This is a genomic window from Streptomyces sp. NPDC012466, from assembly GCF_042955215.1.
Taxonomy (GTDB): domain Bacteria; phylum Actinomycetota; class Actinomycetes; order Streptomycetales; family Streptomycetaceae; genus Streptomyces.
On sequence record NZ_JBIBEQ010000018.1, the window covers coordinates 1 to 56,984 of the forward strand.

Consider the following 56,984-nt stretch of genomic DNA (forward strand, 5'->3'; position numbering starts at 1 on the left):
GCTGACGGCCGCCGGCATGCGGGTCTGCGGCACCGGCCGCAAGGCCCGCCCGGACGACCCCGACTTCGGGACCGTCCACGGCCCGGCCACCCTGCGCCGCACATGGCGGGCGAGACCACGGGTGAGAGGGAAGCACTCGTCGAGCTGTTCCTGGACAACCTCACCCGCCACGTCGAAGGCCGGCCGCTCCGCAACGTCGTCGACAAAAGCCGCGGATACGTGGTGGACTCCCACCCAGCACGTCTGTGAAGGCGGCACTTTTCCTGGTAAACACTGACTAAAGCCGCAGGAGAGAAGGGGTCGATCGGGACCACCCTCCGTCACGGATGATCCAGACGACACTGGGGAGGCAGCCGGTGGGAGACGTCGAGATCGGCCGCAGAGCCTTCCTTGCCGCGGTCGGGGGGACGGCGGCCGGCGCAGCCGCGGTGTCGCTCACCGCGTGCGAGAGCCGCACCGGCCGAAGCGCCACCGAGAGCAGCAGGACGCTCGTCGTCCGGAATTTCGGCGGCTCCTACGACGAGGCGAACCGCAAGGCGGTGTATGACCCGTTCACCAAGGAGACCGGCATCCGGATCGAGACGGTGAACTTGGGGCACACGCAGATGCTCGCCCAGATCGAGGAGGGCCGTCCGCGGTTCGACGTCATGGACATCGACATGTCCAACCTGCTGCTCTTCGAGCGCGAGGGCGCCTCCGAGCAACTGGACTACGGGCGGTTGAAGAACACCAGGAACGCGGGCATCGCCCAGTCCCTGCTCACCCCCAACGGCGTGGGCAAGAGCTACTGGGCCAGCGTCCTCGCCTACCGCACCGACGCCGTCGACGGGCGCAGGCCCGAATCGTGGGCGGACTTCTGGAGCCTCGGAACCTTCCCGGGCCGTCGTGCGCTGCAGGGCGAGGTGGACTGGCCGGAACTGGAGTTCGCCCTGCTCGCCGACGGTGTGCCGCTCGACCGTCTCTACCCCCTCGATGTGGATCGCGCCTTCAAGGCCCTCGACGAGATCAGGGGCTCTGTGCGGACGTTCTGGGAGTACGGGGCGGAGCCGGGTGACCTGCTGTCCCGCGGCAGCGTCGTGGCCTCCAGTACCTGGGCCGGCAGGCTCCAGAACCTTATGGCGCGAGGGACTCCGCTCGCGTATGAGTGGAACGGTGCCCGCAGGCAGAGCAACGGCTACGGAATCCCCAAGGGCTCCGCGAACCCGGATGCCGCCTACCGGCTCATCGATTTCGCGCTGCGGCCCGAGGTGCAGGCCCACATGGCGCGGCTCTACCCCGACGGCCCTGTGGTGCCCGCCGCCTACGGGCACCTCACCGAGTCCACCGCCGTGCATCTGGCGAGCACTCCGGGCCACCTGTTGTCGGGCTTCGACCTGGACATCGAGTGGTGGCTCGAACACGGGGACTCCGTGACCAGGCGCTGGCAGGAATGGGCTCGCATCTGAAACGACTGTATTCAGCCATATGGCTGAATATGAAGGTGCATGGTAGAGAGTCGGTATGCTCCGGCACCTCGGTCGATTCTCGGCCCTCCGCTTCCCCGCGCGCAGTGACGGGCGTCCGCGGCGGGCGTCGCGGCGTGCCGCGCAGCACGACGCGCGGGAGGAGGTCGGGACCCGGCCCCCCAGAGCGCGATGGCGGGGCCTGCCGAGGGTGCGCAGCGTCGCCGGCCAGGTGTTTCTGCTGCAACTGGTGATCATGGTGCTGTTCGCCGCGGCCGCGGGAGGAGCTCTCGTGGTGCAGGCCCGGGAGTCGAGCACACAGGAGGCCCGGCAGCTGTCGAAAGGCGTCGCCCAGTCCTTCGCGCGGGCCCCGGGCACGCTGGATGCCATGAAATCCGGCCGCCCCACCGCGCTGCTGCAACCGCGCGCGGAGGACACCCGGAAGAACACCGGTGTCGACTACGTGGTGGCCTTCGATCCTCAGGGCTTTCGCTGGACCCACCCCGACCCGAGGCTGATCGGCGAGCACATCTACGCCAAGCGCGAGGGCGCCGCCGCCGACCGGCCGTTCACCAAGACGTTCGAGGGCAGCCTGGGCCTCGCCGTGGACACGACGGTTCCCGTCTACGACACCAACGGGATCAGCATCGTGGGCTTCGTGTCGGTCGGGGTCACCGTCGCCAGCGTCGACGACGTGGTGCAGGACCAGCTGCCGCAGCTGCTGGGTTTCGCCGGCGGGGCGCTCGCCGTGGCCGCGGGCGGGACGGCGCTGGTCTCCTGGCGGCTGCGGCGCCAGACGCGCGGCCTGGACCCGTCCGAGATGACCCGGATGTACGAGCACCACGACGCGGTGCTGCACGCGGTGCGGGAAGGCGTACTGATCATCGGGGGCGACGGGCGGCTGCTGCTCGCCAACGACGAGGCCCGGCGGCTGCTGGACCTGCCCGTGGACGCCGAGGAGCGCCGGGTCGGTGATCTCGGTCTGGAGGCGGGCACCGCCGCGCTGCTGGGTTCGGGCCGGCCGGTCACCGACGTGGTGCACTTGGCCGGCGACCGGCTGCTGGCGGTCAATGTACGGCCGGTCGACCCCGACGACCGCCCTGCGGGCAGCGTGGCCACGCTGCGTGACACGACGGAGCTGCGTGCCCTGGCGGGGCGTGCGGAGGTGGCCCGGGAACGGCTGGGGCTGCTGTACGAGGCGGGTGTGCGGATCGGAACCACCCTGGATGTGGTGCGCACCGCGCAAGAACTGGCCGAGGTGGCGGTCCCCCGGTTCGCCGACGCCGCGACGGTCGATCTGCTCGATCCGGTCCTGCGGGGGGCGGCGTCGGCCGGGCCCGGTCCCGAGATGCGCCGGGTGGCGGTGCACGGCGCCGACGGTGCCCGGTCCCTGTATCCGGTGGGTGAGCTGATCCGCTTCGTACCCACATCGCCCGTGGCCGTCGGCGCCGAGCGCGGCCGTGCGGTCCTGGACGTCGACCTGACCGCTTCCGGCGGCTGGATGAGCGCCCAGGATCCCGGTCGCGCCCGGCGTGTGCTGGACCTCGGTTTCCACTCCCTGATCACGGTGCCGCTCCAGGCCCGCGGCGTGGTGCTGGGCATGGCGAGCTTCTGGCGTTCGGACGGTGTCCCCTTCGGCGCGGAGGATCTTGCCTTCGCAGAGGAACTGGCCGCCCGGGCGGCGGTGGCCGTCGACAACGCCCGCCGCTACACCCGGGAACACACCCTGGCCGAGACACTTCAGCGCAGTCTGCTGCCCAGCTCCCTGCCCGACCACGCGGCCGTGGAGGTCGCCCACCGCTATCTGCCGGCCCTGGAGGGCGTGGGCGGCGACTGGTTCGACGTCATTCCGCTGCCCGGCGCGCGGGTCGCGCTGGTGGTCGGGGACGTGGTGGGGCACGGTCTTCATGCCGCGGCGACGATGGGCCGGCTGCGCACCGCGGTGCACAACTTCTCCGCCCTGGATCTGCCCCCGGACGAGCTCCTGGGTCATCTGGACGAGCTGGTCGCGCGGATCGACGGCGACGGCGACGGGAACACCGAGTGGGACGGCGAGAGCGTGTCGGGCGCCACCTGTCTCTACGCCATCTACGATCCAGCCTCCGGGATGTGCTCCCTGGCCCGGTCCGGGCATCCGGAGCCGGCCCTGGTGCATCCCGACGGCACCGTGGAATTCCTGCGGGTGCCCGGCTCCCCGCCGCTCGGTCTGGGCGGCGGTCTGCCCTTCGAGACCGCCGCACTCCCCCTCCCCGAGGGTTCCCGGCTGGTCCTGTACACGGACGGTCTGATCGAGGACCGGGAGCGGGGCATCGACAGCGGTCTCGATGCGCTGCGCGACGCGCTGGCACACTCGGGCCGGGCCCCCGAGGAGACCTGCCGGGACGTCCTCGACGCGATGCTTCCGGCCCGGTCGAGTGACGACATCGCCCTGCTCGTCGCCCGCACCCGGCTGCTGGATCCGTCCCAGGTGGCCGAGTGGGACGTGCCCGGTGATCCGGCGGTCGTCGCGGGCATCCGGGCGGAGGTCACCGGGCGGCTGAGGACCTGGGGACTGGAGGAGATGGCGTTCACGACCGAGTTGATCGTCAGCGAGCTGGTCACCAACGCCATCCGCTACGGCATCGAACCGATCCGGCTGCGGGTGCTGCACGACGGCGACAGCCTGATCTGCGAAGTCGCCGACGGCAGCAGCACCTCACCCCATCTGCGCCGGGCCGCGACCACCGACGAGGGCGGACGGGGACTGTTCCTCGTCGCCCAGTTCGCCCGGCGCTGGGGCACCCGCTACATGGCCCGCGGCAAGGTCATCTGGACCGAACAGTCGACCCGGAGCCCGGCCGGCGAGCCCGAGGAGGTGTCGGCCGAAGCCCTGCTGGACCAGTGGGAGGACGCGGCCTGGTGAGGCGTGCGAGGGGGCCGGAATCGTTCCGCGTCACCCGATGGTCCAGCGCTGGCCGGCCCCGCCGTTGCAGTTCCACAGGACCGCTCGGGTCCCGTTGGCGGTGCCGGAACCGGAGGCGTCCAGGCACAGGCCGGAGCGGGCGCTGGTGATCGTGCCGTCGGCGTTGACGCTCCAGCGTTGGTTCTGGCCGCCGTGACAGTCCCAGATGACCGCCCGCGTGCCCGGTGAGGTGCCCGAGGCCTCGGCGTCCAGGCACTTTCCGCCGTACACGCGCAGCTCGCCGGCGTCGGTGCGGGTCCACTTCTGGCCGGCGCGGTCCAGGCAGTCCCACAGCTGCACCTGAGTGCCGTTGGTCTGCGAGGAGTTCGGCACGTCCAGGCAGCGGCCGGAACCGGCGCCCACGATCTTGCCGCCGGTCGGCTGCGGGGTCGTGCCGCCCGGCGGAACGTAGGGGCACTTGGTCTTCGACCGGGAGATGTTGCCGCGGTCCGCCAGTGACGGGCACAGGAACTGGGTGTAGCGGGTGTCGTGGTCGAGGAAGATCTTGAGCCAGGGGATCGTACGGCGCGTCACGTTCGAGTTGCCCCAGGTGGGGAAGCCGTGGCCGCCGCCGGTGAGCTCGATGAAGGCGCTCTGCGTGGCTGCCGGCATGCCTCCGTAGAGGCCGTCGAGGTAGGACGGGGTGACCGTGCCGTCGTCCCGGGCGCCCATGATCATCGTCGGGACGCGCAGGGTGGACAGGTTCTGCGAGGGCGAGAAGGGCGCGAGCGGGAGGGCCGCCTTCAGGGACGGTCGCCGCACGGCCGCGCTGATGGCGCCGCCGCCGCCCATGGAGTGGCCGAGCACGCCCAGCCGGCCGGGATCGACGCGGTCGCGTACCGGGCTCTTCTGGGTGAGGTAGTCCAGGGCGGCGAGGAGTTGGGTTCCGCGGGCGGTGTCGTAGTCGTTGGGGCTGTTGGTGTCGATGCCGATGACGACGAACCCGAAGGAGGCGAGCCAGGGCCCCATCCAGGCGCCTTCGGCGCTCCACCGGGCGGTGTAGCCGGGTACGGCGGCGATCGCGCCCCAGGTGCCCTTGCTGGTGTCGGTCGGGTAGTAGATCTTGCCGCCGTTGAAGCCGTTGCCGGGCGAAACGGTGATCTCCGCGGTGGCGAACGTGCCGCGCTGGGCCGCGACGCTGCTCACCGTGGGGGCCGGGCCCCGCTCGTAGGGGTTGTCCGCCGCCGCCGGGCGGACGGGCGCCGGTTGCTGCGCCGCCGGTTGCGCCGACACGGGTTGGAGCGAGAGGAGTGTGGCGAGCAGGCCGGTGACGGCCGCGACCAGGGCGGCCCTCAGCCCGAGCGTCCTGCTTCTCTGCCGGGGTATCTGCATGGTCCTGTTCCTCCTTGCCCGCGCCCTGTCCGAGGAGGGCGGGGCGGTACGCGAGTGGGGGGTGCGCGAACAGGTGCTCTGGGAACGTTCCCAGGCCAAGTGAGCGTAGGGAGGCGCTGACGTGCCGTCAAGGATTCTGCCGGGACCTGCTGTTCGGACGTGTTGAGGCGGCCCAGCGCGAGGAGGTCCAGTGCGGACAGCCGAAGTTGGCCGAAGCCGTAGGGCAGTCCGTCGGGATCTCGTGGCCAGTGCGCCCGGGTGATCCCGAGCGGGCCGAAGAGGCGGCGCCGGGCGTACTCCTCCAGGTCCTCGTCCAGCGCTCGGGCCAGGCAGGCCGCGAGGACGTGGGTGGCACCGTTGTCGTAGCGGAAGCGGGTGCCGGGCGGGGACAAGCGGGGAGCGGTCAGGAGCGTCCGCGTCCAGCCCTTGGGGAGCTGCATGACCGCGTCGATGTCGTGGTCGCCGGAGGGGTCCGTGCCGCCGGTCATGGTCAGCAGGTGGCGTACGGTCGTCTGCCGCGCCCCCTCGGGGACCATCGCGCCCAGCAACTCGCCCAGCGCGGCTCCGAGTTCCAGCCGGCCGTCGTTGACCGCACAGCCCACGAGCGTGGACAGCACGCTCTTGGTGACGGAGAAGACGTCCCCCGGCTCGTCCACCGCCCGCCGGCCGTACGCGTACGCGGCCACCGTGCGGTTGCCGTGCTCCACCACGAGGTGCTCGGTGTGCGCCAGCTCCGGCTCGCGCCGGATCCGTGCGTCCGCCTCGGCCACGGCGTCCTCGACTGTCAACGGTCCCCCCTGTCGTCGGCTCGCTGAATGGTCGGGGCGGAACCTTGCTAGCGCAAGCGCTTCACGGGGCCGGCGCCACCGCCCGGGGCGGGCGGCGGAAGCGGATCCGGCCGCTCACGGGGTGCGGAAGCCGCGGAACGTCACGTGCTTGCGAGTCTCGAAACCGAGCCGTTCGTAGAGCGCGAGCGCGCCGGTGTTCGCCTCCGCCACGTGCAGGAAGGGTCGTTCACCGCGCGCCACGATGCGGGCGACGAGCGCGCGCAGCAGACGGACCGCATGGCCTTGCCCGCGTGCCTCGGGGGCGGTGCAGACGGCGCTGATCTCGGTCCATCCGGGAGGCCTCAGCCGCTCCCCCACCATCGCCACGAGTGTGCCGCCGTCGCGGACGCCGAGGTAGCTGCCGAGTTCGTGCGTGCGCGGCCAGAAGGGCCCCGGGCGGGTCCGTTCGACGAGGTCGAGCATGTCGGGCACGCTCTCCACGCCGAGTTCGACGACGCCGGAGCCGAGCTCGGCGGGAGAGGGGTCGGGGCTGCTGTCGCCGGTCCAGATCATCTGGCGGCCTTCGAGGACGAAGACCGGCTCCCAGTCCGACGGCGGCGGGACCGGGCAGCTGAACATGTCGGCGAACTCGCCCGGTCCCAGCAGCTTGGCCAGGTCCGCCCACGCTTCGGCGTCCGGCTCGGGGGACACCGCGGAGAACGTCGCGACTCCGGGTATGTAGGTGACAGCGCCGCCGAGCCGGCGGGCGAGATGTGCGTGGTGCCCGCGGAGCGACTCGCCCACCGGGTCGTCGAGTGCGATGGCGTCGCTGAGCCCCGTCATCGTGCTGCGCCCTTCCTGCCTTCGGCCGAGCCGGTCGGCCGGGAGGGCCGACACGGCGTCTTCGGATGCCGGCAGCCATGCTAGTCAGACCCTCACGAGCCGCTCTCGGCGCTACCTGAGATACGCGGCGAGCGGGAGGTTCTGCCGGCGCACGTCACCTGCGACGAGTCCGGCGATCCGCTGTGCGCCGTACGTCTCGAAGTGGGTGTGGTCGTTGCAGAAGAAGGCGCCCACGGGGCCCGATCCGTAGTCGCCGTTGTGCGGGCAGAAGCGCAGACTGTTGTAGAGCGAGACGCTCAGCGACTGCAGGTCGACGACCGGCGCCCTGGTGGCGGAGCCGACGGCGAAGGTCTCGTTCACGAAGCCCCGGTTCTTCGTCGCCGTGTTTCCGGAGCAGGTGATCGCGGCGACCGGGGTGAGCAGCACCGGGTGCGCTCCCCGGGCCAGGGCGGCCTGCACCATCGTGGTCATCAACTGCCGGTAGCGGGCGGGGCCGACGTGCCGGGGGCAGGTCGAGGAGGAGTCGTTGATGCCGAACTGGATGAACAGGTAGTCACCCGCCTTCATCCCGGTGCTCGCGTTCAGCATCGACTGCCAGCGTGAGGAGTAGCCGCTGGACGTGAGACGGCACTCGCCGTCCGGGCCCTTGGTTCCGCTGACGTTCCCCTCGTACATCCAGGTCTGGATGCTGCGGCCGCCCACGGCCTGGTTCCTGACGGTGACATCGGCGTTGAACAGGGCGTCGAACTGACTGCCCCAGCCGACCGGGCAGCGGGCGGAGCCCGGGTTGGCCATGGTCGAGTCGCCGGCCAGCCACACGGTGACCGGCTGTGCGGCCGCCCGGGCGGCGGGGGCAGCGGTGCCGGGGCTGCCGGAGCAGCGCGTCGCGGCACCGCCGGCCGCCGAGGCGGCACTGAGTCCGAGGCTCGACAGGGCGATCACCAGCACGGTGGTGATGACGGTCCGTAGGTTCTTCATCGGTTCCCTCCTTGGGGCGGGGCCCCTTGCGTCGGTCAGCGCAGGTGTGCGGCCAGGGGCAGGTTCTGCTCCCGGACGGCTTGGAGCAGCAGCCCGCCCACTTGGGTCGCGCCGTACTGCGAGAAGTGGGTGTTGTCCGTGACGCCGTCGACGGAGGAGCGGAGGAAGAGCTGTGCGGAGGCGGACGGTCCGAGGGATTCGATCAGCGCCTTGCTCCGGGCGGTCAGGTCGACCACCGGGACCCGCTGCGCCGCACCGACGGCGCGCATCTCGGCCGGCAGGTTCACCCCGACACCGTTGACGTGCAGGGCCGTGGAGGTGAGCCGGTTGCCGTCGAACAGCCGGCGGACCGGGGGCGTCACCAGGACCGGCACGCCGCCCTTGGCGCGGACCCGCGAGATCATGGTGGTGAGGTTGTTCCGGTAGGCGGACGCGCTGGTCTGCTTGTCGTTGTGGCCGAACTGGATGAAGACCGGGTCGTTCGCCTTGACCTTGGCCAGCAGTGCGGGGAAGAGCGCCGAGTTGCTGAGGAAGCTTCCCGAACTCTCCCCGGAGTCACCGTAGTTGGCGATGACCGCGCCGGGACGTACGGCGGACGTGATCATCTGGCCCCAGCCCGTGTACGGAGCGGCCGGCTGGTCGCAGACGGTCGAGTCACCGGCCAGGTAGGCGACCAGTGGCTGCGAGGCCGGCTTCACCGAGACGGCCGAGACCTGGGGGCCGGAGCCCGTGAAGCGGAGGTCGAGGCCGGGGTTGCCGGTGCCGCCCTGGCCGGTCGGCTGCCCCTCCGGCTGGCGCACGTTGATGGTGAACGAGTAGGTGGCGACGGCTCCGGCCGCGGTTCTCGTGGCCGGGAGCATCAGCCGCCGGGCCTCGGCCCACATCTCGGTCTGTCCGGCCAGGGCGCCGCCGATGGAGACCGTCACGTCGTAGTTGCCCGGCGCGACGCCGTAGTGGCAGATGATCGCCGAGGTGCCGGAACAGCCTGATGGCAGAGCCCGCGGCGCGGCGGTGGCGGTGTGGGCCGCGCCGGTGCCGGCCAGGGCCGCCAGGGTCAGCAGCCCGGCCGTCGCCAGCCGGGCGCCGTGTCCGCCGACCCCTAATGGCATGTTCATTACATTCATGAGTCCGTCCTTCATCACAGGGGGTACAGGGTCGGGGGCGGCGCACAGGCCGTCGCACCGCTTCGCCCAGGACGCGCGGCTCAGGCCTGGGTGAAGCCGTTCATGATGGAGGTGGGCCGCTTGCCGGCGGAGTCCCAGGCGCCCATGTTGTAGCCGGTGAACGGGGACATGCACTCCGGCTCCCAGTAGAAGATGCCCTGCCCCCCGGTGGCCTTCAGTGCCTTGATGTAGGCGACCAGCGCGGCCTGGGTGGAGGAGGCCCGGTCCACCCGCCCCCCGAACTCGCTCTGCAGGAACGGTTTTCCGTAGGCGGCGGAGATCTTCCGCATGTTCTCCACGATCCCCGGGGCGACGTCGGCGCTGCCGTAGGAGGAGAACACGGACATGTCCCACTTGCCGCCGTTGGCGGCGAAGCGGCCGAAGAACGTCGTCATCACGTCGTACTTCTGCGGCTGGGCCAGGTGGATGCACACCGCCGAGTTCGGCGACACCGCCTTGACCTGGGTGTAGGCCGCATTGAGAAGCCCGGTCATCTGCGCCGGGCTGGAGACGCTGCCGACGGGCCGGCAGATCCCGCTGTTGATCTCGTTGCCGATCTGCACCCAGGTGGGGAGCACGGCGTTGTTCTTCATGACGGTCATCGTCTGGTTCACGTACGTGTTCATCGCGGCGAGCATCTGGCCGTAGCTCATGTTCCGCCAGGCGGCGGGCGGGTTCTGCACACCGACGGAGTTCCAGGTGTCGCCGAACATGTAGTCCAGCATGATCGACATCCCGGCGGCCTTGACCCGCTTGGCGAAGGCGGCGACCTCGTTGATGCCGCAGTGCCCGTTGGCCGGGTCGCCGGACGGGTTGACGAACGTGCGGAGGCGGACCGCCGTGATGCCGTACCCCTTGAGAATGGTCAGCAGGTCCTGTGTCTGCCCACCGGCGTTCTTCCAGGAGTAGCCGCGGGCCTCCATCTGCGGCACCCAGCTGATGTCGACGCCCTTGACGAAACCGGCGGCAGCGTGGGCCGGCGTGTCGAGTTCGGCGAGCGCGGCCGCGGTGGCGAGGGCACCGGCGGTCGCGGTGGTGGCCTTGAGCAGCGTCCGGCGGCTGATCCGAGCGGGAGCAGGAGTCGGGGACATGGTCGCTCCTCCCTGTCCGCCGGCCGCGCGTGGGACGTCGCGGCCGACGGGCAGCGGGTTGTGGGGGGTGGAGTTTCCGGGACTGGGGTGATCCGCCTGCGCATGCTGGGAGCGTTCACAACCTGTCAGGTGGGCACGAGACGCTCCTCCTCGAAGGGAAAGGTTGCCGGTGCAGGAATCACCATGAACTGCCGTGTCGCACGCCCGAGTTCACGGGTGAGCGACCAGTTCGACGGCCTTCGACCCCAGTTGCCCGCTGACGCGCATCCCGCAGTGTTCAAGCCCCGCCACCCGGCTGTCAATCCATGGAACACGAGAAACTCACGGATCCGAACAGGGCCGAACAGCGGACTGGACACAATCCTTGACGAGGCATCAGCCCGTTCTTACGCTCCCTCCTCATGGGAGCGTTCCCATACCCCCCACGCCCCGGAGGCCACCGTGACCGACTCGCACCGGCGTCCCCGCACCACGCCACGACCGTGGCGATCACCCCATCGGCCCGGCGGCCGGCTCGTCGGCGGTATCTCCGCCGCCGCCCTGGCCGTCTCCGCGCTCGTCGCACTCCCCCAGACCGCGCAAGCGGCGACCGCCAGGCAGGTCGAGAAGCTCGACCGCGGCCTGTCCAGCGTGCACACCAACAGCGGAAACCTGGTGTCATGGCGGTGGCTGGCGACCGACCCGAACGACGTGTCGTTCAACGTCTACCGGGGTGGCACCAGACTCAACTCCTCGCCCGTCACCGCGTCGACGAACTACTTCGACGTGGGCGCCGCGGCCTCGGCCGACTACACGGTGCGCGCCGTCGTCAACGGCACCGAGCAGGCCGCGTCGGCGCCCGCGGTGCAGTTCCGCACGGGCTACAAGGACGTGCCGATCTCCCCGCCCGCGGGCGGCACCGCTCCGGGCAACTCGGCCTACACCTACGAGGCCAACGACGCCTCCGTCGGCGACCTCGACGGTGACGGCGCCCTGGACCTCGTGCTGAAGTGGCAGCCGACCAACGCCAAGGACAACTCCCAGTCCGGGTACACCGGCAACACCATCGTCGACGGCATCAAACTCGACGGCACCCGGCTGTGGCGCATCGACCTGGGCCGCAACATCCGCTCCGGCGCGCACTACACGCAGTTCCAGGTGTACGACTACGACGGCGACGGCAAGGCCGAGGTCGCCATGAAGACCGCCGACGGCACCCGCGACGGCACCGGCGCGGTCATCGGCAGCTCCTCCGCCGACCACCGCAACTCCAGCGGCTACGTCCTGTCCGGGCCCGAGTTCCTGACGATGTTCAACGGCCAGACGGGCAAGGCGATGCAGAGCGTCGACTACGTTCCGGGCCGCGGCACCGTCTCCTCCTGGGGCGACAACTACGGCAACCGCGTCGACCGCTTCCTCGCCGGCACCGCCTACCTCGACGGCGCCCGCCCCTCGCTGATCATGGCGCGGGGCTACTACACCCGATCGGTGATAGCCGCCTGGGACTGGCGCAACGGCGCCTTCACCCGCCGCTGGACCTTCGACACCAGCTCCTCCAGCAACAGCGGCAAGGGCTATGACGGCCAGGGCAACCACAGCCTGTCCATCGCCGACGTCGACGCCGACGGCAAGGACGAGATCGTCTACGGCGCGATGACCGTCGACGACAACGGCAACGGCCTGTGGACCACCAGGCTCGGCCACGGCGACGCCGGCCACGTCGGCGACCTCAACCCCTCCCGTCCGGGCCTGGAGTACTTCAAGGTCTCCGAGGACTCCAGCAAGCCCGGCTCCTGGATGGCCGACGCGCGCACGGGTGCGAGGCTGTGGCAGACGGCGTCGGGCTCCGACAACGGCCGGGGCGTCGCCGCCGACATCTACGCCGGCAGCGCGGGCGCCGAGGCCTGGTCCGCCACCGACACCACCCTGCGCTCCGCCACCGGCGCCTCCCTGGGCAGGGAGCCGTCCAGCATCAACTTCCTGTCCTGGTGGGACGGCGACCCCGTCCGTGAGCTCCTCGACGGCACCCGCATCGACAAGTACGGCACCTCCGGCGACACCCGGATGCTCACCGGCTCCGGCGTCGCGTCCAACAACGGCACCAAGTCCACCCCGGCGCTGTCAGGTGACATCCTCGGCGACTGGCGCGAGGAGGTCGTCTGGCGCACCGGCGACAACAGGGCGCTGCGGATCTACTCCACCCCGCACGAGACCAGCACGAAGATCACGACCCTGCTGCACGACACCCAGTACCGCACGGCGCTGGCCTGGCAGAACACCGCCTACAACCAGCCCCCGCACCCGAGCTTCTTCATCGGCAACGCCATGCCGACGGCTCCACGCCCCACCGTCTACACCCCCTGACCCACCTGCACCGCGGACACTTGCCTCTACTGCGATCGCAGTAGAGGCAAGTGTCCGCGAACGTCCAACGACGAGAGACCAGCGGAGTGCGAGCGTGGCGGTGCGCCGGGATTCCGGCCCGTGTTCCTCTGGAAAGGCTCGTCGATGTCCCCTCTCGCCCGCTGGTGCCACCGGCACCGGCTCGCCGTCGTCCTGGCCTGGGTGGGCCTGCTGATCGCCCTCGGTGGGGCGGTCGGCGCGGCCGGCAGCAGCTTCGGCAACAGCCCGCTCTCTCAGGACACCGACTCGGCCAGGGCGACGGCGCTGCTGCAGAAGGGCGCGAGCAGCGCGGCGGGCGAGAGCGGCCGGATCGTCTGGCAGGTCAGCGACGGCAAGGTCACCGACGGCGCGGCCGAGCGGGCGATGACCGCGGCCCTGGAGCGTGTCGCCGACGCCCCGGGCGTGGCCTCGGTGACCGATCCCTACACGCCCGCCGGCCGGGCCCAGGTCAGCGAGGACGGCCGGACGGCCTACGCCACGGTCGCGTTCGACGACGGTGTCGACGACGCCCGTGTCGACCATGTGAAGGACCTCGCTACGGCTCCGGAGTCGCCAAGCCTGCGCATCGCGCTCAACGGGCAGGCGTTCACCGTCAATCCCGAGCCGAACGCGGTCGCCGACGCCATGGGGATCGTGCTCGCCTTCATCGTGCTGCTGTTCGTCTTCCGGGCGGTCTGGGTGGCGGCGCTGCCCATCATCACGGCCATCGCCGGCGTCGGAACCTCCGCGGTCACGGTGATGCTGCTCAGCCATGCCGTCACGCTCTCCGACACCACGCTGACCCTGGGTTCGCTGATCGGACTGGGGGTGGGCATCGACTATGCGCTGTTCATCGTCAACCGGCACCGAGCCAACCTGATGGCGGGCATGGGGGTGGCCGAGTCGACGGCCAAGGCCCTCAACACCTCCGGCCGGGCCGTGGTGTTCGCCGGACTGACCGTGGTCGTCGCGCTGCTGGGCATGCTCACCCTGAACGTCGGCATCATCAACGGCATGGCGATCGGCGCGGCGATCACCGTCGTACTGACCGTGCTGGCCGCCATCACCCTGCTGCCCGCGATGCTCGGCATGATCGGGCAGCGGATCCTCGGCCGTGCCGAGCGCCGCACCCCGGCCGGACACGACGGGGCCCCGGTGGGCGGCACGGGGCTGTGGGGCCGGTGGGCCGAGCGTGTCCAGGCGCGGCCCAAGGTGCTGGGTCTGGTCGGTCTCGTGGTGCTCACGGCTCTCGCGCTCCCGACGCTCTCCCTGCGTCTTGGCGCGTCCGACGACGGCAATCTGCCCCCGTCCTCGACGAACCGTCAGGCCTACGACATGATCGCCGACGGCTTCGGGCCGGGCTTCAACGGCCCGCTCGTCCTCGCTGTCCGGGCACCCGGCACCGCCGACAAGGCCGCAGCGGCGAAACTCGTCACCGCCCTCGGCCAGGTCGACGGTGTCGCCGGTGTCGGCGCCACGCCCATGAAGGAGGGGCAGACGGTCGGTGTGATATCCGTCGTCCCGACGACCTCGCCGCAGTCGGAGGCCACCTCCGACCTGATCCATCACCTGCGTGACGACGTGATCCCCGAGGCGGAGCAGGGCACGTCGATGAAGGTCTACGTGGGTGGCGTCACCGCGAGCAACGACGACTTCGCGTCGGTCCTGATGGGCAAACTTCCGCTGTTCGTGCTGGTGATCGCCGCACTGGGCTTCCTGCTGCTGACCGTCGCCTTCCGCAGCCTGCTCATCCCGGCCGTCGGCGCGCTGCTGAACATCCTCAGCATCGGGGTGGCCTTCGGCGCGATCGTGGTCGTCTTCCAGTACGGCTTCGGTGCGGGACTGCTCGGCCTGGGCGCCGCCGGGCCGATCGAGTCGTTCGTGCCGATCCTGGTCGTCGGCATCATGTTCGGCCTGTCCATGGACTACCAGGTGTTCCTGGTCAGCCGGATGCGCGAGGAGTGGGCGCACACCGGTGACAGCCACCGTGCGGTCCGGGTCGGACAGGCCGAGACGGGCAAGGTGATCGCCGTCGCCGCCACCATCATGGTCTGTGTCTTCGGCTCCTTCGTGTTCGGCGGCATGCGGGTCATCTCCGAGTTCGGCGTCAGCCTCGCCGTGGCGGTGGCCCTGGACGCCCTGCTGATCCGCATGGTCGTCGTGCCGGCGCTCATGCACCTGTGCGGGCGGGCCAACTGGTGGCTGCCCCGCGGGCTGGACCGCGCGCTGCCCCGCGTCTCGGTCGAGGGCCCCGTCGAGGAGCCGGTGCAGCCGCTCCGGACGATCCGTGAGCCGGAGACAGCCGGACACCACGGCTGACGTCCACCGGGGTATCGCGCGGGCCGGGCGGCGGAGAGCGGCAGGCAGCCCGGCCCGCGCTGCGTAGAGTGAGGGAGTGCAGGTGGCAGCGGTGAGTCGGCGGTGGTTGGCCCGTCACGAGCGGATCAGGGACGCGCTTCCGGCCGTGGTGGTCGTTCTGGTGGCCCTGGCCGCGAGCGCCGCGGGCGACGGGGGGTCCGGCTGGCACGCCCCCCGGGTGGGCGGGGCGGCCTGGACGGCGCTGGCGTGCGCGCCCCTCGTGGTCCGCAGCCGATGGCCGCTGCCGGTGGTGCTCGCCACGCTGGCCGTCGATCTGGCTCATATGGCCGTGGCGCCTACCTTCTCCCTGACGCCTGCGGCGAGCCTGGTGGCGCTCTACACCCTCGCCACCCGCGGGAGCCGCCGCACCGCCTGGATCATGGGCCTCATCGCGTCCCTGCTGATCACGGCTGTCTACGCGGTGGCCGACTCCGAGCCGCCCCTGGCGGGAACCAGTCTGCTCCGCTTCGACCTCGCGATCGCGGCCACCGCGTTGGGGGACGCCGTCCGCACCCGCCGCCGTCACCTCGCCGAAGTCGAGGCGCGCGCCGAACGCGCCGAGCGCAGCCGTGAGGAGGAGGCCCGGCGCCGGGTCACCGAGGAGCGCGTCCGTATCGCCCGTGAGTTGCATGACGTCGTCGCCCATCACATCACCCTGGTCAACGCCCAGGCGGGGGTGGCCCACCACCTCATGCGCGATGATCCCGACCGGGCGTACGAGGCGCTGGCGCACATCAAGGACAACAGCCGTGTCGCCCTCGACGAACTGCGCGCCACCGTGGGCCTGTTGCGCCGGCCCGATGACGGGCCCGAATCCCGCTCGCCCATTCCGGGACTGGCCGATCTGGACGCCCTGGTCGGTGGCGTGCGGGCGGGCGGGCTGTCCGTGGAGGTGGTGTCCACCGGCACGCCCCGGCCGGTGGCGCCGGCCACGGAACTGACGGCGTACCGCATCATCCAGGAAGCTCTCACCAACACGCACAAGCACGCGTCGGCGACGCGGGCGGAGGTCGTGCTGGACCACGGTCCGTATGGGCTGCGGATCACGGTGACGGACGACGGCAGGCCCGGAGCCGCCCGGGGCCCCGGCTCCGGCCACGGTCTGATCGGCATGCACGAGCGCGCGACCGCCATCGGCGGCACGGTCACCGCGGGCCCGCTGTCCGACGGCGGCTTCCGGGTCGTCGCCGAACTCCCCCTGGCCCTCTCCCCCACATCCCCCGCCTGATTCCGACGAGGTAAGAGTCACCCATGACGATCCGCGTCCTGCTCGCCGACGACCAGGCCCTGCTGCGGGGCACCTTCCGGCTGCTCATCGACGCTCAGCCGGACATGGAGGTCGTCGCGGAGGCGTCCAACGGGCGGGAGGCGGCGGAGCTGGCCCGGTCCGCGCGGGCCGATGTCGTGGTGATGGACATCCGGATGCCCGAGGTCGACGGTATCGAGGCGACCCGGCTCATCGGCCGGGACGAGGATCTGGCCGGCGTGAAGGTGCTGGTCCTCACCACGTTCGAGGTGGAGGAGTTCGTCATCGAGGCGCTGCGGGCCGGTGCGAGCGGCTTTCTCGGCAAGGGGGTCGAGCCGGCCGAACTCCTGCATGCGATCCGGCTGGTAGCGGCGGACGAGGCGTTGCTCTCGCCCACCGCGACCAAGGGTCTGATCGCCCGGTTCCTCTCCCAGCCCTCCCCCGGCGCTCTCGCCGACCCCGCGCGGCTGGCCACGCTGACACCCCGGGAGCGTCAGGTCATGACGCTGGTGGCCACGGGCCTGTCCAACGACGAGATCGCCGAACGGCTCTTCGTGACCCCGGTCACCGTCAAGACCCACGCCAACCGGGCCATGGCCAAACTGGGCGCCCGGGACCGGGCCCAACTCGTGGTAATGGCCTACGAGAGCGGGCTGGTCCGCGCCGGGGAGACGCGGACCTGACCGTCACCGGCACGGCGTCAGCGTCCCGCTCGGCAGAGGGTCTGCGCGGCGGTGTGCGGCGCCCCGGCGCGGTCCCGCCGGAACGCCCGGTCCAGCCGGGGCTCAGGACGAAGCGGAGCAGCCGCGGCACGGTGGCGTGCGCAGGGCGGTCATGGCGGCCGCTGCCACGAGGGTGTCAGCTGTCGTTCAGCGCCTTCTCGATCTCGCCGAGGGAGCGGGTCAGCCGTCCGTAGTCGGCAGCGGTCACCGGTGCCACGAAGTACCGCTCGACGACCTGCGCGTGGACGGCTGCGGCCCGGAGGAACACCGCACGGCCGTGATCGGTCGTCTCGACCAGGACGCTTCTGCGGTCCCCGGGGGCCGGCCCGCGCCGCACCAGGCCGGCGCCCTCCATACGGTCGATCAGCCGGGTGATGCCACTGCTGGTGAGCGTCAGGTCGTCGGCGAGCCTGCGCTGTGAGATCTCCTCGTCCGGGTGCCGGCAGAGCCGGATGAGGACCTCGAACATCGTGTGGCTGACCTGGCACTCCTTGCGCAGCGCCGTGTCGATCCGGTGTTCCAGGCGGGTGGCGGCCTTGATCAGCAGTCCGAAGTCGTGCACGAGCCTGCTGTCGGCGGCGCGGGCCGCTTCGTCGTTCTCTCGTTTCGCGGGGTTCACCCCGCCGACTTTACTGCTTCTTCACCTACTGCCGTCTCAATTACTGAGCAATCAATTGCTGAGCAGTCAACAAACTCCTATGGTGGACACCCACGAACCCCGCAAGTCGGCAGAGAGGGAGATCAGTGGACCTGCAGCACTGGCTCGGCCGGGCGAACGACGCGATACAGCAGTGGTCCGACACGTTCGGTCCCTACCAGCAGCACCCGTCCCTCCTCGTCGACGACGACCGTTTCACCGCCGCCTTCGATGAGCTCACCGGGAGGCTGAAGGAGAACTATCCCTTCTTCCACCCGCGCTACGCGGGGCAGATGCTCAAGCCCCCGCACCCGGCGGCGATCGTCGGCTACCTCACCACCATGCTGATCAACCCCAACAACCACGCCCTGGACGGCGGCCCCGCCACCGCCCGCATGGAACGCGAGGCCGTCGCGCAACTGGCCACGATGTTCGGCTACGACACCCACCTCGGCCACCTCACCACCAGCGGCACGATCGCCAACCTGGAGGCCCTCTTCGTCGCCCGCGAGCTGCACCCCGGCCGCGGCATCGCCTACAGCGCCGACGCGCACTACACCCACGGCCGCATGTGCCACGTCCTGGGCATGAAGGGGTACCCGATCCCGACCGACGACCGCGGGCGCATCAGCCTCGACGCACTCGAGGACATCCTGCGGACGGGAGAGGTGGGCACGGTCGTCCTCACCGCCGGCACGACCGGCCTCGGAGCCGTCGACCCGATCCACCACGCCCTCCCCCTCAGGGAGCGCTACGGTGTCCGGCTCCACGTCGACGCGGCCTACGGCGGCTTCTTCACGCTGCTCGCCGGCGCCGAAGGACCGGAGGGGCTCCCCTCCCAGCCCTGGCGGGCGATCGCCCAGTGCGACTCGATCGTCGTCGATCCGCACAAACACGGACTCCAGCCCTACGGCTGCGGTGCCGTCCTCTTCCGCGACCCCGAGGTGGGCCGCTTCTACCTGCACGACTCGCCCTACACCTACTTCACCTCCAGCGAGCTCCACCTCGGCGAGATCAGCCTGGAGTGCTCCCGCGCCGGCGCCTCGGCCGCCGCCCTGTGGCTCACCTTCCAGGTCCTCCCGCCCACCCCCGACGGACTCGGCCGCGCCCTCGGGGCCGGCCGCCGGGCCGCCCTGCGCTGGGCCGACCTGATCACCGCCTCCGACGCACTGGAGCTGTACCAGCAGCCGGAGTTGGACATCGTCGGCTACTTCCCGGCGGTGCAGCCCGCCGCCCTCACCGCCGTCGACGCGGCGTCCGCGCGGGTCCTGGCCGACGGCATGGCGGAACCCGACCCCGTGTTCCTGAGCACCCTGAAGGCCGACCGCGACGCGTTCACCGCACGCCACCCGAAGATCTCCGCCGACGCCGACGGCGCACGCATCCTCCGCAGCGTCCTGATGAAGCCCGAGTCCGAGGACCACGTGGAGCGCCTCCACGACCGGGTCGAGCGGCTCGCCCGGTCATGAGCGCGGCCCCCGGGGTTCACGTCAGGTCATGGTCACCTCGGCGTACGTGCGCCTCCGCGAGGAGGAGGTAACTGCCGGCGGTCCAGGTGTAGGCGCGGTCGCGCAGACCCGTTCCGGTGAGGGCGTCGAAGTTCTCGGCGAAGCCGTGGTTCTCGCACAGGGCGCGGAAGCGGGTGCTGATGTCGTCCGCCAGGCGGTGGTGGCCGGCGCGGCGCAGGCCGTCCTCGATGAGGACGGTGGCGGGGGCCCAGATGGGGCCGCGCCAGTAGCCGTCGTCGAGGTAGTGGGGTGAGGCGGGCAGTTCGGTGGCGAGACCGTACGGGGTCAGGTGCGCCTTGATGTGATCGGCCAGGGCGCCGCTGACGTGGCCCGGCAGATGCTCGCCGAGCACGATGGGCATCAGGTCGAGGAGACTGGCGCTGCTCCAGGTGTCCCCCGTGCCGACGCCCCGGGCGACGAACCGGTCGCCGCTCCAGAGCTGCTCCAGCATCGCCGCCTGGGTCTCCTCGGCGGCCCGCTTCCACCGTCCGGCCTCGTCCGTTCGGCCCAACTCCATGGCCAGGTAGGCGAGTTCATGGAGCTGGAGGACGAGGAAGGCGGACAGGTCCGCGGTCTCGACCACCCGCTCGGGGTCGAAGGTGGTGGCGTTGTCCCAGCCGCTGTCGTTGCCGTGCTGGTAATGGGGGAAGGCGGCACCGGGGGCGCGCCGGGCGGTGAGCCAGAAGTTCGTCCAGCGCTCCAGCCGGTGGTAGACCTCGGCCAGGTCGGCCGGGCCGGGGGGCGTCGGCAGGCGGCGGCGCAGGTGCCCGAAGGCCCAGCCGTGGATGGGCGGTTTGACGAAGTTGTAGAGGACCTCGGAGTGGGTCACGGAGTCCGGCAGGGCGCCGCTGCCGTCCTGGTGGTCGAAGGGCAGGGCGAACTGGTCCCGGGCCAGTTCCGGGCAACCGGGGGCCAGCGCGAGGGCGTTGAAGCAGTGGTCCCAGCTCCACACCTTGTCCATCCAGTGCTTGGACATCAGCACCGCGGGCCGGGTGACGAGGCCCGTCGGGCGTACGGTGGCCGACCAGATGACGTAGGCGGCCAGTTCGGCGGCCGGGGTGGCGGACGAGCGCCAGGGGGCGACGGCGTCCACGAACTGCGCGAACGCGCGTCGCCCGGATGCCACGATCTCGTCGAAGGCCGCCGCGGACGTGTACGGCGGGCGGGCCGCGTCGAGTTCCTCGATCGCGATCTCCCACGTCCCGCCGCTCTCCCCGGTGGTGGCGAGACCGCGTTCGGCACTGCCCAGCGCCTGGGCTCCGGCGGCGCCGGCGGTGCCGGACAGCACGGTGACGCGGTACCGGCGTCCCGTCTCGTAGGACGTGAACACATGGGCGCCGGCGGCGGCGTCGTGGAAGAAGTACGTTCCGCTGAACGGCGTCAGGACCTGAGCGGCCGCCCGTACGGCGATCCCCAGGCCGCTCCCGCGCAGCCGTACGGTGTCCGGCGATTCGTAGGCGAGGTCGACGCGTCCGTCCGCGCCGATCCAGCTGAGCAGGCCCGGTCTCGCCTCCACGCGGGTCTCGGCCCGGTCACCCGTCACGGGGTCCAGCGGTGTCAGGCGCAGAACGGCGTGCATGCCGTTCTGGTGGGATACGAGGTGGAGATCCTCGGCGTACGTCTTCTCCGCCACCACGGGCGAGATGCCGAACCAGGATCCGTAGGTGCTGAACGGGATGTCCTGAACGGAGAAGGCCGGGCCGGAGTGGTCGGCGGTCATGAAGGGTCACTCGTTTCTCGAGCAGGGGGGAGGTCAGTCCTTGACCGCGCCGGCCGTCACGCCGGCGGCGACGTAGCGCTGGGCCAGGACGAGGATGACCGCGGCGGGCAGCGAGGCCACGACGGCGGTGGCCATGATGGCGTTCCACTCCTGGTTGTTGTTGCCGATGTAGTGGTAGATGCCGAGCGTGATCGGCTCGTGCGCCCCGCCGTTGACCAGGGTGCTGGCGAAGACGAAGTCCGACCAGGACCACAGGAACGCGAAGAGCGACACCGTGACGACGGCGTTGCGGCTCATCGGCAGGACGATCGACCAGAAGGTGCGCACCGGGCCGGCGCCGTCCGTCCGGGCCGCCTGGAGCAGTTCCCCGGGGATGCCGGACATGAACGCGGTGAAGATGAGCACCGCGAAGGGGACGGCCAGGGTGGAGTCGGCGATGATCAGGCCGGGGACGGACTGGAGCAGGCCGAGCTGGAGGTAGATGGCGTAGAAGCCCATCGCCATGATGATGCCGGGGATCATCTGCGCGGCGAGCAGGAGGAAGCTCAGCACTCCCCCGCCGCGCGGGCGCAGTTTGGCCAGGGCGTAGCCGGCCGGGGCGGACAGGGCCACGGTCAGGGCGACGGTGCCCAGACCGATGACGAGGCTGGTGCCGAGGTAGGGCAACTGCTCGTCGAGGACGGTGCGGTAGCCGGCCAGGGTGCCGTGGACGGGGAACAGGCCGGGCGGGGACTTGCGCATGTCCTGGTCGCGGGTGAGGGACACGTTCAGCATCCAGTAGACCGGGAAGAGCATGATCGCGGTCAGCAGGACGCCGAGGGTCGTCTTTCCCCAGGTGCGTCGGCTTTTCATGAGAACGCCTGCTTTCGCTGGACCCTCATGTAGACCAGGCCGAACACCAGGGCGGCCACCACCAGCAGGTTGCCGACGGCCGCGCCCGGTCCGAAGGCGGGCAGCAGGTTGCCGAAGCCGAGCTGGTAGGACCAGGTGGCGAAGGTCGTGGACGCGTCCGCCGGGCCGCCCTTGGTCATGATCCAGATGATGTCGAAGACCTTGAGTGTGTAGACCAGCCCGAGGAGCAGGGTGATCGCGGAGACGGGGCGCAGCAGTGGGAAGGTGATGCTCCAGAAGCGGCGCCAGGGCCCCGCCCCGTCGAGGGCCGCCGCCTCGTACAGGCCGGCCGGGATGGACTGCAGGCCGCTGTAGAGCACGACCAGGTTGAACGGGACACCGATCCAGATGTTCGCGATGATCACCGAGGTCAGTGACCAGTCCGGTGAGGTCAGCCAGTTCACCGGGCCGACGCCCACGGCGTGCAGCGCCGCGTTGACGATGCCGGATTCGCTGTTGAGCATCCATGACCAGGTCGAGGCCGACACGATCAGCGGCAGCAGCCAGGGGACGAGGAACAGGGCCCGCAGGGTCGCCGACAGCCGGAAGTGCTGGTTGAAGAAGACCGCGAGGGCCAGGCCGATGGCGTACTGGAAGACCAGGCACACGCCGGTGAAGACCACGGTGTGCAGCAGGGCCGGGGCGAAGGCCGGGTCGTCGAAGACCTTCTGGTAGTTCTGCAGGCCGGTGAAGGGCGCGTCGCCCTGGACGAAGGAGCGGACGGTGTAGTTGCGCAGGCTCAGGTCGAGGTTGCGGTAGAGCGGATAGGCGTAGAAGAGGACGAGGTAGAGGGTCACCGGGGTGAGGAAGGCCCAGGCGGCCCACTGCGGGGAGCCCGGCCGACGGCGTGGCGTGGCGCGGTCCGGGGGCGGGGCGGCGTGGGCCGCCCCGTTCCGGGGCCGCACGGACCGGTGGTCCGGCGGATGGGTCGTCTGCTTCATCGGTGTCACGTCACTTGACCGCGGCCTGCGCCGACGTCAGCGCGTCCTTGGGCGACTTGGACCCGCTGAGCGCGGACTGCACGGCCTTCCACATCTGCTCGGAGATCTTGGGGTACTCGGTGCCCAGGTCGTCGCTGGTGCGGCCCTTGGCCGCCTTGACCGCGTCGACCCACGGCGTGAGCGCGGGGTCGGCCGCCACCTGCTTCTTGCGGACCTCTTCGGTGGGGGCGACGTAGGAGAGGGTGGTGTCGGTGTCGTACAGGTTGGTGGTGCTGGTCAGGCAGCTCGTGAGCTTGCTCGTGGTGGTGTAGCGGGCGGTGTCGCCCTGGACGGGGACGGTGACGAACTCGCCGCCCGTCGGGGCCGCGGCGGCGCCTCCACCGGAGGCGGGTATGGGCAGGACTCCGTAGTCGAAGCCGGCCTTCTTGGCGGCCGCGAGCTGCCACGTGCCGTTCTCGGCGAAGGCGTAGTCGCCGCTCGCGAACTCCTGCCAGCTGGTCGTCTGGGTGTTGTTGAGCACGGAGTTGGGGGCGTAGCCCTTGTCCAGCCAGCTCTTCCACAGGGACAGCGCGGAGACGGCCTGGGCGGAGTCGAGTTCCGTCAGCTTCGCGCCGGAGCCCCAGAACCACGGCAGGAACTGGAAGCTGCCCTCCTCGGTGCCGATCGCGGAGAAGGTGATGCCCTTCTTGCCCGCCTTCTCGGCCTTGTCCAGGGCTGCCGTCAGCGACTTCCAGTCCTTGACGGAGGCGATGTCGACGCCGGCCTCCTTCAGGACCTTCTTGTTGTAGTACAGCGCGAGAGTGTTGGCTCCGATGGGGGTGCCGTAGGTCTTGCCGCCCGACTGGCCGGCGGCGAGAAGGTTGGGGTCCACGGCGGAGGTGTCGAGCTTGTTGTCGCCGGTCGTGGTGAGCACGCCCGCCTCGGCGAGGGTCGACACCACCGGGTTGTCGACGATGAGGACGTCCGGGGAGTTGCCCTGCTGGGCCGCGAGCAGCGTCTTGTTGGCGAGGTCGCTGGTGTCGAAGCCGGTCCGCTTGACCTTCACACCGGCCTCGGCGCCGCAGGCGTCCAGCAGCTTCACCCAGGCCGAGCCCTTGGCGAACTGCGGGTAGGGGTCCCAGATGGTGTAGGTGCCGCCGTCCGCGCCCTTCGTGTCGGTGCTGCCCGAGCCGGAGGAGCAGGCGGTGCCGGCGGCGGCGAGGACCGTCGAGAGTGCCACTGCGGCGAGGCGCCGTCTGGAGGAGGTGGGCATGGCGGGTTCCTTCGTTCTTGGCACAGGGGTGCCGTGGCAGGGGCGACGTGGGGGAAGCGGGCACACCGGGGGGAGGCGGTGAGGGGGAGGGCGTGCTCGGAGAAGAAGGGTGGGAGAGGGAGGGGCGGGCCGGTGGTCAGGGCCGCTGGGAGCCGGAGGCGGGCCCGGTGCTGGCCCGCAGCGAGATGGGGGGTGTCAGCAGGTGGTGCCGAGCGGGGGCGCCGGACTGGTCGAGCCGTTCCACGAGCAGGTCGACGGCGCGCCGGCCCAACTCCTCCGCCGGTACGTCGGCTGCGGTGAGCTGCGGGGTGACCGTCTCCGCCCACCGGCTCGCCACCACTCCGGTGACGGAGAAGTCGCGCGGCACATGGCGGCCGGCCCGGGCCAGCCCCCGGTACAGACCGCCCAGCGCGGCCTCGTTCAGCGTGACCAGCGCGGTGGTCTCCGGGTCGTCGTGCAGGATCCGCTCCAGGCAGGCCTGGCCCGAGGCGGCGTCGTCGCCGCAGCAGTACGTGCGGACGGTCAGCCCGCGCTCGGCCGCGGCTTTGGTGAAGCCGTCCAGGCCGCGGTGCGCCGACTCGTACCCGGCCTTCAGCAGTTGCTCCGGACGGTTGACGAAGGCGACCCGGCGGTGGCCGAGGTCCGCGAGGTGGTGGACGCACGCCGCGGCCAGGGCCGTGTGGTCCAAGCCCACCCACCAGCCGTTCTCCGGGTGGGCGGTGCGGCCGATGGCGACGGCCGGGAAGTCCAGCGCGGCCAGGTGATCGGCCCGGTCGTCCTCCAGCCTGATCTCCATCAGGATGGCGCCGTCGACCCGCCGCTCCCCCAGCAGCCGCTGGAACGAGCGGTCGCTGTCCACGCCGCTCGGTGACAGCAGCACGTCGTAGTCATAGGCCGCGGCGGCCTCCACGACGCTGCCGATGAAGTCCAGCTGCATTCCGGTGTAGTGGTTTCCGGCCGGCGGGAAGACGAGGCCGATCGTGCTGGTCCGCCCGTTGGCCAGGGCGCGGGCGCTGGCGCTGGGCTGGTAGCCCAGTTCGTCGACGACCTGCTGGATCTTCCGACGGGTGTCCTCGGAGACCGGGCGCTTGCCGCTCAGCGCGTAGGAGACGGTGCTCCGCGAGACACCGGCACGCTTGGCGATCTCACCGATGTTCACGGCAACTCCTAGCTCGTCGAACCGGTTCGCTTGGCAGGAACGTAGGAACTGCCCGGACTCCTGTCAACACCCGTGCCGCAGTTCCCTGGTCGATCGGCCGCCCCGTCAAGAACCTCGTGTCGCAGGGATTGTCGGCCGAGAGCGCCGGTGCTAGCTTCGCGAACCGGTTCGACACAGCGATCCCTCCAGGCAGCGGTGCGGCAGACCCTCATGCCCCCATCCGCGAAGCCGCCGTACCCGCCACCCGACACAACGCCCCTGCTCCGCGCGCACCAGGCATCGAACCGGTTCGACGCACGCGCCGACCAGAACCGCTGCCCGACGCAGCGACGACACGACGACTGAGGACGCCATCCATGCCATCCGCTGACAGATTCACGCGGCGCCGGGCCCCGGCCGCCGTGGCGCTGACCCTCGGGGCGGGCCTGCTCGCCGCACCGGCCGTCCCCGCGCAGGCCGCCGAGGCACCCCGGCCCGCCGCCCGCTACTCCTTCGACCAGGACGACCTCGCCTCCGGGAAGATCACGGACAGCTCGGGCAACGGCCTGACGGCGACCCTGGTGAACGGCTCCACCGCCCGGTCGGTCGACGGCACGGCCGGAGGCAGGGCACTGTCCCTGCCCGGCGGTGCCCCGGCCTCCGACGGCGCGTACGTCCGCCTGCCCCGCCAGGTGATCGCCGGGACGACCGACCTGACCGTCTCCGCCCGGGTGAAGTGGAGCGGTGACACATCGCCCTGGCAGCGGATCTTCGACCTGGGCACGGACACCACCAAGTACCTGTTCGCCACCCCGTACAACGGCGGCGGGATGTTCCAGACCTCCGTGACCACCGGCGGCGGAGGCGCGGAAACCCAGGTCCGCGGCTACGCGAGCCTGCCCGCGAACGAGTGGCGGACGGTCACCGTCACCCTCGACACCACCGCCGGCCGGCTCACCACCTACCTCGACGGCGTGGCGGTCTCCTCCTCCGCGACCGGCATCAAGGCAGGGGACCTGCTGGACGGTTCGGCCACCGCCGCGGGCTACCTGGGCAAGTCCCTCTACCCGGACCCGTTGCTCAAGGGCGCCATCGACGACTTCACGGTGTGGCACGCGGCACTGAGCCCCGAGCAGGTGGCCGGTACGGTCGGTACCGTGCCGACCGTCCAGGAGCTCACACGGACGTCGTTCGACGTCCGCACCACCAGCGGGACCGCCCCGTCCCTGCCCGCCGCCGTCCGTTCCTCCTTCTCCGACGGCTACGACCGCGACGTCCCCGTCACCTGGGACGCCGTCCCCTCCGACAAGTACGCCGCTCCGGGCACCTTCACGGTCGCCGGAACCGCGGCCGGACGCGCGGTGAAGGCCACCGTCACCGTGGTCCGCGAGGGTCAGCTCACCGTCGACCTCGGCTCGAACACCGGCGCGTTCCACGGCGGCGCCTCGGGCACCCTCTACGGCGTGTACGGGCCGGACGTCCCCACCAACAACCTCATGGAGGGCATGGGCCTGCGCACCGTCTCCACCAAGGCGCAGGACGGACCACAGCACCCCGGTGCCGACGCCTTGGAGGTGGTCAAGCCGCTGGCCGACTCCACCGACGGTGATGTGTACATCTACATGACCGACATCCACCGCGGCTTCCCGTACCAGTGGCCGGGCGACACCCCCGCGGAGAAGCTCAAGCTCTACAAGGAGAAGATCGCCGAGCAGGTCGACCAGGTCCTGAAGCTGCCGGAGCGGTACCGGGACAACATCGTCTTCGTGCCGTTCAACGAGCCCGAGGGCAACATGTTCGGCACCGGCGAGTGGAGCTACGACAAGGTCAGCTGGCTGAACGACCCCGATGCCTTCTTCGCGGCCTGGGACGACGCGTACAAGCTGATCAAGGGCAAGATGCCCGATGCCCGCATCGCCGGGCCCAACACCAGCGTCCTCTACGACCAGGTGAAGGGCTTCCTCACCCACACCCTGGCCGCCGGAACGCTGCCGGACGTCATCACCTGGCACGAGCTGAGCCACCCTGAGGCGGTCCGCCAGAGCGTCGCCAAGTACCGGGCGTGGGAGAAGGACCTGTTCAAGGGCACCGACCGGGAAGGCACACAACTCCCGATCAACATCAACGAGTACGCCTTCAACTACCACACCTCCGTGCCCGGCCAGATGATCCAGTGGGTGTCCGCGATCGAGGAGTCCAAGGTCGACGCCGACATCGCGTACTGGAACATCGACGGCAACCTGTCGGACTCCGCGGTGCAGTCGAACCGCGGCAACGGGCAGTGGTGGCTGCTGAACTCGTACGCCTCGATGAGCGGCCACACGGTGAAGGTGACCCCGCCGTTCCCCGGTGAGAACTACACCATGCAGGGCGTCGCCACCCTCGACGAGAAGAAGAAGCAGTCCCGGCTGGTCTTCGGCGGGTCCACCGGCAAGGGCCACATCACCTTCGCGGGCGTCCCGAAGAAGGTCTTCGGCAAGCGCGTGCACGCCTGGGTGCGGGAGATCGAGTGGAGCGGGCAGGTCGGCGACTCGTCCGGTCCGAAGCTGCTCGCCGAGTCGAATCTGAAGGTCGGTGACGACGGCACGGTCGCCCTCGACTTCGGCGACGGCGCCCTGCCGAAGCTGAAGGAGTCCTCGGCCTACGAGATCGTGCTCAGCCCCGCCGGCGAGGCGAAGGGCACGCAGGCGCCGCCCGTGCGCTGGCAGTCCTCGTACGAGGCGGAGGAGGCCGCGCACACCGGCTCCGGCTGGTCGAAGAACGGCCCGGAGGGGTCACCGCGTGACGTGTCGAAGTTCTACACCTCCGGTGGCTACGACGTGGGCGGTCTGCGCACCGGCTCGGACGTCGCACTCGACTTCACCGTGGACGTGCCCGAGGACGGCACCTACGACCTGAGCGTCTTCGCCAATTCCCTCAACACGTTCGACAAGGTCAAGGAGCAGGGCCCCACCAACGTCTTCCTGCGCGTGGACGGCAAGGCGGGCAGCGAGCAGGAACTGCACCTGCCGCTCGGCTACAAGTGGGTCGTCTGGGACCACACCGACACCACGGTCGAACTGACCAAGGGCAAGCACACCCTGACGCTCGCCGCCAAGAGCGCCGACGGCAAGCGCGCCACGAAGGGCGACGCCATCGTCGACCGCCTCACCCTCTCCCTCCCCCGCGCCTCGGCGGACACACAGGTGTACGAAGGTGAACTGGCCTGGCCGGCCGGCGGAGCGCGCCCGGTCTACGACCTCCCGAAGCCGGCAGCAACCGGCTCGGGCGCGATGCGCCTGGCCAAGGGCCAGAGCGCGACGTTCTGGGTCTACTCGCCGGCCGACCGCGAGGCCACGCTGGAGGTCGACACCCTAGGCGGCACGGGCGCCCGGCTCTCCGTGAACGGCCATGACGTCCTGCGCCTGGCCAAGAACAGGAGTCGAGCGGCGGTCTCCCTCTCCGGCGGTGTCAACAAGGTCACCGTGACGGCAGGCGCGTCCACGACCCTCGTCGACCGCCTCACGGTCACACCGTCCGAGGGCACGCTGCCCGTGCGCACGTACGAGGCCGGGGACGCCACCCTCTCGGGTTCGGCCGCGCTCGCCCCGCTCTCCCTCGCCACCGGCGGCACGGCGATCACGGGCATCGGAGGGGCCCCCGGCAACGACAACACGGCCACGTTCACCGTCACGGCCGACCGGGCCGGCCTGTACGCGCTGCGCATCCGCTACTCCAACCCGGAGCAGTCGGAGGCCACCCACTACAACCCCGACCCGCTCGCCCGCCACGCCGACGTCAGCGTCAACGGCGGCACGGCGAGACGCGTCGGCTTCCCGCACAGCTTCCACCAGAACAACTTCTGGGAGCTGACCGTCCCGGTACAGCTGAAGAAGGGGAAGAACACGGTGGGCTTCCGCTCCGAGGAACTGCCCAACTTCGACGGCAGCACCTACGCCTCGGACACTTTCCCGGGCGTGCTGCTCCGCTCCCGCTACGCGCCGCTGATCGACCGGATCACGGTCGCGCCCTACGCGCGCGAGGTGCGCTGAACCGCTGACGCGCGGCGCCCGGGGCCGTCCTCCGACGGTCCCGGGCGCCGCGCCGCCGTGCCTCGTCACAGGGCCCCGCCCCTACGGCGTGGCCACCCCCGTCAGGGCGAGGAACTCGGCGCGGGAGCGCGCGTCGGAGCGCAGCAGGCCGAGCAGGGTGGAGGTCAGGGTGTCGGAGCCGGTGGCCCGGACGCCGCGCAGCGTCATGCAGGAGTGCTCGGCCTCGATGACCACGCCGACGCCCTTGGGTTCCAGATGGGCCTGCAACCAGTCGGCGACCTGCTTGGTCAGGCGTTCCTGGACCTGGGGCCGGCAGGCGAAGTGCTCGACGACACGCGCCAGCTTGGACAGGCCCAGGATGCGGGCGCCGGGCAGATAGCCGACGTGTGCGACGCCGACCACCGGCAGCAGATGGTGCTCGCAGACGGTCCGGACCGGAATGCGCCGGGCGAGGACGAGTTCGCCGTATCCCTCGTCGTTGGGGAAGGTGGTCAGGTCGAAGGGGCGTGGGCTGAAGAGTTCGGCGTAGGCGCGGGCCATCCGGCCCGGTGTGCCCCGCAGGCTCTCCGAGGCCGTGGAGATGCCGAGGGCGTGAAGGAACTGCCCTGCCGCCGCCTCCGCCGCGGCCAGGTCGACCCCGTCGGATTCGTGGACCACCCGCAGGGCGGGTCGTGCCGGTGGCGCCTCGTCGTCGAGCGGGTCGTTCCGCAGGGACGTCTGCACGGGGTGTTCGGTCATGTCAGCTGCTTCCGATGCCGAGGGCGGTGAGCGGGAGGTGCCGACGGCGGGGACCGCCTCGGTCTCTCCCGGCGGGTCGGGGGTGGCGGGGGCGCCCGCGAGGGCGCGGTGGACGGGGATCCGGCGGGCCGGCATCACGAATCCCGGCAGGGCGACCGGCAATGTCCATGAGGAGCTCCGAGGATGAGGACGGTGTGGGGGGCGGCCGGAACGCACCGGCCGTCGGGGCGCATGAGCGGAACCGCGTCATGCTCAGGAGCGGGAGCGGGAGCGGCCCGGTCTCCGGCCGGGTGTGTATCCCTCGGCCTGGGTGCTCTCGTCGGCGACGCGGACGCCGTAGCGGTAGGCGAGCTTGCCGCCCAGGAATCCCGAGACGCCCAGGACCGCCACGCTGAGGGCGGACAGGACGAGCCGGCCGGTGCCGACGCTTCCGCCGTCGGTGTGATCGCCGTGGCGCCACAGGAAGTTCACGACGTAGGCGGCCGTGACCAGCAGGTTCAGCGTCATGTGGACGAGGGCCGTGCGAAAGGCCGGGGTGGCGCGGGGAAGGGCGGACAGATGGAGGAACCCGACCATGGCCGCCGGCAGGGCACCGATCACCCCGACCGCGATCAACCACTCGGAGGCCTGGGTCAGGAAGCCCGGACGGCTCACGGCGTGGGACGCGATGTCGAACACCAGGCTGGTGACCCAGGCGCCGATCGGCACGGTCACCAGGATCGGATGGAACGGATGGCCGTACGGCCCGGCGAGCGCGGCGCTGACCGGGCGTTTCGCCTGAAGCTGTGACTCTCCGACCATGGTGACCTCCAGGAGTTTCACCAATGAGTCTTTGCTTTATTCGGGGGTCCCGTCAAGTGGTGCAGCCCAGAGCGGCGAAAGAATCCTTGTTCCCATGGGTGTGGGAGTTACCGTGGTCCCGTGGCTTCCGATCCGTCCGCGCAGGCCGGCCAGGCAGGCAGCGCCATCGACTCCGTCAGCGTCCTCAGCGAGGACTCGCGCCGGCGCATGTTCGCCTTCATCCGGCGCGCCCGGCGTGCCGTCACCCGCGACGAGGCCGCCGCCAGCGTCGGCATCTCCCGCAAGCTCGCCGCCTTCCACCTCGACAAGCTGGTCGACGCCGGCCTGCTGCGCGCTCGGTACGAGACGCCGGGCGGGACCCGCAAGGTCGGCAGGCAGCCGAAGGTGTACGAGCCCACCGACGCCCAGATCACCGTGAACATCCCCGACCGGCGCCACGAACTGCTGGCCGACCTGCTCCTGGACGCCGTCCTGACCGAGAGGGCCGGCGAGAACGCCACGCAGGCGGCGATGCGCGCCGCGGAGCAGCGCGGCCGGCGGGTGGGTGAGGCCGCACGCCACGAGACCCGCCCGGGGCGGTTGGGCGCCGAGCGCGGGCTGACCGTCTGCGAGCGCCTGCTGGACGGGTACGGCTACGAGCCCGTCCGGGAGACCCCGACCCGGCTCCGGCTGCGCAACTGCCCCTTCCATCCGCTGGCCGCGAAGGCGCCCGACCTGGTGTGCGGCATGAACCACGCCTTCCTCAGCGGCTGCCTCGAAGGCCTCGAGGTCAACGGCGTCCAGGCGGTCCTGGCGCCGGAGCCCGGGGAATGCTGCGTCCGGCTGGGCTCCGGCGACACCGAGCCCGCCGACGAGACGCCCGAGAGCGGCTGAGGGTCGCCGGGGGCGTACGCGCGAGAGCCCGCTCGTCCGGCGGGCAGGGCGAGCGCGCCGTCCGAAGGGGGAGGGCGAGCGCGCCGTCTGGAGGCTCTCCTGCGGTTGCCGCGGCTCTCGCTCCGGGTTACGACGTGATTACCGTACGTCAGCCGGGACCGCGGCGAACCCAGGGAGAAGTCACATGGCAGTGGAGATCAAGCCTCTGGTGAAACCCTCCAGGCTCAGACGCCGGGCGGGTCTGGCGGGCGAGTGCCTGGCGGAGTTCCTCGGGACGTTCGTCCTCATCTCCTTCGGGTGCGGTGTGGTGGCGATGACCGTCGCGGCGCTGCCCGGTTCAGGGCGCACCGAGGGGCCCACCGTCTTCTTCCTCGGCGCCGGCGACTGGCTGCTGATCACCTGGGGCTGGGCCATGGCCGTGATCCTCGGCATCTACGTGGCCGGCGGTGTCAGCGGCGCGCACATCAACCCGGCGGTGACCCTGGCGTTCGCCGTCCGCCGCAAGTTCCCCTGGGCCAAGGTCGTGCCTTACTGGGTGTCCCAGGTACTGGGCGCCCTGGCCGGAGCGGCCCTGGTCTACGCCGTGTACCACGACGCCATCAACGCCTTCGACGCCGCCATGAAGGGACCCAAGACCAACGGCCACACCCTCGCCTCCTTCTCGATCTTCGCCACGTTCCCGGCGCCGTACTTCAACGGCGGGATCTGGGGTCCGCTGATCGACCAGGTCGTCGGCACCGCCTTCCTGGTCATGCTGGTGGTGGCTCTCATCGACCTGCGCAACACGGCCGTGAAGGCGAACCTCGGCCCGCTGATCATCGGCTTCGTGGTGGCCGCCATCGGCATGTCCTTCGGCGCCAACGCGGGGTACGCCATCAACCCGGCCCGTGACTTCGGCCCGCGGCTGTTCACCTGGATGGCGGGATGGGAGGACCTGGCGTTTCCGGGCAGCCTGTCAGGGGCCTTCAGCGACTACTGGTGGATCCCGATCGTCGGCCCGCTCGTCGGCGGCGTGATCGGCGTACTCGTGTACGACCTGTTCATCGGCGACGTGCTCCACGCCCGCGCTCAGCAGGGCGAGGTACCGGAGCCCGGGCGGACGCGTCCCACCACCTCCGACGACGAGTGACGCCCCGCGGGAGACCGGTCCGCATGCGCGCGGACGGCCCTCGGCAGGGACGCCCTCAGGCCGTGAGGGCGCTGACACCCAGGGCGAGGAGCGCGAGGACCTTGACCGCCTCGGCCGCGATGTAGAGGAGATGAGCGCGCGACCGGGGCAGGTCCTCACCGGCGAGGATCCGGTCGGAGCGGCGGTTGAGGCCCGGCCGGATCACGAGGAGTTGCGCGGCCAGCACGACCACCGCGCCACCGGCCGGCACGACGACGGACACAGGAGGGTCACCGGCCGCGACCGCCCCGGTCACGGCGACGGCGAACACCGTCTCGACGCGGTTGAGCGCCCGGAAGACGAGCCGGCCGATGCCGAGGCCCACGGGCACGGTCACACCGGGCGCCCGGAACTTCAGCGGCGCCTCCAGGAAGGAGATCGCCAGCACCATCCCCAGCCACACAAAAGTGAGGCCGCTGTCACCGCGCCTGCGACATCCATCCGTGCTCCCCTTCACTCCGGTTCGCTCACGCGCCCGCCCGCCGGGACGAACGCGGCCGATGCTAGATTTTCCGTGTATCCGCCCGTGAACGGCGCGGATCGCCTGCCGAGCAGGTGAACCGGCCCGGGGCAGGCCCGTATCGGATGGTGGCATGACCCATGACTGACTCTCAGGCGCCCCTCGACCCGGCCGACGCTCCCGTTCCGCGGGTCCTGTGCAACACCGCGTCACTCGCCGCGGCCGGCCCGGCATCGACCGGCGCCCTGTGGCGACTGGCCGAGACCGGCCGCCAGTTGGACGCCAACCTCATCCGCGTCCCGCCCCGGACGTCCATCGACGCCCACGCCGAACCCGACCTCGACGTCCTCCTGCTCGTCGTCGCCGGCGACGGCACCCTCGGCTCCGCGGCCGGGCCGAGCCCGCTGGAGTCCGGCAGCCTGGTCTGGCTGCCGCACGGCAGCGTCCGCAGCGTGGCCGCGGGCGAGAGCGGCCTGTCGTACGTGACGGTGCACCGCCGCCGCCCCGGCATGCAGATCCAGGGCCGGCCCGGCGCGTGATACCGGCAGGACGAACCTGACCGGGTTGGCACCGCGCGCCCGGGGGACAGCCGCGACCTCCGGGTGCTCGGCGGCGCCCGCCCCGGCCTGACGCGGACCCTGACGCTCGCCGAGCCGGACGCCCCGGCCACCACGACAGAACCGGCTCACCGCACCGGGATCTCCATGGCCGGGGTCTCCCCGTGTCTGACGGCCATCTCACGGCCCTGCGCCGCGCCGGCTTCGTCACCGCCCACCAGGCCGACCGCTCGGTGCGTACGCACGCACCGCCATCACCGAAACCGTCCTGACAGCGGGTCAGGAGCGGCGAGGGGATTCAGCGGTCTCCTGCGGTCGAGGCCCGCGCGGGCACCGGGGCGAGCACGAGTATTGACGGTGGTACTCCACGCGCCCTACGGTCCCATCCGGCACCACGAACGTCGTTCGACATATCGATCGAGGGCGGTGAAGGGCGACTCCCTCCGGAAGCCGGGCACGACGCCCCGGACGTGACGACGGGCCGGCGACTGCGTCCGCACCGACGTCGGCACCGACCGGGTCAAAAGGCCCACCGCCGTGAAGGACCAACCGGTGACGGCACCGCCCAGGAACGGGCACCCGCGCGTGCCGCATACCCCGACCCCTTCCGGACGACTCCCCGCACCACCTCCGCAGCACAGGCAGTTCGGCATCCCCCCGCACTTCCCCTTGGAGAAGAACATGAGCGCGAACCCCCACCTCTCCCGCCGCGGCCTGCTCGGCATGACCGCCGCCGTACCGCTCGCCCTGGCCCTCGGCACCGGTACCGCCCACGCCGCCGACTCGGCGTACGCGATGGTCTACTTCACCGAGTCCACCAAGCTCGGTGACGGCACCGACTACGGCCTGCACCTCGCCGTCAGCCCCGACGGGCTCAACTGGACGCCGCTCAACCAGCACAATCCCCTGGTCACCCCCACCGCGGGCGCGCTCGGGCTGCGCGATCCGTTCCTGATGCGCAAGCAGGACGGCACGTTCGTCGTGCTCGCCACCGATCTCAAGGGCACCGACTGGAACTACAACAGCCAGTACATCCACGTCTGGGACTCGGCCGACCTGCGCACCTTCACCGGTTATCGGCGGCTGAAACTGCACGACATGGCCACCCACAGCTGGGCACCCGAGGCGTTCTGGGACGCGGGCCGGCGCCAGTACGCGGTGATCTACTCCTCGGTCAACTCCAGCGGCCACAACGTGATCATGGTCAACTACACGACCGACTTCGTGACCGCCTCCGCCCCGCAGGTCTTCTTCGACCCCGGCTACGACGTCATCGACGGTGACATGGCCGTGGGCGTGAACGGCTACAACTACCTCTACTTCAAGAAGAACCAGACACTGGTGGGGGCCAGATCCACCACCCTGGACCCGGGCAGCTTCACCGAGTTCAGCACCGGCGTGGCGCACGGCGGCACCGAGGCACCGACCCTGGTGAAGTCCCTGACGTCCGGCACCTGGTGGCTGTGGGGCGACACCTACACGCCCAACGGCGTCTTCTACGCCTGGCAGTCCGGCAACCTGGCCTCCGGCACCTGGACGGCTCTCGACCAGAAGAGCTACACCCAGCCGGTCAACTCAAAGCACTGCGGCATCGCGACGATCACCGCCGCCGAATACGACAACCTGCTCGCGAAGTGGGGCGCGCCGGCCTGGAACCGGCTCAAGTCCTACAACTTCCCGGCCCGTTACGTCCGCCACTCCGACTACCTGGGCCGTATCGACGAGTACCCGATCGAGCCGTACAAGGACTCCCTGTGGACGCTGGTCCCGGGACTCGCCGACAGCTCCGGGGTCTCCTTCCGGTCCGTCAACTACCCGACCCGCTACCTGCGGCACTACAACTACGCACTCCGCCTCGACGCCAACGACGGCACGTCGACGTTCGCCGCGGACGCGACGTTCCACCGCACGGCGGGCCTGGCGGACGCGAGCTGGTCCTCCTTCCGCTCGCACAACAACCCGACCCGCTACATCCGTCACACCGACTACGCCCTGCGCATCGACCCGATCTCCACGACGACCGAGCGGCAGGACGCGACCTTCCGCGTCGGCTACTGAACCCCCGGGAGGCCACGGAGCGGGAATCCGCGGACCTCAGGGCGCGGGAGACCGAGGGAGGCGCTGCCCGAGCGTGGCAGCGAACTCCTGCGCCCGGGACAACTGCGTGCGCAGGTCCTCGACCCGCTGCTGCGCGGCCCGCTCGAAGCCGCGCAGCCGGTCCAGCAGTTCCTCGCGCTCCCCGGGCGGCGGTTCCTCGTCCGAGTCGAGACGGTCGGTGACCTCCAGGAGGGAGCGCATCTCGTCGAGGGTGAACCCGAGGGGCTTCATACGGCGGATGACCATGAGGCGGGCGACGTCGGCTTCGGTGTAGAGGCGGAAGCCGCCCTGGGAGCGGGCCGAGGGGATGACGAGACCGGTTTCCTCGTAGTGCCGGATCGTGCGCAGCGACAGCTCGGTCCGGGCGGCGACCTCACCGATCTGCATGTGCTCGCTGTTCACCTGATGCCTTCCTCGTCGCTCGCCGCCGCCTGCGGACGGCCACGCCCATCTCTACCCTAACGTTAGGGTAGGGTCGCGGTGGTACCGGACCGGCTGATGGCCGTGCCGATCCGCGGTGCGGGACGTGGTCCCGCGTCCGTCAGCGGGGTCGGGGCCGACGAAGCCCCCCTTCTCCCGCAGAACACCCCCGCTGCCCGCCGGCCTCGTGGCCGGCCGCGCCGGTCGTCCCCGTCTCCCCGTCCTCCCCGCGCGCCCGCCGTCACCGGGCGGGCCCGAGCACGTCAGGTTCCCCTCGTCTTGTCTTCCTCCGCACCGTCCCCGGCCGTACGGCTGCGCGGCTTCCGGCGTCCGTCCTGGCTGTCCGATCCGAAGGTGCTGCGCACCGAGGTGCTGGCCGGCCTGGTGGTCGCCCTGGCGCTGATCCCTGAGGCGATCTCGTTCTCGATCATCGCCGGTGTCGACCCGGCGATCGGACTGTTCGCCTCGTTCACGATGGCCGTGACCATCGCGGTCGTCGGGGGCCGGCCGGCGATGATCTCCGCGGCCACCGGTGCCGTCGCCCTGGTCATCGCCCCGCTCAACCGCGAACACGGCTTCGGCTACCTCGTCGCGGCGGTCATCCTCGCCGGGGTCTTCCAGATCGTCCTCGGGGCGCTCGGCGTCGCGAAGCTGATGCGGTTCGTACCGCGCAGCGTGATGGTCGGATTCGTCAACTCCCTCGCCATCCTCATCTTCCTGGCGCAGGTGCCGGAGATGACGGGCGTGCCGTGGCCCGTCTATCCGCTGCTCGCGGCCGGGCTGGCGCTGATGGTGTTCTTCCCGAAGGTGACGTCCGTGGTGCCGGCGCCGCTGGTGTCCATCGCCGTCCTCATGGTCATCACGATCGCCGCCGGGATCGCCGTGCCGACCGTGGGTGACAAGGGCGACCTGCCGTCCTCCCTGCCCCTGCCCGGGCTGCCGGACGTGCCGTTCACCCTGGACACGCTGACGACCGTCGCGCCGTACGCGCTGGCCATGGCGCTGGTCGGGCTGATGGAGTCGCTGATGACGGCCAAGCTGGTCGACGACATCACCGACACGCATTCCTCCAAGACCCGGGAGTCGGTCGGGCAGGGCGTCGCCAACATCGTCACCGGCTTCTTCGGCGGCATGGGCGGCTGCGCCATGATCGGCCAGACGATGATCAACGTGCGGGTGTCCGGTGCGCGTACCCGGTTGTCGACGTTCCTGGCCGGTGCGTTCCTCATGGTGCTCTGCGTCGTCTTCGGGCCGGTCGTCTCCGACATCCCGATGGCCGCGCTGGTCGCGGTGATGGTGATGGTGTCGGTGGGGACCTTCGACTGGCACTCCGTCGCGCCGAAGACGCTGAAGCGGATGCCGGCCGGGGAGATCACCGTCATGGTGGTCACCGTGGCGTGTGTGGTCGCCACGCACAACCTCGCCATCGGTGTCGTCGTCGGCTCCGTCACCGCGATGGTCATCTTCGCCAAGCGGGTCGCCCACCTCGCCGAGGTCACCCCGGTCGCCGGCTCCGACGGCACCTCGGTCGTCTACCGCGTCACCGGTGAACTGTTCTTCGCGTCCTCCAACGACCTCGTCGGCCGGTTCCGGTACGCCACCGACCCCGACAGGGTGGTCGTCGACCTGTCCGCCGCACACATCTGGGACGCCTCCTCCGTGGCCGCCCTGGACGCCGTCGAGACCAAGTACGCCCAGCGCGGCAAGACCGTCGAGATCATCGGCCTGAACGAACCGAGCGCCCGGATGCACCGGACCCTCAGCGGCGAACTCACCGGCAACTGACCGGGCGCGGGCGGACGCGGTCAGCGTCCGCGGCATCAACGAGGGCACCTGCATCCATGCGCCGAGCACCACGAACCGCCCCACGATCATCGGCCGGATCAGCTCCTGGGACGAGGTGCCGGTGTCCTGCCAGGTCCCGGGCCGGTCGGCCGGCGGCAACCCCTACTGGCTGATGGTCGCGCCCCGGGGCTGGACCAAGTACGGAAAACATGTCCAGCCATGACGTCGAGAACAACACCAACTGGATCGACGGGGTACCCGGGATCAACGGCTGTGTGATCCAGTACGCGTCTCGTCGCGGGACGCGAACCTCGAGAGGGAGGCAGTTTCCATGCGAGGAGCGGTGAGCCGGATCCTGGTGACCGGTTCCGCGGACGGTCTGGGGCGTGCCGCTGCGGAGGCGTTGCTGACCGCAGGGCACCACGTGGTGGTGCACGCCCGGAACGAGGAGCGCGCTGCTGCCCTTGAGGAGCTGTCCGGTCGTGGGGCACAGCTCGTGGTGGGCGACTTCGCCGACCGTGACGCCGTACGGAAGGTCGCCGACGAGCTGAACGCCTCGAGGCCGCTGGACGCCGTCATCCACAACGCCGGGGTGTGGAGCGGACCGGCGGTCATGCCGGTCAACATCGTCGCGCCGTATCTGCTGACCGCCCTGCTGCGGGGGCCGCGCCGGCTGGTGTACCTGAGCAGCAATTCGCATCTCGGCGGCCGTCCGTCACTGGACGGGGCCGACTGGCGGGGCGAGAGCGCGGGGTCGTACGCCGACAGCAAGCTCTTCGTCACCACGCTCGCGGCCGCGGTGGCCCGGCTGCGCCCCGGGGTGCTGAGCAACGCCGTGGACCCCGGATGGGTGCCGACGAGGATGGGCGGGCCGAGCGCGCCGGACGACCTGGAACTCGGCCACCAGACGCAGGAGTGGCTGGCGTCGAGCGACGCACCGGAGGCCCTGACCACCGGTGGGTACTGGTACCACGGCCGCCGGCTGGAGCCGCATCCCGCCGTCCACGACACGGCGTTCCAGGACCGGCTCGTGCGGGTGCTGGCCGAGGAGACGGGCGCCGCGCTCTGAGCGGACGGCTCCCCCTCATCGGCCTCGGCGCCCGCGAGTGGCTCCGCCACACCTCGGGTGACGAGCGGCTCGTGGTCGAACCGGTCGGCGTGGACGGTGCCCGCAGCGGCGTGCGACGGCCGTACCGGTTGACAGCTCCTCGGCCCGGGCGCGGGTGCCCGTGGAGGCCCCGGACCTGCCGTTGCTCACCGCGGACACGCCGGGTACGCGGTCCCCACCGGGTACCCGTCCGGTGCTCTTCACATGGGAGGGACCGGGCGGGGCACCCGATGGCCGTCGCCTACCGGAAGAGCCGAGCGGGGAGCCTCGTGATGAACGCCGACGACGCTGACAAGCTGCTGGACGGACTGACCGTGGACGACAGTCGACGCGAGCAGCCGATCGTGCTCGACGGAGACGGGCGCCCCATCCGGACGTGGCAGGAGAACTATCCGTACGACCGCAAGGTGGGCCGCAAGGAGTACGAGCGGGCCAAGCGCGTCCTGCAGATAGAGATGCTGAAGCTCCAGCGGTGGGTCAAGGACACCGGCGCTCGGGTGATCGTCGTGTGCGAGGGGCGTGACGCGGCGGGCAAGGGCGGCACGATCCAGCGGTTCATCGAGCGGCTCAACCCGCGGGGCGCACGCGTGGTCGCCCTGGACAAGCCCACCGAACGCGAGTCGGGCCAGTGGTACTTCCAGCGGTACATCGCACATCTGCCGACGGCCGGGGAGATCGTCTTCTTCGATCGCTCCTGGTACAACCGGGCCGGCGTGGAGCGCGTGATGGGCTACTGCTCCAAGGAACAGTACGAGCTGTTCCTCGACCAGTGCCCGGCCTTCGAGCGGATGCTGGTCGACGACGGCGTCCTGCTGGTGAAGTTCTGGTTCTCCGTGTCCCGCTCCGAGCAGCGCACACGCTTCGCGATCCGGCAGGTCGATCCCGTGCGCCAGTGGAAGCTCTCCCCCACCGACCTGGCCTCGCTGGACCTGTGGGACGACTACACCGAGGCGAAGGTGGACATGTTCCGCGCCACGGACACCGCACACGCCCCCTGGACCGTGGTCAAGAGCAACGACAAGAGGCGCGCGCGGCTGGAGACCATGCGCAGTCTGCTGTCGCGCATCGACTACGCCAGCAAGGACCGCGAGGCGGTCGGCTCCCCCGACCCCCTCATCGTCGGTGCGGCCGACACCCTTCTGGAGCCCGGTGAGGAGGACACCACACTGTCACCCACTCCGCTGTCCCCCGGTGCCGGCGGACCCGGCAACCATCCCGCGACGGCCTGACCGCCTCCGGGCCCTCCCGCACGGGGCGAGGGGGCCCGGTCGGCGTCAACGCTGGGCGGCGGCTCGTGTTTCCGTGCGGTGGTCGTAGTACGCCCAGACGGCCACCGCCAGCACGGCGGTGAGCCCCACCGTCACTACCCGCAGGGCGCCACTGGTCAGGTAGGCGACGAGACCGGTGAGCCCCGCTCCGCCCAGCATGATCAGGCGGCTGAAGAAGCGGTTCTCGGGCGGCTGGGGGTCTTCGCGGTCCTTGAGGTCGTGCAGGGCGTCATGAGCCGGATGCGCGGAGCCCCGCCGGGAACGGGCGCGGTAGGCCAGTCCGTAGCTGATCAGCGCGTACAGCGCGAGAGCGCCCAGGACCCAGAGCCAGACGTAGGGGTCGTCACTCGATCCACGTGCCAGGTACACGACACTTCTCCTCGGAAGCGAACCTCACCGGGTGAGCAGAACTCGACTGCTGCGGCGGTCCTACCGGTCTGCGCCGGCGCCGGCGCCGGTACCGCCCTCGGGGTCGGCGGGGCGGAAGCATGCCGTCACCGTCTTGCCGTGCCGCTGGCAGCTGATCTCCCACTCGTCGGCGAGCTGCCGCACGATGGACACCCCGCGGCCGGAGGCCTCTCCCGGCTCGGGTTCGCGCTGGCGCGGCAGCGTCGGGTCCTCGTCGTGGACGCTCACATGGAGGCAGTCGCCGTCCCACGTGAGGACCAGGTGCGCGTCACTGTGCGCGTGGATGTGCGCATTGGTGATCAGCTCGGACACGGCCAGCACGATGGCGTCCACCGTGTCCGGCTCGGCGGCGGCCCACGGCAGGGAGTCGAGCCGCTCGCGCGTCCACTCCCGTCCGGCGCGGACGCCTTCGGACATACGGAACGAGTGCGCCCATCCCATCGCCTTCACTGCCACTCCCCCGGTCCCCTCTCCGTTGTCCGCACAGTCAGTGCTGAGACCGTGTACCCGGTCCCCGCCCTGACAGGCATGAGGACGTCCGCGTCACCGGACTCGGCTTCGGCGACGCGGGGGCGGCGGGTCTCCCGCAGCCCCTCCGGATCGATCCGGCCTCCCCCGGACAGCCCCGGTGATGACCCGGCTACGGGCGCGGCGGCATCAGCGCCATGCTGCTGGACGAGTCGATGGGCTGGGCGTGCGCGAGCCGGGACCGGTGGCCCGTCGCGCCTCGCGGAGCGAGCAGGACCCGCCCCGATGCGGATGGTGGGCGGGCCCTGCTCGTGCGCACCATTGTCGGGACCGCACCGGTGGGTGGGCCACGCGTGAGATCCGTCGATGTGCGCGCGGCGCGCACACCCCGCGCGCACGGCGTACATCCCGCGCACGTCCCGCGCCCCAGACACCACCCCAGGGCGCTGCCGCACGCCGCGTCACACGGTCCGGTGCCGCATCGCGCCGCCCCGTCACCCCTTGGCGCCGCCCTCTCGTCACATGGCACGGCCCGCTACGGGTACGCGCTCCGCATGACCAACGGCGAAACCGAAGACGACGACCGGGCCCACAAGGTGGAGAACGCCGAGGCGGAGCGGGCTGCCGCCCGTCCCTTCGGCTATCCGCATCCGGAACGTCGGGCCGGAGTGCGCGCCACCCGGCACATCAGCCGCGAGCAGGCCGACGCCGACAGCGTTCCCGGCGTCCCCGGCGGCTACGGCACCACGAGCGGCGGCCAGGCCGGCGGCCGGGGCACGCCGCGGCCGGGTGGTGAGGACACCACCGAGGAGTCGGGCGTGAGCGACGCCGCCCAGGGGCGGGAGCCGCGTCCCGACCGGGGAGGTGATGACTCGTAAGTACGTACGTCACCGGCGCACGGAGCCGGGTGCGACCCCGGGTAGCACCCGCCGGTCTGCGGCGACGATACTGGCAGACGCACGTACCCCCGCTCACAGATGGACCCATGCAGACCTCCCTCACCGCCCGCTCCATGACTCCCGCCACGGTGTGGCCGGCGCGCGGCCGCCATGCCCCGGGATCCGCGGAAGACGTTCTCCGGCGCTCGCTCCAGCAGCGCAAGGACAGTCAGGCCATCGACGACTTCCTGGAGTTGCCCGTAGACGGCGCCGCCCCGGCGGAGCGGGTCTTCGAGGCGCGCTGGCGGGCCGGCGACGACGTGACCGTGCGCGCCCGATTGAGCGTGAAGCCCGCCGCGGGCGACGTGCCCGGGCAGGAGTGGATCCTGGTCGCCGAGGCCGAGGCGCCGTGGGACGAGGCGTGGCCCTCCCCCACCGCCCTGTTCTGGCCGGAGGAGCCGGACACCGCCTGGGAGCAGGATCCCGGCACACGGCTGGCCCTGGGAGAGATCAACCCGCTGCCCCGGGACGACAAGGAGATCCGCCGCCTGCTGAGGAACGCGGTGCGCGGCGGATGGCACATCCACGTGGTCGTCCACGAGGCGATGACCACCGACGACCGGGGGCGTACGCCGCTGGCACGGTGGCTGCCTCCGGGCCTGCGCCACCGTGTGGTGGAGCATCACGCCGCCCCGCAGCAGCTGCGCGGCCTGAACTGGGCGCTGCGGGACCTCGATGTGCAGGTGCCCCGTGGTGGAGCGGTGGTACTGCCCGGTGTCCCGGCGCCGGAAGGTTACGACGCCCAGGACTTCTCCGTGCGCGCGGTCTTCCTCGACGGTTCCGAGCCGGCCGACCTCGTCGACGCCGTGAAGCGGTTCGCCGCGCTCCCGAGGCCCCTGCCCGACGGCGCCGAGGACGCCCTCACCGCGCTGCGGGAGGACTGGCACCTGCTGACGCTCCAGGAGGAACTGGAACGTCAGCGCGCTCTGGTGGCCATGTACGCCGAGGCGCTGGAAGCCATGACGAAGTCCCGTGACCTGTACCGGGAGGCGGCCGAAAGCGCCCACGAGGCCCTGGCCGCCTACCAGGAGTCCGCGGGCATCGCTCCCGTCGGACCGCAGCCGTCCGGTCCGCCCCCGGTGTCCCCGCTCCAGCAGCTCACACGGACTTTCGAACGCTTCAAGGTCAAGCGCCCCGCGATCGCGGCCGGTGACGAGGAGAGCGCCACGGCCCGGCACGTGGCGTCGGAGCGCTAGCGCCTTCCTGCGTGCGACGCACGGGTCACATGTGTCAGTCGTGCCCTCCTGGATACGCGGTCCCCACGGCATCACGGCCCGCCCGGGAAGGTCCTCCACGACATGGGCAACCACCAGCACCACTCGCAGACCACGCTCCGCGTCAACGGCAAACCCCACACACTCACCCTCGACCACCGGCGGGTCCTGCTGGACCTGCTCCGGGAGGACCTCGACCTCACGGGCGCCAAGAAGGGCTGCGACCACGGCCAGTGCGGAGCCTGCACGGTCCTGGTGGACGGGCGGCGCGTCAACAGCTGTCTGCTGTTCGCGGTCGCTCTGGACGGCTGCGAGGTCACCACCGTCGAAGGTCTGTCCGACGACGGGGAGGAACCGCATCCGCTGCAACGGGCCTTCATGGAGCGCGACGCGTTCCAGTGCGGCTACTGCACCCCGGGCCAGATCTGCTCCGCCGCCGGCCTGCTCGCCGAGGCGGCGGCCGGCCACCCCTCGCACGTCACCGACCCGGCGGCACCCTCGGGTGAACCGGTGCCGCTGGACCGGGAGGAGATCCGGGAGCGGCTGAGCGGCAACCTGTGCCGGTGCGGGGCCTATCCGCGGATCGCCGAGGCCGTGGAGGACGTGATCCCGTGAAGGAGTTCGCCTACGTCCGCGCCGGCAGTGTCCAGGAGGCGACCTCCGCGTACGCCTCGCATGCCGGCGCCCGCTACCTCGGTGGCGGCACCAACCTCGTCGACCTGATGAAGCTCGGCGTCGAGACGCCCACCGCCCTCATCGACGTCACCCGCCTGCCGCTGGACGCGGTGGAGGAACTGCCCGACGGCGCGCTGCGCATCGGGGCGATGGTCCGCAACAGCGACCTCGCCGCCCACCCCCTCGTCCGCGACCGGTACCCGGCCTTGTCGCAGGCCCTGCTCGCGGGCGCCTCCGGGCAGTTGCGCAACGCGGCGACGACCGGCGGGAACCTGCTCCAGCGCACCCGGTGCCCGTACTTCCAGGACCTGTCGAAGCCGTGCAACAAGCGCGAGCCCGGCAGCGGCTGCGGCGCGCGGGACGGCGTCCACCGTGATCACGCGGTGCTCGGGCACTCCGCGCACTGCATCGCCACCCACCCGTCCGACATGGCGGTGGCCCTCGCCGCTCTCGACGCGCGTGTCGAGCTGGACGGGCCCGGGGGCGCCCGGAGTGTCCCGGCGGCCGACTTCCACCGGCTGCCCGGAGACACGCCGGAGCAGGACACCGAGATCCGCCCCGGTGAACTCGTCACCGGCGTGGTGCTGCCGGCCGCCACGGCCGGCCTTCCGTCGGCGTACCGCAAGGCCCGCGACCGGGCCTCGTACGCCTTCGCGCTCGCCTCCGTCGCGGTCGTGCTGCGCCTGGAGGACGCGGTCGTCGGCCATGTGGGGCTCACCTTCGGGGCGCTGGCCCACCGGCCCTGGCGCGCCCGGCGTGCGGAGGAGGCGCTGCGGGGCGCCGCTCCCACCCGTGCGGCGTTCGAGCACGCCGTCGAACTGGAGCTGTCCGCGGCGCAGCCGCTGCGCGACAACGCCTACAAGGTGCCGCTCGCCCGCAATCTCGCCGTGGACGTGCTGTCCCGGCTGACGGACACCGCGCTCACCGGGAGGGCCTCATGACCGGCGGTCCGGGCGCCCCCGCCGAGCGCCGGGAGGGACGCGAGAAGGTCGGCGGCACCGCCCGCTACGCCGCCGAGTTCCCCATGCCGGGCCGGGCCCAGGCCTGGCCCGTGCCCGCGAGTGTGGCCCGGGGCCGGGTGGCCGGCGTCGACACGGCGGCAGCCCTGGCCGTGCCCGGCGTGATCGCCGTCCTCACCCACGAGGACGCGCCGCGCCTCGCGGAACCGGACGATCCCACGCTCGCCGTGCTCCAGAGTCCCCGGGTGCCGCACCGCGGATGGTTCGTGGCCCTGGTGGTGGCCGAGACCCTGGAGGCGGCCCGGGCCGGTGCCGCCGCCGTCCGCGTCGCCTACGACACCGAGGAACACGACGTGGTCCTCACCGCCTCACATCCGGGTGTGTACGTGCCCGAGGAGGCCAACGGCGGTCATCCGGCCGTGCGGGAACAAGGCGACCCGGACGGGGCGTTCGGTTCCTCGACGGCCCGGGTGGACGTCGCGTACCGGGTACCACCGCTGCACAACCACCCCATGGAGCCGCACACCAGCACCGCACACTGGGAGGACGGCCGGCTCACCGTCCACACCTCCAGCCAGGGCACCGGTGCCGTACGGGCCGTGCTCGCCGGGCTGTTCGACCTGCCCGAGGAGCGGATCGTCGTCACCGCCGAGCACGTCGGCGGCGGCTTCGGGTCCAAGGGCACGCCACGACCCGACGTGGTGCTCGCCGCCCTGGCGGCACGCCGGACCGGGCGGCCGGTGACGGTGGCCCTGCCGCGCCGCTACCTGCCCGCCGTCGTGGGGCATCGCGCCCCGACCCTGCACCGGCTGCGGCTCGGAGCCGGCCGGGACGGCCGTCTCACGTCCCTCGTGCACGAGATCACCACGCACACCTCCCGCATCAAGGAGTTCGTGGAGCAGGCGGCGGTGCCCGCGCGAGTGATGTACGCCGCGCCCCACAGCCGCACGGTGCACCGGGTCGCGGCCCTCGACGTGCCGTCCCCGTCGTGGATGCGGGCACCGGGCGAGGCTCCCGGCATGTACGCGCTGGAGTCCGCCATGGACGAGCTCGCCGGCGAACTCGGCATGGACCCGATCGAGGTGCGCGTCCGCAACGAACCGGACGTCGAACCCGACAGCGGCAAGCCGTTCAGCAGCAGGCATCTGGTCGAGTGTCTGCGCGAAGGCGCCCGGCGCTTCGGATGGGACGACCGCGATCCCCGCCCGGGCACCCGCCGGGACGGGCCCCTGCTGCTGGGGACGGGCGTGGCGGCGGCGACCTACCCCGTCATGGTGGGCCCCTCCACGGCGGCGGCCCGGGCGCTGCCCGACGGGACGTTCCTGGTGCGGATCAACGCCACCGACATCGGGACCGGCGCCCGGACCGTGCTCGCGCAGGTCGGTGCCGAAGCCCTCGGCGTGCCGCTGGAGCGGGTGCGGATCGAGGTCGGCAGCACCGAACTCCCCTCCGCGCCGCTGGCCGGCGGCTCCTCCGGCACCGCCTCCTGGGGCTGGGCGGTCCACGACGCGTGCGCCGGGCTGGCCCGGCGGCTCGCCGAGCACACCGGGCCGCTGCCCGAGCAGGGCCTCGAGACCCGTGCCGACACCCGGGGCACGGCGGACGCCGAGAGCGACTTCGCACGGCATGCCTTCGGGGCGCACTTCGCCGAGGTCGCCGTGGACACGGTCACCGGCGAGGTGCGGGTCGGCCGGCTCCTCGGGGTGTACGCGGCGGGCCGCATCCTCAACGCCCGTACCGCGCGTTCCCAGTTCGTCGGCGGCATGACGATGGGCCTGGGCATGGCACTGACCGAGGGCAGCACCATGGACGCCGCGTTCGGTGACTTCACCGAGTCGGATCTGGCGTCGTACCACGTGCCCGTGCACGCCGACGTCGCCGAGATCGAGGCGCACTGGCTCGACGAGGAGGACTCACGTCTCAACCCCATGGGCAGCAAGGGGATCGGGGAGATCGGCATCGTCGGGACGGCCGCCGCGATCGGCAACGCGGTCCACCACGCCACGGGCGTCCGGTTCCGCGAACTCCCGCTCACACCCGACCGGGTGCTGACGGGTCTGCTCGATCGCCGTGCGCGGAAGGCGGTGTGAGAGGGGTCGGTGCCGACCGGGCGTACCGCGCCGCGCGAAACGGACAGATCCCGGCCCGCTGCCGGGCTGTGGCCGGTGGCGCCGACGATCAGCGGGCGCCCCGGCCGACGAGCCCGCCGCTGCCCGCACCAGCCCTCCGTCCGGGCCGGGTGAGCAGCGGCTCCTCGGCATGACCCCGGCGTTCACGACGGGTCGCGGCCGAGCACGGCGGGCAGCCGGTCGGCCGCGGGGACGCCGTCTCCCCCGTCGATCCGCCGGGGGAGCGGGGCGCCGCCTCCTGCGGCCATGAGTGGACCGGACCGGCCGACATCAGTGGCTCGGTCCGGTCCGGCCGGAGGGGATGCTCCGGGCCTCACTCCGCCATGCCGTGGGCCTCGGACGCCGGCGCTGCCGCCCACTGTCTGGCGGCGATGGGGGCCAGCACGCGGAACACCAGCGCGACCAGGGCCAGCAGCGCCGCGCACACGGCGACTCCGGCGGCGAGCCACGGCGGGGCGAGCGCCAGGTCGACGGCCCGGGACAGGGACGCCGACGGGTAGGAGTTGCCGTAGGCCTGTGCCCCGGCCAGCACTGTGGGCACGAGCACCGCACCGGCGAGCACCAGCGCGACGGGGCGCAGGGCCAGCAGCAGCGCCAGCACCGTGCACAGCACCGACAGACCGAGGGCGAACGCGTGCAGACGCAGGGACCCGTCGCCGCGCTCGAGCGGAAAGTGGACCACCGCGCACACGGCCAGGGCCAGGGCGGCGAGCCAGCCCGACCAGGAGACGGACCTGGCGAACCGGTCCGCCGCGCTGTCGCGGTCGGCGGGCGGGGCGTCGAGGGTCCGCTGCGCCTCGCGGGCCGAACCCGCCCTGCCCATGAGGTGCTTGCCCTGGCGGGCGGGTGCCTCGGGCTTTCGTGTCTCGCCCTCGGGACGTGAAGTGCCGCCGGGCCGACGGCCGTTACGGTCCAGCCGTTCCAGGCCGAGGCGGTCGATCAGCTCGACCAGCTCTCCGACGGACCGGCCGGTGGCGGCCGCGCGAAGTGCCTCCTCGCGGACATGGGGTTCCTGCGGTTCCTTGTGCAGCAGGGTCACCAGCCGGGTCACTTCCTCCACCGGCCGGTGGGCGGCCGCGGCCCGGATCGCCTCGTCCGCGCACTCGGCGTCGCGCGGGGGCTTCGTCAGCAGGGCGACCAGCCGGGACACGTCCTCGACGGACCGGCGCACCCCCGCGGTGCGGAGCGCGTCGACCCTCGCCTGCGTGTGGTCGGGCGACTCCTCCAGCGAGGTGATGAGGTCGACGACCTCCTCCAGCGGCCGGTCGGCCACGGCGGCGTGCACCAGGTCGCTGACGGCGTCACCGTACGGTGCCCCGGAGGCCGGGCCGGTGCCGGGACGGAGCTCCACCGGGTTGTCGTCGAGCGACCGGATGACGAACGGGCGCGGCCCTGGCCGGCCAGTGCTGTCCCCGGCGGCCGGGTCGGCCTCGTCCGGGTTGTGCACGGCGGAGTGGTTGCCGTCGTCCGGGCCGGCGGTGTACCGGGCGGCGTCGTCCGGGACCGCGTCGGCGGTCGCGGCGGACTCCGGTGCCCGGTCCGTCCGGTCCCCGGCGGGAGCGGCGGGCTGCGCCTCGGCGGGGTCCAGCCAGTCCTGAACTGGCGGGGGCGGGGGCGCGGCGGGCCGCTGCGGGGCGGGGTCGGCGGGCCGCTCGGTCGCCGTTCCCGCGTCGGGGGCCGCGGGCCACGCGGGCGCCTGCTCGGCCTGGTGCGAGCCGGGGGCGAGGGGCGGGCGCATCGGGTCCGGGCCGGGGTCCGTCGGCTGCGTTCCCGTCCCGGCCGCCGGGTACGAGCCGGGGGCGACGGGCTCGGCCGGGGCTCGGACGGCCTGGTGGGGGCCGGCCGCGGCGGACTCGGAATACCCCGTCCGGTACGTGTCGTACGGGACGGCGGCGGGCTGTGGGCTCGTCTGCTCCACCTGGTACGTGCCGGTGGCGACGGTGGTCTCGGCGGACGGCTGGGCGGACCCGTTCGGCTCGTTGGGTATGGCGGGTTCGTTCGAGCGGGATGATGAAGAGCAGGTGGTCATACTCACCTCCATGGGAAGAGTGCGGCCGCTCCTGCGCCCTCCGTCGTGGGACGAGCGACGTTACGCTGACCATTACTAGGCGTCCCCGTCACCCCGTGCCACTCGTGTGAGCCACCGGGATGACCACCCGCACGGAAAATCCGCCGACTCGCCGACATGTCGGGCCCGGCCGCAATACAGCCGCCGGAAACGGGAATCCAGCTAAGGACACCCCGTGCCTCGGCACGCCATGAGGAGGGCAACTCGTGGACACGACCACAAAGGTGATCATCCTGGCGGCGGTTCTCGCGGCCGTCGTCCTCGTCTTCGCCGTCGTCGTCCTGGTGCGGCTGGTGCGGACCCGGCGCGATCTGCGGCGCGCGGGCCTGCCCACGGGCCCGCGCTGGGTCTTCTGGGGCGCGGTGCTCTATCTCGTGCTGCCCACCGATCTGCTGCCCGACCCGGTCTACCTAGACGACATCGGCGTCATGCTGCTCGCTCTGCGCACCGTCCGCGGCTCCCTCGGCGAACGGGAGCGCAGTACGGCACACCGGCCGGACCAGCAACCGGCCAATAACTACGGAAAGTAAGGAAACCAACCACCCGTTCGATTCGTATAAGTCTCTGGAAGCCGAAACACGTCGGCGTACCGGGCGGCCGCGCCCCCGGGCCGCCGCTTGATCGGCGCAGTACCGACGAGGGAGAGACGATGCAACCGTTCGCGCTCAACTACGCGCGCCCGGCAGTGGAGTTGGAAGCTGCCATTCCGTACGTGTACGACGCCGGACAGCAGTTGAACGTGCTCCGCGACGGCCGTGTCGCGGCCTGTGACTTCGCCCTGTTGAGAGAGTTCGGCACCACGACGTCCACCGCCGGCTCCAAGACGCACTTCGACGACTGACCGCGGGTCGCCGAAGATGACCGTACTGATCCTCACCTGCGAGGAGGACGTGACCGCGGACATGGTGGTCGTGCACCTGAACGCGACGGGGGTTCCGGTGGTCCGCGTCGACCCCGCCGATCTGACCGGTGGCGTCGCACTGTCGGGGGAGTACGTGCACGGCCGGTTCCGCGGTCATCTGTCCGCCGGGGGGCGGCTGGTGAGCATCGGGGGGCTCCGTTCCGTGTGGGTACGCCGCCCCGGCGTCCCGGCCGCGCGGGCGGCCCAGCCGTCCGCGTGGCTGACCGAGGAGGCCGCCCAGGCGCTCTACGGCATGCTGCGGGGCTCGGACGCGCGCTGGATGAACCAGCCCGACGCGGCGCGCCGGGCCCGGCACAAGCCGTGGCAGCTGCGTCTCGCCCAGAGATGCGGCCTGCCCGTGCCCGCGACGCTGATCACGACCTTTCCGCGCGCCGCCCGCGAGTTCGCCGAGCGCTACCCGGACCTGGTGGTCAAGCCGGTGTCGGGCGCGCATCCGCAGGACCCGCCGCGCGCCGTGCCGACCAGCCGGGTCGCGCCGGACACCGACTTCTCCGCCGTCGCGTTCGGGCCGACGCTCTTGCAGAGGAGGATCTCCAAGAGGGCCGACATCCGGCTCACCGTCGTGGGCGAGCGGATGCTGGCCGCCCGCAAGGCGACCGCCCGGGACGCGGACCCGGACGAGGTCGACGTGCGGTTCGCCTCGCCCGGCTCGCCGTGGGCCCCCGTCGATGTACCGTCCTCCATCGCCCCCGGCGTGCTGTCCTACCTGCGTGAGGCGGAACTGGCGTACGGCGCCTTCGACTTCGTGGAGGACTCGGACGGAACGTGGTGGTTCCTGGAGTGCAACCAGTCGGGGCAGTTCGGGTTCGTCGAGGTGGAGACGGGTCAGCCGATCGCCCGCAGCATCGCCGAGTGGCTGTCCCGGCCCGTTCCGGTCCAGCCGTCCCATGTCAACGGCCGGCACACGAAGGTTCGTTGAGCACCGGGCCCGGGGCGGACCGGGTCCGGGGCCCCCGCCCGGTTCACTGGGGCCGGGGGCCGGGGAGCATGCCCGCGCGCTGCCAGCCGGCGCCCGGGGAGTGCGGGCGGTCGTAGCCGAGGGACTGTGAGGGCCGCATGACCAGCTCCAGTTCCCTGCTCACACGTTCGGCCTCGCGGCGCACCTGTGCGGGGACATCGCCACGCTCCGCGATGAGTCGGTCGTAGATGGGGGAATCCTGGAACACCCGTCAACGTGCCTTTCTGCTCGTCGGCCCCGTGCGGGGCGAGACTGCGAGTGTAGGCGGCAGGATGTCCCGGAGTGTGAATTCCTTGGGATGACTTGACGCAGACCGGACATCCGTGACAGGGAAAGCGGCGCCTTCTCAGGCTCCCGTCGTGGAACCCGGCCGGACGATCATCAGCACGGTGACCGTCGCCCACAGCAGATTGAAGATGCCCGTGAACATGGCCAGTTGCGCGGTGCTCCCCCGGTCGACATCCTGCTCGGACCTCAACCGGCCGAGCAGCTCCTCCTGGCGGGGCAGGACGAAGGCGACCAGGATGCCGGCGGCCGCTGCGGTCAGGGCGATGGAGGTGACGAGCCATCCGCTGCCGAGGACGCCCATGGCCACCGCGGTGGCGAACCCGAGGAGCGGGACGGTCAGCCCGACGCCGGCGTAGACGCGGCAGATGCGGTGCAGCAGCGCGACGGTGCCCACCCCCGCCGCGTCGGGGGCGGCGCGGCGCGCCGCGGGCGGGAACATGCTGGCCGCGACGGTCACGGGACCGATGGCGACGATGGCGGCCAGGACATGGAGGGACAGCAGGATCTTGGTCACCGGGGCTCTTTCCAGGATGTGATCGACGGCGCCCACGGTAGGGCGCCCCGGCGTGATCGCCCCAGCGGCTGAAACGACAGCTTCCAACGGGTTCTCGCCAACTGTCCTGACCTGCTTCCTCTCGCCCCGGACCGCCCTGGCCCCCGCTCCGCACGGCTGGCGGGAATACGCCTAGGGTGGCGTTCATGCACTCCGTGGCGATCCTTGTCCTCGATCACGTGGTGCCGTTCGACATGGCGGCGCCCCAGCAGACGTTCGCCTGGACCCACATGCCGGACGGGCGGCCCGCCTACCGGGTCCGGCTGTGCGCCGAGACGCCCGAGGTGCGCGCGGACGGGGGCTTCACCCTGCGGATCGAGCGGGGGCTCGAAGCGCTGGCGGAGGCGGACACCGTCATCGTGCCGGGCTGCTCCCCCGACGGCGCGCCGCCGTCCGCGCGGGTGCTGGCGGCCCTGCGGGAGGCGGCCGAGGCCGGCACCCGGATCGCCTCGGTGTGTGTCGGCGCCTTCGTGCTGGCGGAGGCCGGGCTGCTGGACGGGCTGCGCGCCACCACGCACTGGGTGGCCGCAGGCGAGCTGGCCCGCCGCTTCCCGCTGGTCGAGGTCGAGCCGGACGTGCTGTACGTCGACAACGGCCAGATCCTCACCTCGGCCGGGGCGGCGGCCGCGCTGGATCTGTGCCTGCACATGATCCGGCGGGACCTGGGGTCGGCCGTCGCCGCGAACATCGCCCGCATGTCGGTCATGCCGCTGGAGCGGGAGGGCGGGCAGGCCCAGTTCATCGTGCACGAGCATCCGCCCGTGCCCCGGGGCTCGGCGCTGGAACCGCTGCTCGAATGGATCGAGGACAATCTGGCGCACGAGGTGACGCTGGGTGCGCTGGCGGCGCGGGCCGGGATGAGCGAGCGGACCTTCAGCCGCCGCTTCCGCGAGCAGACCGGCACCACACCGCTGCAGTGGCTGCTGCGGGCACGGGTGCGCCGCGCCCAGTACCTGCTGGAGAACTCCGACCACTCCGTCGAGCGGATCGCACGCCAGACGGGATTCGGCTCGCCGACCGCGTTCCGGGAGCGGTTCCGCAAGGTGGTGGGCACCACACCGTACGCGTACCGCACGGCGTTCCACGGGCGCAGGAACGCCTCGGCGGCCCCTTCCTAGGGGCCGCCGAGGCACGGTACCCGGTCCGTGCCGGGCCTCTCCGACTGTCAGCCGACCAGCTTCAGGCCGTTCTCCCCGTCCGCGTCGGCGGCGTCGGGCCGCCCCTCCGTGAGCAGCAGGACGTCCGCCTTGGCGATGGCGTCGCTTATGTCGGACGTCCCCATCATCACGCACAGCGTGTAGCTGACGTCCTCCAGCTCGCGTGCCGCCGTCGGCACGTGCCTCTCCGACTGTGCGATCCTCAGCGACGCGTACCGCGTCAGCAGCTCCCTGACGATCTTCCGGTCCGGTACAAGCACGTAAGCGCCCCTCTCTCTTTTCGCTGCGTATGCCCGAACCGCACGCAAACATTCACACCTTTTTCTCACCTGAGGCGGATTTGACGAGAATCGATCGGATGCCGAGCGCCCAGGCGAGCCGGCCGCTGTGCATCGTCGCCCACCGGCTGTAAGGGCGGGGCGTGCACGGCCCTGAACATGGAGCGCCCGTCCAGCAGCCTGGTCAGATGGCGAGGCGCTGCCGCTGCCCGCCGGACAGCCGGGCGCCGTGCTCGCCGACCAGGGGTGTCGAGCCCCCTGGGGAGCCGGTCGACGAAGTCCGGCGCGTTCGCGTCCCGCGGCGCCGCCCGTACGGTCCCTCGTCGGCGTCGTCCATGGCGTGCGCGACGTTCTCGCGGATCGTGCCGTCGAAGAGGATCGACTCCTGCGGCACCACCTGCTGGTCGACAGCGCGAGACCCGGGGCGGCGCGGCCGTCCCCGGGTCTCGTGGTCCGCTCAGGCGGCGTCCAGCTCCGCCAGCTCCTCGGCGCTCAGGACGAGGTCGGTGGCGGCGAGCGAGTCGCGGATGGTCTCGGGCCTGCTCGCGCCCGGGATCGGGACGACCACGGGCGACTTGGCGAGCATCCAGGCCAGGCACACGCGCTGGGGGCTCACGCCGTGCGCGTCGGCGATGCGGGCGAAGGGGGCGTGGCCCGAGCCCAGTTCGCCGGCCCTGGAGATTCCGCCGAGGGGGCTCCAGGGCAGGAAGGCGATGCCGAGCTCGTCGCACAGGCGCAGCTCCGGCTCGCTGGAACGGAAGGCCGGGGAGAACTGGTTCTGCACGGAGACCAGGCGGCCGCCGAGGATCTCGTTCGCCTGCCGGATCTGCTCGGGGTTCGCGTTGGAGATGCCGGCCATGCGGATCTTGCCCTCGTCCAGCAGGTCCCGGATCGCGCCGACGGACTCGGCGTACGGGACGCGCGGGTCGGGGCGGTGGAACTGGTAGAGGCCGATGGCCTCGACGCCGAGCCGGCGCAGGGATTCCTCGCAGGCCGCCTTGAGGTGGCGGGGGCCGCCGTCGAGCGTCCAGCTGCCGTCGCCGGGGCGGAGGTGGCCGCCCTTGGTGGCGACCAGGACGTCGCCGCCGCGGTCGTGGGAGGCGAGGGCCTTGGCGATCAGGGTCTCGTTGTGACCGACCTCGTCGGCGTCGCGGTGGTAGGCGTCCGCGGTGTCGATCAGGGTCACACCGGAGTCGAGGGCGGCGTGGATGGTCGCGAGGGAACGTTCCTCGTCCGGTCGTCCCTCGATGGACATGGGCATCGCGCCCAGGCCGATCGCGCTGACCTCGACGTCACCGATGCGGCGGGTGTGCATGGGTTCGTGACCTCTTCCGGCTGTCGGGCGATGGTGCACTCCAGCCTGGACGCCGCACGGCCGGGGGTCCAATAGAAGAAGGAGAACGCATTCAGCACTCGGGCCACTGAATGGCGCCGGGCCCCCGGGATCCCCCTTGTCACAGGGGGATGAAACCCCGCGCCCGAGGACTCACCTCCCCCACACAGACCGTCGATCCGTACGGCATGCCTCCGCCTCGCTGCCATATTCGAGAACCACTTCGGAGGTGGTTGTGAGCACAGAGGTGACAGCATCCGGTCCGGGGGAGACGGTGACGCACACGCCCGGAGGCACCGCGGAGCGCGTCGCCGGCCTGGAGCACCGCCGGGAGCGGGCGGTGGCCCCGGGCGGGCCGCGCAGACGCGGGGAGTTCTCCGCCCGGGAGCGCATCGAACGGCTCCTGGACAAGGACTCCTTCACCGAGACCGGCCTGTTCGTCCGGGCCCGGCCCGCCGGGCACGACGCCCGCCGCCCCTACGGCGACGGGGTGGTCACCGGGTACGGCACGGTCGACGGCCGCCCGGTGTGCGTCTTCGCCCAGGACTCCACGGTGTTCGGCGGCAGCATGGGCGAGGCCTTCGGCGAGAAGACCGTCGCCCTGATGGAGCTGGCCCTGAAGACGGGCTGCCCGGTGATCGGCCTGAACGACTCGGGCGGTGCCCGCATCCAGGAGGGCGTCGCCTCGCTCGCCCTCTACGCCGAACTGGTGCGCCGCAACGTCAAGGCGTCCGGGGTGATCCCGCAGATCTCGGTCGTCCTCGGCCCGTGTGCGGGCGGCGCCGCGTACTCACCGGCGATCACCGACTTCACGGTGATGGTGGACGGCGCCTCGCACATGTTCGTCACCGGCCCCGACGTCATCGAGACGGTCACCGGCGAGCGCACCACCGCCGAGGAGCTGGGCGGCGCCCGCACCAGCAACACGGTCAACGGCAACGCGCACTTCCTCGCCGCCGACGAGGAGGACGCCCTCGACACGGTCCGGGACCTGCTGTCATACCTGCCGGCCAACAACCTGGAACGGCCCCCGGAGTACGCCCCCGGGCACGCTCCGCCCGGGACCGGGCTCGACGAGGTCGTCCCGGACCGGCTCGGCGAGGCCTACGACATGCGGGACATCCTGCGCGCGGTCGTGGACGACGGTGAACTGCTGCCGGTGCAGGAGCTGTTCGCGCCGAACATCATCTGCGCCCTGGCCCGGGTCGAGGGCCGCTCGGTGGGCGTCGTCGCCAACCAGCCGCTGCACTCCGCCGGGGTCCTCGACATCGACGCGTCCGAGAAGGCGGCGCGGTTCGTGCGGTTCTGCGACGCGTTCGGCATCCCGCTGCTGACCTTCGCCGACGTGCCCGGCTATCTGTCCGGGGTGCGGCAGGAGCAGGCCGGCATCATCCGGCGCGGGGCGAAACTGCTGTACGCCTACGCCGAGGCCACCGTCCCCAAGGTCACGGTCGTGGTCCGCAAGGCGTACGGCGGCGGCTACGCGGTGATGGGCTCCAAGCACCTGGGCGCGGACGTCAATCTCGCCTGGCCCACCGCCCGGATCGCCGTGATGGGCGCCGAGGGGGCCGTGGGTGTCCTGCACCGGCGCGAACTCGCCGCGTCCGACGACCCGGAGGCGCTGCGCGCCCGCCTCCTCTCCGCCTACGAGAGCACCCACGGCACTCCGTACCTCGCCGCCGAGCGCGGCTATGTCGACGCCGTCATCGCGCCGCGCGAGACCCGGGAGCAGGTCTGCCGCGCCCTGCGCGCCCTGCGCGGCAAACGCGCCCCGATGCCGGAACGCCGGCACGGCAACATCCCCCTCTAACCGCCCCCCCCCACTCCCCCTTTGCGACCCCTAGGCCGATCCGCGCCGTGAGGAGCCCCGCCTGATGGACAGCCGCCGCCCCCCGCTCGCGCCCGTGTGCCCCACACTGCCGGAACACGTACGGCACTGGGCCGACACCACCCCCGAGCGCCGGGCCTTCACCTTCGTCGAGCACCCGGCACCGCACTC

At 71.5% G+C, this 56,984-nt stretch carries 50 protein-coding genes and 1 pseudogene (1 of these 51 running past the window's edge); 27 read left to right on the forward strand and 24 right to left on the reverse strand.

The window, feature by feature from the left end:
• Window positions 1-102 precede the first annotated feature (102 nt).
• From ACFY9E_RS38995 to ACFY9E_RS39005, 3 genes are all read left to right on the forward strand, one after another.
• The gene (locus ACFY9E_RS38995) at window positions 103-249 is read left to right on the forward strand and encodes a hypothetical protein (protein ID WP_390993203.1); all 147 of its coding nucleotides are present in this window, start codon (window positions 103-105) and stop codon (window positions 247-249) included.
• A gap of 77 nt (window positions 250-326) precedes the next feature.
• On the forward strand, window positions 327-1,445 hold the full coding sequence (locus tag ACFY9E_RS39000) for an extracellular solute-binding protein (RefSeq protein ID WP_390993205.1): 1,119 nt from the start codon (window positions 327-329) through the stop codon (window positions 1,443-1,445).
• Window positions 1,446-1,644: 199 nt separating this feature from the next.
• Window positions 1,645-4,344 (forward strand): SpoIIE family protein phosphatase, encoded by a 2,700-nt coding sequence (locus ACFY9E_RS39005; protein ID WP_390993403.1) that lies wholly within the window; start codon window positions 1,645-1,647, stop codon window positions 4,342-4,344.
• Window positions 4,345-4,374: 30 nt separating this feature from the next.
• Here the strand turns inward: ACFY9E_RS39005 and ACFY9E_RS39010 are convergent, their stop codons facing one another.
• The 6 genes from ACFY9E_RS39010 to ACFY9E_RS39035 form a co-directional block, all read right to left on the reverse strand.
• Entirely contained in the window at window positions 4,375-5,715 is a 1,341-nt protein-coding gene (locus ACFY9E_RS39010) for a ricin-type beta-trefoil lectin domain protein (protein WP_390993207.1), read from the reverse strand.
• Window positions 5,676-6,503: a serine hydrolase gene (locus ACFY9E_RS39015; protein WP_390993209.1), complete on the reverse strand. Its 828-nt coding sequence runs from the start codon at window positions 6,501-6,503 to the stop codon at window positions 5,676-5,678. Before ACFY9E_RS39015 ends, ACFY9E_RS39010 begins: the two co-directional genes overlap by 40 nt.
• Before the next feature lie 114 nt (window positions 6,504-6,617).
• On the reverse strand, window positions 6,618-7,325 hold the full coding sequence (locus ACFY9E_RS39020) for a GNAT family N-acetyltransferase (protein WP_390993211.1): 708 nt from the start codon (window positions 7,323-7,325) through the stop codon (window positions 6,618-6,620).
• Window positions 7,326-7,436: 111 nt separating this feature from the next.
• Window positions 7,437-8,303, reverse strand: a complete 867-nt coding sequence (locus tag ACFY9E_RS39025; RefSeq protein ID WP_390993213.1) for a GDSL-type esterase/lipase family protein — start codon at window positions 8,301-8,303, stop codon at window positions 7,437-7,439.
• A 35-nt stretch (window positions 8,304-8,338) separates the two neighbouring features.
• Complete coding sequence (locus ACFY9E_RS39030) at window positions 8,339-9,427, reverse strand: GDSL-type esterase/lipase family protein (protein ID WP_390993215.1); 1,089 nt, start codon at window positions 9,425-9,427, stop codon at window positions 8,339-8,341.
• 80 nt (window positions 9,428-9,507) lie between these two features.
• A complete protein-coding gene (locus tag ACFY9E_RS39035; protein ID WP_390993217.1) occupies window positions 9,508-10,557 on the reverse strand; it encodes a glycosyl hydrolase 53 family protein in 1,050 nt (349 codons plus the stop codon).
• A 441-nt stretch (window positions 10,558-10,998) separates the two neighbouring features.
• Here ACFY9E_RS39035 and ACFY9E_RS39040 point away from each other — a divergent pair, with 441 nt between their 5' ends.
• The 4 genes from ACFY9E_RS39040 (at window position 10,999) to ACFY9E_RS39055 (ending at window position 17,205) form a co-directional block, all read left to right on the forward strand.
• Window positions 10,999-12,900 (forward strand): rhamnogalacturonan lyase, encoded by a 1,902-nt coding sequence (locus ACFY9E_RS39040; RefSeq protein WP_390993218.1) that lies wholly within the window; start codon window positions 10,999-11,001, stop codon window positions 12,898-12,900.
• Between the two features lie 144 nt (window positions 12,901-13,044).
• Window positions 13,045-15,237, forward strand: coding sequence for an MMPL family transporter (locus ACFY9E_RS39045; protein WP_390993220.1), 2,193 nt, complete (start codon window positions 13,045-13,047; stop codon window positions 15,235-15,237).
• An 82-nt stretch (window positions 15,238-15,319) separates the two neighbouring features.
• Window positions 15,320-16,504 (forward strand): histidine kinase, encoded by a 1,185-nt coding sequence (locus ACFY9E_RS39050; RefSeq protein ID WP_390993222.1) that lies wholly within the window; start codon window positions 15,320-15,322, stop codon window positions 16,502-16,504.
• Window positions 16,505-16,527: 23 nt separating this feature from the next.
• Window positions 16,528-17,205, forward strand: a complete 678-nt coding sequence (locus ACFY9E_RS39055; RefSeq protein ID WP_390993224.1) for a response regulator — start codon at window positions 16,528-16,530, stop codon at window positions 17,203-17,205.
• 175 nt (window positions 17,206-17,380) lie between these two features.
• On the opposite strand, the gene ACFY9E_RS39060 is transcribed toward ACFY9E_RS39055, so the two are convergent.
• Window positions 17,381-17,863, reverse strand: a complete 483-nt coding sequence (locus ACFY9E_RS39060) for a MarR family transcriptional regulator (protein ID WP_390993226.1) — start codon at window positions 17,861-17,863, stop codon at window positions 17,381-17,383.
• Between the two features lie 125 nt (window positions 17,864-17,988).
• Between ACFY9E_RS39060 and ACFY9E_RS39065 the strand changes: the two genes are divergently transcribed.
• Complete coding sequence (locus ACFY9E_RS39065; protein ID WP_390993228.1) at window positions 17,989-19,350, forward strand: aminotransferase class V-fold PLP-dependent enzyme; 1,362 nt, start codon at window positions 17,989-17,991, stop codon at window positions 19,348-19,350.
• A 16-nt stretch (window positions 19,351-19,366) separates the two neighbouring features.
• Here the strand turns inward: ACFY9E_RS39065 and ACFY9E_RS39070 are convergent, their stop codons facing one another.
• From ACFY9E_RS39070 to ACFY9E_RS39090, 5 genes are all read right to left on the reverse strand, one after another.
• Window positions 19,367-21,109 carry a trehalase family glycosidase gene (locus ACFY9E_RS39070; protein WP_390993230.1) on the reverse strand — a complete coding sequence of 581 codons (1,743 nt, stop codon included), beginning with the start codon at window positions 21,107-21,109 and terminating at the stop codon, window positions 19,367-19,369.
• Window positions 21,110-21,142: 33 nt separating this feature from the next.
• Window positions 21,143-21,961, reverse strand: coding sequence for an ABC transporter permease subunit (locus ACFY9E_RS39075; RefSeq protein ID WP_390993232.1), 819 nt, complete (start codon window positions 21,959-21,961; stop codon window positions 21,143-21,145).
• Window positions 21,958-22,941, reverse strand: coding sequence for an ABC transporter permease subunit (locus ACFY9E_RS39080; RefSeq protein WP_390993234.1), 984 nt, complete (start codon window positions 22,939-22,941; stop codon window positions 21,958-21,960). The genes ACFY9E_RS39075 and ACFY9E_RS39080 overlap by 4 nt, the downstream gene beginning before the upstream one ends.
• Before the next feature lie 10 nt (window positions 22,942-22,951).
• The gene (locus ACFY9E_RS39085) at window positions 22,952-24,193 is read right to left on the reverse strand and encodes an extracellular solute-binding protein (RefSeq protein WP_390993236.1); all 1,242 of its coding nucleotides are present in this window, start codon (window positions 24,191-24,193) and stop codon (window positions 22,952-22,954) included.
• Between the two features lie 136 nt (window positions 24,194-24,329).
• On the reverse strand, window positions 24,330-25,352 hold the full coding sequence (locus tag ACFY9E_RS39090) for a substrate-binding domain-containing protein (protein ID WP_390993238.1): 1,023 nt from the start codon (window positions 25,350-25,352) through the stop codon (window positions 24,330-24,332).
• A gap of 356 nt (window positions 25,353-25,708) precedes the next feature.
• On the opposite strand from ACFY9E_RS39090, the gene ACFY9E_RS39095 reads away from it, so the two are divergent.
• Window positions 25,709-29,362: a LamG-like jellyroll fold domain-containing protein gene (locus ACFY9E_RS39095; RefSeq protein WP_390993240.1), complete on the forward strand. Its 3,654-nt coding sequence runs from the start codon at window positions 25,709-25,711 to the stop codon at window positions 29,360-29,362.
• An 81-nt stretch (window positions 29,363-29,443) separates the two neighbouring features.
• On the opposite strand, the gene folE is transcribed toward ACFY9E_RS39095, so the two are convergent.
• Together folE and ACFY9E_RS39105 are read right to left on the reverse strand one after the other, a co-directional pair.
• Window positions 29,444-30,100 (reverse strand): GTP cyclohydrolase I FolE, encoded by a 657-nt coding sequence (folE, locus tag ACFY9E_RS39100; RefSeq protein WP_390993242.1) that lies wholly within the window; start codon window positions 30,098-30,100, stop codon window positions 29,444-29,446.
• 252 nt (window positions 30,101-30,352) lie between these two features.
• Window positions 30,353-30,901, reverse strand: coding sequence for a DUF2231 domain-containing protein (locus tag ACFY9E_RS39105; RefSeq protein WP_390993244.1), 549 nt, complete (start codon window positions 30,899-30,901; stop codon window positions 30,353-30,355).
• 120 nt (window positions 30,902-31,021) lie between these two features.
• Between ACFY9E_RS39105 and ACFY9E_RS39110 the strand changes: the two genes are divergently transcribed.
• Together ACFY9E_RS39110 and ACFY9E_RS39115 are read left to right on the forward strand one after the other, a co-directional pair.
• Window positions 31,022-31,774: a helix-turn-helix domain-containing protein gene (locus ACFY9E_RS39110; RefSeq protein WP_390993245.1), complete on the forward strand. Its 753-nt coding sequence runs from the start codon at window positions 31,022-31,024 to the stop codon at window positions 31,772-31,774.
• 184 nt (window positions 31,775-31,958) lie between these two features.
• Window positions 31,959-32,903, forward strand: coding sequence for an MIP family channel protein (locus ACFY9E_RS39115; protein WP_390993247.1), 945 nt, complete (start codon window positions 31,959-31,961; stop codon window positions 32,901-32,903).
• A gap of 55 nt (window positions 32,904-32,958) precedes the next feature.
• Here the strand turns inward: ACFY9E_RS39115 and ACFY9E_RS39120 are convergent, their stop codons facing one another.
• Window positions 32,959-33,333 (reverse strand): hypothetical protein, encoded by a 375-nt coding sequence (locus ACFY9E_RS39120; protein ID WP_390993249.1) that lies wholly within the window; start codon window positions 33,331-33,333, stop codon window positions 32,959-32,961.
• A 209-nt stretch (window positions 33,334-33,542) separates the two neighbouring features.
• Here ACFY9E_RS39120 and ACFY9E_RS39125 point away from each other — a divergent pair, with 209 nt between their 5' ends.
• Window positions 33,543-33,941, forward strand: a complete 399-nt coding sequence (locus ACFY9E_RS39125) for a cupin domain-containing protein (RefSeq protein ID WP_390993251.1) — start codon at window positions 33,543-33,545, stop codon at window positions 33,939-33,941.
• A gap of 699 nt (window positions 33,942-34,640) precedes the next feature.
• Complete coding sequence (locus ACFY9E_RS39130; protein WP_390993253.1) at window positions 34,641-36,017, forward strand: AbfB domain-containing protein; 1,377 nt, start codon at window positions 34,641-34,643, stop codon at window positions 36,015-36,017.
• A 36-nt stretch (window positions 36,018-36,053) separates the two neighbouring features.
• Here the strand turns inward: ACFY9E_RS39130 and ACFY9E_RS39135 are convergent, their stop codons facing one another.
• Window positions 36,054-36,458, reverse strand: a complete 405-nt coding sequence (locus ACFY9E_RS39135; protein WP_390993255.1) for a MerR family transcriptional regulator — start codon at window positions 36,456-36,458, stop codon at window positions 36,054-36,056.
• A gap of 297 nt (window positions 36,459-36,755) precedes the next feature.
• Here ACFY9E_RS39135 and ACFY9E_RS39140 point away from each other — a divergent pair, with 297 nt between their 5' ends.
• The 3 genes from ACFY9E_RS39140 (at window position 36,756) to ppk2 (ending at window position 40,598) form a co-directional block, all read left to right on the forward strand.
• The gene (locus ACFY9E_RS39140; RefSeq protein WP_390993257.1) at window positions 36,756-38,261 is read left to right on the forward strand and encodes a SulP family inorganic anion transporter; all 1,506 of its coding nucleotides are present in this window, start codon (window positions 36,756-36,758) and stop codon (window positions 38,259-38,261) included.
• Window positions 38,262-38,604: 343 nt separating this feature from the next.
• On the forward strand, window positions 38,605-39,330 hold the full coding sequence (locus ACFY9E_RS39145; protein ID WP_390993405.1) for an SDR family NAD(P)-dependent oxidoreductase: 726 nt from the start codon (window positions 38,605-38,607) through the stop codon (window positions 39,328-39,330).
• A 311-nt stretch (window positions 39,331-39,641) separates the two neighbouring features.
• Entirely contained in the window at window positions 39,642-40,598 is a 957-nt protein-coding gene (gene ppk2 / locus ACFY9E_RS39150) for a polyphosphate kinase 2 (RefSeq protein ID WP_390993259.1), read from the forward strand.
• 45 nt (window positions 40,599-40,643) lie between these two features.
• Here the strand turns inward: ppk2 and ACFY9E_RS39155 are convergent, their stop codons facing one another.
• Window positions 40,644-41,006 (reverse strand): hypothetical protein, encoded by a 363-nt coding sequence (locus ACFY9E_RS39155; protein ID WP_390993261.1) that lies wholly within the window; start codon window positions 41,004-41,006, stop codon window positions 40,644-40,646.
• A gap of 60 nt (window positions 41,007-41,066) precedes the next feature.
• Entirely contained in the window at window positions 41,067-41,501 is a 435-nt protein-coding gene (locus ACFY9E_RS39160) for an ATP-binding protein (protein ID WP_390993263.1), read from the reverse strand.
• A 566-nt stretch (window positions 41,502-42,067) separates the two neighbouring features.
• Between ACFY9E_RS39160 and ACFY9E_RS39165 the strand changes: the two genes are divergently transcribed.
• From ACFY9E_RS39165 to ACFY9E_RS39185, 5 genes are all read left to right on the forward strand, one after another.
• Window positions 42,068-42,391, forward strand: a complete 324-nt coding sequence (locus ACFY9E_RS39165; RefSeq protein WP_390993265.1) for a hypothetical protein — start codon at window positions 42,068-42,070, stop codon at window positions 42,389-42,391.
• A gap of 107 nt (window positions 42,392-42,498) precedes the next feature.
• Window positions 42,499-43,647 (forward strand): hypothetical protein, encoded by a 1,149-nt coding sequence (locus ACFY9E_RS39170; protein WP_390993267.1) that lies wholly within the window; start codon window positions 42,499-42,501, stop codon window positions 43,645-43,647.
• 102 nt (window positions 43,648-43,749) lie between these two features.
• The gene (locus tag ACFY9E_RS39175; RefSeq protein WP_390993269.1) at window positions 43,750-44,280 is read left to right on the forward strand and encodes a 2Fe-2S iron-sulfur cluster-binding protein; all 531 of its coding nucleotides are present in this window, start codon (window positions 43,750-43,752) and stop codon (window positions 44,278-44,280) included.
• Window positions 44,277-45,281 (forward strand): FAD binding domain-containing protein, encoded by a 1,005-nt coding sequence (locus ACFY9E_RS39180; RefSeq protein WP_390993271.1) that lies wholly within the window; start codon window positions 44,277-44,279, stop codon window positions 45,279-45,281. Before ACFY9E_RS39175 ends, ACFY9E_RS39180 begins: the two co-directional genes overlap by 4 nt.
• Complete coding sequence (locus tag ACFY9E_RS39185) at window positions 45,278-47,389, forward strand: molybdopterin cofactor-binding domain-containing protein (protein WP_390993273.1); 2,112 nt, start codon at window positions 45,278-45,280, stop codon at window positions 47,387-47,389. The genes ACFY9E_RS39180 and ACFY9E_RS39185 overlap by 4 nt, the downstream gene beginning before the upstream one ends.
• A gap of 352 nt (window positions 47,390-47,741) precedes the next feature.
• Here ACFY9E_RS39185 and ACFY9E_RS39190 read toward each other — a convergent pair whose 3' ends face one another.
• Entirely contained in the window at window positions 47,742-49,457 is a 1,716-nt protein-coding gene (locus ACFY9E_RS39190; protein WP_390993275.1) for a hypothetical protein, read from the reverse strand.
• Window positions 49,458-49,702: 245 nt separating this feature from the next.
• On the opposite strand from ACFY9E_RS39190, the gene ACFY9E_RS39195 reads away from it, so the two are divergent.
• The 3 genes from ACFY9E_RS39195 (at window position 49,703) to tgmB (ending at window position 51,337) form a co-directional block, all read left to right on the forward strand.
• Window positions 49,703-50,026 carry a DUF1232 domain-containing protein gene (locus ACFY9E_RS39195; protein WP_390993277.1) on the forward strand — a complete coding sequence of 108 codons (324 nt, stop codon included), beginning with the start codon at window positions 49,703-49,705 and terminating at the stop codon, window positions 50,024-50,026.
• Window positions 50,027-50,145: 119 nt separating this feature from the next.
• Window positions 50,146-50,337, forward strand: a complete 192-nt coding sequence (gene tgmA / locus ACFY9E_RS39200) for a putative ATP-grasp-modified RiPP (RefSeq protein ID WP_030847392.1) — start codon at window positions 50,146-50,148, stop codon at window positions 50,335-50,337.
• Window positions 50,338-50,353: 16 nt separating this feature from the next.
• Window positions 50,354-51,337: an ATP-grasp ribosomal peptide maturase gene (gene tgmB / locus ACFY9E_RS39205; protein WP_390993279.1), complete on the forward strand. Its 984-nt coding sequence runs from the start codon at window positions 50,354-50,356 to the stop codon at window positions 51,335-51,337.
• A gap of 43 nt (window positions 51,338-51,380) precedes the next feature.
• On the opposite strand, the gene ACFY9E_RS39210 is transcribed toward tgmB, so the two are convergent.
• Both ACFY9E_RS39210 and ACFY9E_RS39215 read right to left on the reverse strand, forming a co-directional pair.
• The gene (locus ACFY9E_RS39210) at window positions 51,381-51,584 is read right to left on the reverse strand and encodes a hypothetical protein (RefSeq protein WP_031111422.1); all 204 of its coding nucleotides are present in this window, start codon (window positions 51,582-51,584) and stop codon (window positions 51,381-51,383) included.
• Window positions 51,585-51,722: 138 nt separating this feature from the next.
• Entirely contained in the window at window positions 51,723-52,178 is a 456-nt protein-coding gene (locus ACFY9E_RS39215) for a hypothetical protein (protein WP_390993281.1), read from the reverse strand.
• 185 nt (window positions 52,179-52,363) lie between these two features.
• Here ACFY9E_RS39215 and ACFY9E_RS39220 point away from each other — a divergent pair, with 185 nt between their 5' ends.
• Window positions 52,364-53,335: a helix-turn-helix domain-containing protein gene (locus tag ACFY9E_RS39220; protein WP_390993283.1), complete on the forward strand. Its 972-nt coding sequence runs from the start codon at window positions 52,364-52,366 to the stop codon at window positions 53,333-53,335.
• 47 nt (window positions 53,336-53,382) lie between these two features.
• Here ACFY9E_RS39220 and ACFY9E_RS39225 read toward each other — a convergent pair whose 3' ends face one another.
• The 3 genes and pseudogenes from ACFY9E_RS39225 to ACFY9E_RS39235 all read right to left on the reverse strand — a co-directional run bounded on the left by ACFY9E_RS39225 (window position 53,383) and on the right by ACFY9E_RS39235 (window position 54,967).
• On the reverse strand, window positions 53,383-53,634 hold the full coding sequence (locus tag ACFY9E_RS39225) for a DUF5133 domain-containing protein (protein WP_283972632.1): 252 nt from the start codon (window positions 53,632-53,634) through the stop codon (window positions 53,383-53,385).
• Window positions 53,635-53,839: 205 nt separating this feature from the next.
• Window positions 53,840-54,049, reverse strand: a pseudogene (locus ACFY9E_RS39230) (ABC transporter ATP-binding protein); the annotation flags it as partial.
• Window positions 54,050-54,109: 60 nt separating this feature from the next.
• Window positions 54,110-54,967: an aldo/keto reductase gene (locus tag ACFY9E_RS39235; protein WP_390993285.1), complete on the reverse strand. Its 858-nt coding sequence runs from the start codon at window positions 54,965-54,967 to the stop codon at window positions 54,110-54,112.
• Between the two features lie 292 nt (window positions 54,968-55,259).
• On the opposite strand from ACFY9E_RS39235, the gene ACFY9E_RS39240 reads away from it, so the two are divergent.
• Complete coding sequence (locus ACFY9E_RS39240) at window positions 55,260-56,795, forward strand: carboxyl transferase domain-containing protein (RefSeq protein WP_390993287.1); 1,536 nt, start codon at window positions 55,260-55,262, stop codon at window positions 56,793-56,795.
• 64 nt (window positions 56,796-56,859) lie between these two features.
• On the forward strand, window positions 56,860-56,984 hold the 5' portion of the coding sequence (locus ACFY9E_RS39245; RefSeq protein ID WP_390993289.1) for an AMP-binding protein. 1,633 nt of this gene lie beyond the right edge of the window; the window shows 125 of its 1,758 coding nt (coding positions 1-125); it begins with the start codon at window positions 56,860-56,862; the stop codon falls past the right edge of the window.

Coding starts and splice junctions, on each gene's coding strand:
- ACFY9E_RS38995 (WP_390993203.1), top strand. CDS start 103: ATGGCGGGCGAGACCACGGGTGAGAGGGAAGCACTCGTCGAGCTGTTC.
- ACFY9E_RS39000 (WP_390993205.1), top strand. CDS start 327: ATGATCCAGACGACACTGGGGAGGCAGCCGGTGGGAGACGTCGAGATC.
- ACFY9E_RS39010 (WP_390993207.1), bottom strand. CDS start 5,715: ATGCAGATACCCCGGCAGAGAAGCAGGACGCTCGGGCTGAGGGCCGCC.
- ACFY9E_RS39020 (WP_390993211.1), bottom strand. CDS start 7,325: ATGACGGGGCTCAGCGACGCCATCGCACTCGACGACCCGGTGGGCGAG.
- ACFY9E_RS39025 (WP_390993213.1), bottom strand. CDS start 8,303: ATGAAGAACCTACGGACCGTCATCACCACCGTGCTGGTGATCGCCCTG.
- ACFY9E_RS39030 (WP_390993215.1), bottom strand. CDS start 9,427: ATGAATGTAATGAACATGCCATTAGGGGTCGGCGGACACGGCGCCCGG.
- ACFY9E_RS39035 (WP_390993217.1), bottom strand. CDS start 10,557: ATGTCCCCGACTCCTGCTCCCGCTCGGATCAGCCGCCGGACGCTGCTC.
- ACFY9E_RS39045 (WP_390993220.1), top strand. CDS start 13,045: ATGTCCCCTCTCGCCCGCTGGTGCCACCGGCACCGGCTCGCCGTCGTC.
- ACFY9E_RS39055 (WP_390993224.1), top strand. CDS start 16,528: ATGACGATCCGCGTCCTGCTCGCCGACGACCAGGCCCTGCTGCGGGGC.
- ACFY9E_RS39070 (WP_390993230.1), bottom strand. CDS start 21,109: ATGACCGCCGACCACTCCGGCCCGGCCTTCTCCGTTCAGGACATCCCG.
- ACFY9E_RS39075 (WP_390993232.1), bottom strand. CDS start 21,961: ATGAAAAGCCGACGCACCTGGGGAAAGACGACCCTCGGCGTCCTGCTG.
- ACFY9E_RS39080 (WP_390993234.1), bottom strand. CDS start 22,941: ATGAAGCAGACGACCCATCCGCCGGACCACCGGTCCGTGCGGCCCCGG.
- ACFY9E_RS39085 (WP_390993236.1), bottom strand. CDS start 24,193: ATGCCCACCTCCTCCAGACGGCGCCTCGCCGCAGTGGCACTCTCGACG.
- ACFY9E_RS39095 (WP_390993240.1), top strand. CDS start 25,709: ATGCCATCCGCTGACAGATTCACGCGGCGCCGGGCCCCGGCCGCCGTG.
- folE (WP_390993242.1), bottom strand. CDS start 30,100: ATGACCGAACACCCCGTGCAGACGTCCCTGCGGAACGACCCGCTCGAC.
- ACFY9E_RS39105 (WP_390993244.1), bottom strand. CDS start 30,901: ATGGTCGGAGAGTCACAGCTTCAGGCGAAACGCCCGGTCAGCGCCGCG.
- ACFY9E_RS39115 (WP_390993247.1), top strand. CDS start 31,959: ATGGCAGTGGAGATCAAGCCTCTGGTGAAACCCTCCAGGCTCAGACGC.
- ACFY9E_RS39120 (WP_390993249.1), bottom strand. CDS start 33,333: ATGGTGCTGGCGATCTCCTTCCTGGAGGCGCCGCTGAAGTTCCGGGCG.
- ACFY9E_RS39125 (WP_390993251.1), top strand. CDS start 33,543: ATGACTGACTCTCAGGCGCCCCTCGACCCGGCCGACGCTCCCGTTCCG.
- ACFY9E_RS39130 (WP_390993253.1), top strand. CDS start 34,641: ATGAGCGCGAACCCCCACCTCTCCCGCCGCGGCCTGCTCGGCATGACC.
- ppk2 (WP_390993259.1), top strand. CDS start 39,642: ATGAACGCCGACGACGCTGACAAGCTGCTGGACGGACTGACCGTGGAC.
- ACFY9E_RS39165 (WP_390993265.1), top strand. CDS start 42,068: ATGACCAACGGCGAAACCGAAGACGACGACCGGGCCCACAAGGTGGAG.
- ACFY9E_RS39170 (WP_390993267.1), top strand. CDS start 42,499: ATGCAGACCTCCCTCACCGCCCGCTCCATGACTCCCGCCACGGTGTGG.
- ACFY9E_RS39175 (WP_390993269.1), top strand. CDS start 43,750: ATGGGCAACCACCAGCACCACTCGCAGACCACGCTCCGCGTCAACGGC.
- ACFY9E_RS39185 (WP_390993273.1), top strand. CDS start 45,278: ATGACCGGCGGTCCGGGCGCCCCCGCCGAGCGCCGGGAGGGACGCGAG.
- ACFY9E_RS39190 (WP_390993275.1), bottom strand. CDS start 49,457: ATGACCACCTGCTCTTCATCATCCCGCTCGAACGAACCCGCCATACCC.
- tgmA (WP_030847392.1), top strand. CDS start 50,146: ATGCAACCGTTCGCGCTCAACTACGCGCGCCCGGCAGTGGAGTTGGAA.
- tgmB (WP_390993279.1), top strand. CDS start 50,354: ATGACCGTACTGATCCTCACCTGCGAGGAGGACGTGACCGCGGACATG.
- ACFY9E_RS39220 (WP_390993283.1), top strand. CDS start 52,364: ATGCACTCCGTGGCGATCCTTGTCCTCGATCACGTGGTGCCGTTCGAC.
- ACFY9E_RS39235 (WP_390993285.1), bottom strand. CDS start 54,967: ATGCACACCCGCCGCATCGGTGACGTCGAGGTCAGCGCGATCGGCCTG.